This is a genomic window from Enterobacter sp. BNK-14, from assembly GCF_047456095.1.
In the GTDB taxonomy this organism is placed as follows: Bacteria; Pseudomonadota; Gammaproteobacteria; order Enterobacterales; family Enterobacteriaceae; genus Enterobacter; species Enterobacter kobei.
In genome coordinates this window covers 2,690,374-2,747,178 of record NZ_CP179897.1, presented here as the reverse complement: position 1 = coordinate 2,747,178, position 56,805 = coordinate 2,690,374, and the positions used below count along the sequence as shown (strand labels likewise).

Annotated in this window: 51 protein-coding genes and 2 pseudogenes (2 of these 53 cut by a window edge); 26 read left to right on the top strand and 27 right to left on the bottom strand. The window is 57.0% G+C overall.

Annotated elements, in window-relative coordinates:
- The 4 genes in view from ACMGGM_RS13115 to yihU are tightly spaced (at most 17 nt apart) and all read right to left on the bottom strand, a layout consistent with a single transcriptional unit that may run on beyond the window.
- A protein-coding gene (locus ACMGGM_RS13115; RefSeq protein ID WP_063944125.1) for an alpha-glucosidase crosses the window boundary here: on the bottom strand, window positions 1–633 show its 5' end (the start). It extends 1,392 nt beyond the left edge of the window; 633 of the gene's 2,025 nt are visible here — the first part of the coding sequence; the start codon lies at window positions 631–633; the stop codon falls past the left edge of the window.
- Between the two features lie 17 nt (window positions 634–650).
- Window positions 651–1,892: a sulfoquinovose isomerase gene (yihS, locus tag ACMGGM_RS13110; RefSeq protein WP_014885754.1), complete on the bottom strand. Its 1,242-nt coding sequence runs from the start codon at window positions 1,890–1,892 to the stop codon at window positions 651–653.
- Between the two features lie 14 nt (window positions 1,893–1,906).
- Window positions 1,907–2,782 (bottom strand): sulfofructosephosphate aldolase, encoded by an 876-nt coding sequence (gene yihT, locus ACMGGM_RS13105; RefSeq protein ID WP_047343717.1) that lies wholly within the window; start codon window positions 2,780–2,782, stop codon window positions 1,907–1,909.
- A 17-nt stretch (window positions 2,783–2,799) separates the two neighbouring features.
- Entirely contained in the window at window positions 2,800–3,690 is an 891-nt protein-coding gene (gene yihU, locus ACMGGM_RS13100; protein ID WP_023331632.1) for a sulfolactaldehyde 3-reductase, read from the bottom strand.
- Window positions 3,691–3,845: 155 nt separating this feature from the next.
- Between yihU and ACMGGM_RS13095 the strand changes: the two genes are divergently transcribed.
- The 8 genes and pseudogenes from ACMGGM_RS13095 to ACMGGM_RS13060 form a co-directional block, all read left to right on the top strand.
- On the top strand, window positions 3,846–4,742 hold the full coding sequence (locus ACMGGM_RS13095) for a sugar kinase (protein ID WP_023331631.1): 897 nt from the start codon (window positions 3,846–3,848) through the stop codon (window positions 4,740–4,742).
- Between the two features lie 34 nt (window positions 4,743–4,776).
- On the top strand, window positions 4,777–5,577 hold the full coding sequence (locus tag ACMGGM_RS13090) for a DeoR/GlpR family DNA-binding transcription regulator (protein WP_014885750.1): 801 nt from the start codon (window positions 4,777–4,779) through the stop codon (window positions 5,575–5,577).
- 119 nt (window positions 5,578–5,696) lie between these two features.
- Entirely contained in the window at window positions 5,697–6,296 is a 600-nt protein-coding gene (yihX, locus tag ACMGGM_RS13085; RefSeq protein WP_023336484.1) for a glucose-1-phosphatase, read from the top strand.
- Complete coding sequence (locus ACMGGM_RS13080; RefSeq protein ID WP_014885748.1) at window positions 6,290–7,171, top strand: virulence factor BrkB family protein; 882 nt, start codon at window positions 6,290–6,292, stop codon at window positions 7,169–7,171. The genes yihX and ACMGGM_RS13080 overlap by 7 nt, the downstream gene beginning before the upstream one ends.
- Window positions 7,168–7,605: a D-aminoacyl-tRNA deacylase gene (gene dtd / locus ACMGGM_RS13075; RefSeq protein ID WP_014885747.1), complete on the top strand. Its 438-nt coding sequence runs from the start codon at window positions 7,168–7,170 to the stop codon at window positions 7,603–7,605. The genes ACMGGM_RS13080 and dtd overlap by 4 nt, the downstream gene beginning before the upstream one ends.
- A gap of 44 nt (window positions 7,606–7,649) precedes the next feature.
- Window positions 7,650–8,591 (top strand): fatty acid biosynthesis protein FabY, encoded by a 942-nt coding sequence (fabY, locus tag ACMGGM_RS13070; protein ID WP_023331628.1) that lies wholly within the window; start codon window positions 7,650–7,652, stop codon window positions 8,589–8,591.
- A gap of 422 nt (window positions 8,592–9,013) precedes the next feature.
- The gene (locus tag ACMGGM_RS13065; RefSeq protein WP_196480535.1) at window positions 9,014–9,460 is read left to right on the top strand and encodes a hypothetical protein; all 447 of its coding nucleotides are present in this window, start codon (window positions 9,014–9,016) and stop codon (window positions 9,458–9,460) included.
- 74 nt (window positions 9,461–9,534) lie between these two features.
- Window positions 9,535–9,767: pseudogene (locus ACMGGM_RS13060) on the top strand (hypothetical protein); the annotation flags it as partial.
- Between the two features lie 42 nt (window positions 9,768–9,809).
- On the opposite strand, the gene ACMGGM_RS13055 reads toward ACMGGM_RS13060, so the two are convergent.
- Complete coding sequence (locus ACMGGM_RS13055; protein ID WP_023331625.1) at window positions 9,810–10,049, bottom strand: hypothetical protein; 240 nt, start codon at window positions 10,047–10,049, stop codon at window positions 9,810–9,812.
- A 257-nt stretch (window positions 10,050–10,306) separates the two neighbouring features.
- On the opposite strand from ACMGGM_RS13055, the gene ACMGGM_RS13050 reads away from it, so the two are divergent.
- Window positions 10,307–10,777 carry a hypothetical protein gene (locus ACMGGM_RS13050; protein ID WP_023331624.1) on the top strand — a complete coding sequence of 157 codons (471 nt, stop codon included), beginning with the start codon at window positions 10,307–10,309 and terminating at the stop codon, window positions 10,775–10,777.
- A 38-nt stretch (window positions 10,778–10,815) separates the two neighbouring features.
- On the opposite strand, the gene ACMGGM_RS13045 is transcribed toward ACMGGM_RS13050, so the two are convergent.
- The 8 genes from ACMGGM_RS13045 to fdnG form a co-directional block, all read right to left on the bottom strand.
- Entirely contained in the window at window positions 10,816–11,082 is a 267-nt protein-coding gene (locus tag ACMGGM_RS13045; protein WP_023331623.1) for a hypothetical protein, read from the bottom strand.
- On the bottom strand, window positions 11,066–19,666 hold the full coding sequence (locus tag ACMGGM_RS13040; RefSeq protein WP_063944123.1) for a hemagglutinin repeat-containing protein: 8,601 nt from the start codon (window positions 19,664–19,666) through the stop codon (window positions 11,066–11,068). Before ACMGGM_RS13040 ends, ACMGGM_RS13045 begins: the two co-directional genes overlap by 17 nt.
- Window positions 19,667–19,679: 13 nt before the next feature.
- Window positions 19,680–20,198 carry a toxin-activating lysine-acyltransferase gene (locus ACMGGM_RS13035; protein WP_023331620.1) on the bottom strand — a complete coding sequence of 173 codons (519 nt, stop codon included), beginning with the start codon at window positions 20,196–20,198 and terminating at the stop codon, window positions 19,680–19,682.
- A gap of 2 nt (window positions 20,199–20,200) precedes the next feature.
- A complete protein-coding gene (locus tag ACMGGM_RS13030) occupies window positions 20,201–21,895 on the bottom strand; it encodes a ShlB/FhaC/HecB family hemolysin secretion/activation protein (protein ID WP_063944121.1) in 1,695 nt (564 codons plus the stop codon).
- A gap of 170 nt (window positions 21,896–22,065) precedes the next feature.
- A complete protein-coding gene (gene fdhE, locus ACMGGM_RS13025; protein WP_014885738.1) occupies window positions 22,066–22,995 on the bottom strand; it encodes a formate dehydrogenase accessory protein FdhE in 930 nt (309 codons plus the stop codon).
- Window positions 22,992–23,627: a formate dehydrogenase cytochrome b556 subunit gene (gene fdoI / locus ACMGGM_RS13020; protein ID WP_008501832.1), complete on the bottom strand. Its 636-nt coding sequence runs from the start codon at window positions 23,625–23,627 to the stop codon at window positions 22,992–22,994. The genes fdhE and fdoI overlap by 4 nt, the downstream gene beginning before the upstream one ends.
- Window positions 23,624–24,526 carry a formate dehydrogenase subunit beta gene (gene fdxH / locus ACMGGM_RS13015; protein ID WP_008501831.1) on the bottom strand — a complete coding sequence of 301 codons (903 nt, stop codon included), beginning with the start codon at window positions 24,524–24,526 and terminating at the stop codon, window positions 23,624–23,626. The genes fdoI and fdxH overlap by 4 nt, the downstream gene beginning before the upstream one ends.
- A 12-nt stretch (window positions 24,527–24,538) precedes the next feature.
- Entirely contained in the window at window positions 24,539–27,589 is a 3,051-nt protein-coding gene (gene fdnG / locus ACMGGM_RS13010) for a formate dehydrogenase-N subunit alpha (RefSeq protein ID WP_086527813.1), read from the bottom strand.
- A 371-nt stretch (window positions 27,590–27,960) separates the two neighbouring features.
- Here fdnG and fdhD point away from each other — a divergent pair, with 371 nt between their 5' ends.
- Complete coding sequence (gene fdhD, locus ACMGGM_RS13005; protein ID WP_063433887.1) at window positions 27,961–28,797, top strand: formate dehydrogenase accessory sulfurtransferase FdhD; 837 nt, start codon at window positions 27,961–27,963, stop codon at window positions 28,795–28,797.
- 114 nt (window positions 28,798–28,911) lie between these two features.
- Complete coding sequence (locus ACMGGM_RS13000; protein ID WP_014885733.1) at window positions 28,912–29,124, top strand: DUF1471 domain-containing protein; 213 nt, start codon at window positions 28,912–28,914, stop codon at window positions 29,122–29,124.
- A 40-nt stretch (window positions 29,125–29,164) separates the two neighbouring features.
- Here the strand turns inward: ACMGGM_RS13000 and ACMGGM_RS12995 are convergent, their stop codons facing one another.
- Window positions 29,165–29,488 (bottom strand): AzlD domain-containing protein, encoded by a 324-nt coding sequence (locus tag ACMGGM_RS12995; RefSeq protein WP_032635181.1) that lies wholly within the window; start codon window positions 29,486–29,488, stop codon window positions 29,165–29,167.
- Window positions 29,488–30,147 carry an AzlC family ABC transporter permease gene (locus ACMGGM_RS12990; protein WP_063433886.1) on the bottom strand — a complete coding sequence of 220 codons (660 nt, stop codon included), beginning with the start codon at window positions 30,145–30,147 and terminating at the stop codon, window positions 29,488–29,490. The genes ACMGGM_RS12995 and ACMGGM_RS12990 overlap by 1 nt, the downstream gene beginning before the upstream one ends.
- Window positions 30,148–30,251: 104 nt before the next feature.
- Here ACMGGM_RS12990 and ACMGGM_RS12985 point away from each other — a divergent pair, with 104 nt between their 5' ends.
- The 4 genes from ACMGGM_RS12985 to ACMGGM_RS12970 all read left to right on the top strand — a co-directional run bounded on the left by ACMGGM_RS12985 (window position 30,252) and on the right by ACMGGM_RS12970 (window position 35,362).
- Window positions 30,252–30,800, top strand: coding sequence for a helix-turn-helix domain-containing protein (locus ACMGGM_RS12985; RefSeq protein ID WP_014885730.1), 549 nt, complete (start codon window positions 30,252–30,254; stop codon window positions 30,798–30,800).
- Between the two features lie 17 nt (window positions 30,801–30,817).
- Window positions 30,818–31,813: a LacI family DNA-binding transcriptional regulator gene (locus tag ACMGGM_RS12980; protein WP_063433885.1), complete on the top strand. Its 996-nt coding sequence runs from the start codon at window positions 30,818–30,820 to the stop codon at window positions 31,811–31,813.
- Window positions 31,814–31,916: 103 nt separating this feature from the next.
- On the top strand, window positions 31,917–34,040 hold the full coding sequence (locus tag ACMGGM_RS12975; protein WP_063433884.1) for an alpha-galactosidase: 2,124 nt from the start codon (window positions 31,917–31,919) through the stop codon (window positions 34,038–34,040).
- A 44-nt stretch (window positions 34,041–34,084) separates the two neighbouring features.
- Window positions 34,085–35,362 carry an MFS transporter gene (locus ACMGGM_RS12970; protein WP_048996402.1) on the top strand — a complete coding sequence of 426 codons (1,278 nt, stop codon included), beginning with the start codon at window positions 34,085–34,087 and terminating at the stop codon, window positions 35,360–35,362.
- On the opposite strand, the gene rhaM is transcribed toward ACMGGM_RS12970, so the two are convergent.
- The 4 genes from rhaM to rhaB all read right to left on the bottom strand — a co-directional run bounded on the left by rhaM (window position 35,350) and on the right by rhaB (window position 39,320).
- Window positions 35,350–35,664: an L-rhamnose mutarotase gene (rhaM, locus tag ACMGGM_RS12965; RefSeq protein WP_014885726.1), complete on the bottom strand. Its 315-nt coding sequence runs from the start codon at window positions 35,662–35,664 to the stop codon at window positions 35,350–35,352. The two genes, ACMGGM_RS12970 and rhaM, sit on opposite strands and share 13 nt — an antisense overlap.
- A gap of 27 nt (window positions 35,665–35,691) precedes the next feature.
- On the bottom strand, window positions 35,692–36,522 hold the full coding sequence (rhaD, locus tag ACMGGM_RS12960; protein WP_045281584.1) for a rhamnulose-1-phosphate aldolase: 831 nt from the start codon (window positions 36,520–36,522) through the stop codon (window positions 35,692–35,694).
- Between the two features lie 72 nt (window positions 36,523–36,594).
- Entirely contained in the window at window positions 36,595–37,854 is a 1,260-nt protein-coding gene (rhaA, locus tag ACMGGM_RS12955) for an L-rhamnose isomerase (RefSeq protein WP_047625590.1), read from the bottom strand.
- The gene (rhaB, locus tag ACMGGM_RS12950; protein WP_087529296.1) at window positions 37,851–39,320 is read right to left on the bottom strand and encodes a rhamnulokinase; all 1,470 of its coding nucleotides are present in this window, start codon (window positions 39,318–39,320) and stop codon (window positions 37,851–37,853) included. Before rhaB ends, rhaA begins: the two co-directional genes overlap by 4 nt.
- 301 nt (window positions 39,321–39,621) lie before the next feature.
- On the opposite strand from rhaB, the gene rhaS reads away from it, so the two are divergent.
- Entirely contained in the window at window positions 39,622–40,455 is an 834-nt protein-coding gene (rhaS, locus tag ACMGGM_RS12945) for an HTH-type transcriptional activator RhaS (protein ID WP_063433883.1), read from the top strand.
- Between the two features lie 72 nt (window positions 40,456–40,527).
- A complete protein-coding gene (rhaR, locus tag ACMGGM_RS12940; protein WP_023331609.1) occupies window positions 40,528–41,376 on the top strand; it encodes an HTH-type transcriptional activator RhaR in 849 nt (282 codons plus the stop codon).
- Here the strand turns inward: rhaR and rhaT are convergent, their stop codons facing one another.
- Window positions 41,377–42,411, bottom strand: a complete 1,035-nt coding sequence (rhaT, locus tag ACMGGM_RS12935) for an L-rhamnose/proton symporter RhaT (protein WP_014885719.1) — start codon at window positions 42,409–42,411, stop codon at window positions 41,377–41,379.
- 289 nt (window positions 42,412–42,700) lie between these two features.
- Here rhaT and sodA point away from each other — a divergent pair, with 289 nt between their 5' ends.
- The gene (gene sodA / locus ACMGGM_RS12930) at window positions 42,701–43,321 is read left to right on the top strand and encodes a superoxide dismutase [Mn] (RefSeq protein WP_004203668.1); all 621 of its coding nucleotides are present in this window, start codon (window positions 42,701–42,703) and stop codon (window positions 43,319–43,321) included.
- 71 nt (window positions 43,322–43,392) lie between these two features.
- Window positions 43,393–44,067, top strand: a complete 675-nt coding sequence (yiiM, locus tag ACMGGM_RS12925) for a 6-hydroxyaminopurine reductase (RefSeq protein ID WP_014885718.1) — start codon at window positions 43,393–43,395, stop codon at window positions 44,065–44,067.
- 53 nt (window positions 44,068–44,120) lie between these two features.
- Here the strand turns inward: yiiM and cpxA are convergent, their stop codons facing one another.
- Together cpxA and cpxR are read right to left on the bottom strand one after the other, a co-directional pair.
- Entirely contained in the window at window positions 44,121–45,494 is a 1,374-nt protein-coding gene (gene cpxA, locus ACMGGM_RS12920; RefSeq protein ID WP_014885717.1) for an envelope stress sensor histidine kinase CpxA, read from the bottom strand.
- The gene (cpxR, locus tag ACMGGM_RS12915; protein WP_006179159.1) at window positions 45,491–46,189 is read right to left on the bottom strand and encodes an envelope stress response regulator transcription factor CpxR; all 699 of its coding nucleotides are present in this window, start codon (window positions 46,187–46,189) and stop codon (window positions 45,491–45,493) included. Before cpxR ends, cpxA begins: the two co-directional genes overlap by 4 nt.
- Before the next feature lie 150 nt (window positions 46,190–46,339).
- On the opposite strand from cpxR, the gene cpxP reads away from it, so the two are divergent.
- The 6 genes from cpxP (at window position 46,340) to ACMGGM_RS12885 (ending at window position 52,478) form a co-directional block, all read left to right on the top strand.
- Complete coding sequence (cpxP, locus tag ACMGGM_RS12910; protein ID WP_047027628.1) at window positions 46,340–46,846, top strand: cell-envelope stress modulator CpxP; 507 nt, start codon at window positions 46,340–46,342, stop codon at window positions 46,844–46,846.
- A 153-nt stretch (window positions 46,847–46,999) separates the two neighbouring features.
- Window positions 47,000–47,893, top strand: coding sequence for a CDF family cation-efflux transporter FieF (fieF, locus tag ACMGGM_RS12905; protein WP_014885715.1), 894 nt, complete (start codon window positions 47,000–47,002; stop codon window positions 47,891–47,893).
- Between the two features lie 174 nt (window positions 47,894–48,067).
- Complete coding sequence (gene pfkA, locus ACMGGM_RS12900; RefSeq protein WP_014885714.1) at window positions 48,068–49,030, top strand: 6-phosphofructokinase; 963 nt, start codon at window positions 48,068–48,070, stop codon at window positions 49,028–49,030.
- A 229-nt stretch (window positions 49,031–49,259) separates the two neighbouring features.
- Window positions 49,260–50,249, top strand: coding sequence for a sulfate ABC transporter substrate-binding protein (locus tag ACMGGM_RS12895; RefSeq protein WP_045134872.1), 990 nt, complete (start codon window positions 49,260–49,262; stop codon window positions 50,247–50,249).
- A 107-nt stretch (window positions 50,250–50,356) separates the two neighbouring features.
- A complete protein-coding gene (locus ACMGGM_RS12890) occupies window positions 50,357–51,100 on the top strand; it encodes a CDP-diacylglycerol diphosphatase (RefSeq protein WP_014885712.1) in 744 nt (247 codons plus the stop codon).
- Between the two features lie 73 nt (window positions 51,101–51,173).
- Window positions 51,174–52,478 carry an SLC13 family permease gene (locus ACMGGM_RS12885; protein ID WP_014885711.1) on the top strand — a complete coding sequence of 435 codons (1,305 nt, stop codon included), beginning with the start codon at window positions 51,174–51,176 and terminating at the stop codon, window positions 52,476–52,478.
- A gap of 81 nt (window positions 52,479–52,559) precedes the next feature.
- On the opposite strand, the gene tpiA is transcribed toward ACMGGM_RS12885, so the two are convergent.
- Both tpiA and ACMGGM_RS12875 read right to left on the bottom strand, forming a co-directional pair.
- Window positions 52,560–53,327 carry a triose-phosphate isomerase gene (gene tpiA, locus ACMGGM_RS12880; RefSeq protein ID WP_003862019.1) on the bottom strand — a complete coding sequence of 256 codons (768 nt, stop codon included), beginning with the start codon at window positions 53,325–53,327 and terminating at the stop codon, window positions 52,560–52,562.
- A 111-nt stretch (window positions 53,328–53,438) separates the two neighbouring features.
- Window positions 53,439–54,035 carry a DUF1454 family protein gene (locus ACMGGM_RS12875; RefSeq protein WP_014885710.1) on the bottom strand — a complete coding sequence of 199 codons (597 nt, stop codon included), beginning with the start codon at window positions 54,033–54,035 and terminating at the stop codon, window positions 53,439–53,441.
- A 112-nt stretch (window positions 54,036–54,147) separates the two neighbouring features.
- Between ACMGGM_RS12875 and ACMGGM_RS12870 the strand changes: the two are divergent.
- Window positions 54,148–54,566, top strand: a pseudogene (locus tag ACMGGM_RS12870) (DUF805 domain-containing protein).
- Here the strand turns inward: ACMGGM_RS12870 and fpr are convergent.
- From fpr to glpK, 3 genes are all read right to left on the bottom strand, one after another.
- Complete coding sequence (fpr, locus tag ACMGGM_RS12865) at window positions 54,567–55,313, bottom strand: ferredoxin--NADP(+) reductase (RefSeq protein ID WP_014885708.1); 747 nt, start codon at window positions 55,311–55,313, stop codon at window positions 54,567–54,569.
- Between the two features lie 96 nt (window positions 55,314–55,409).
- Window positions 55,410–56,420 (bottom strand): class II fructose-bisphosphatase, encoded by a 1,011-nt coding sequence (gene glpX, locus ACMGGM_RS12860; protein ID WP_023331601.1) that lies wholly within the window; start codon window positions 56,418–56,420, stop codon window positions 55,410–55,412.
- Between the two features lie 123 nt (window positions 56,421–56,543).
- Window positions 56,544–56,805: the end of a glycerol kinase GlpK gene (glpK, locus tag ACMGGM_RS12855; protein ID WP_014885706.1), read on the bottom strand. Its footprint extends 1,247 nt past the window's final position; 262 of the gene's 1,509 nt are visible here — the last part of the coding sequence; its start codon lies beyond the right edge, outside the window; the stop codon is at window positions 56,544–56,546.

The window sequence follows — 56,805 nt, the reverse complement described above, 5'->3', positions numbered from 1 at the left end:
CAGTTCGTGGAAGTCCGGCGCGCTGAAGTCAAAATTCATGTAGCAGCTGTTGTCCACGTGGCAGTAGTACTTCTGGGTGCTCACGAAGGTAGGCTGTGGGAAGAAGGTCCAGTAGTAATCGCCGCCTGCGTTCTCTTTGCAGTCGGCCTGCCAGGTCACGTAGGTTTGCTTGTTACGGCCCACGCCTTGTTCGCTGGTCCACAGCGGGAACGGCTTGCCGCGCAGATCGAAATAAGAGAACTGCTCGCCGCAGCCGTAAATGTGATCTTCTGGCTGAGCCGCCAGCCGCAGCCAGATGCGGTTATGGCGGGTGGCATCGTTTTTAAGCTTCATCTCCAGGCGGCCTTCGCCATCCACGCCCACCAGCAGCGTCGCGCTGACCGCATCGCCACGGGTAAAGCGGATCGCCCAGCCCGCGCTTTGCTGCGTGACGGTTGCGTCCGTCAGCGCGATCTTTTCGTTCAGTTTGTCCTTGATGCTGAAATTGCCGCGAAACATCTCAATATCGGCGACGCCTGCACCGATCCACAGGCAGGGCGCATCCGCGGTATGGGACAAAATCAGGCGGTTTTCCCAGTGCAGGGTGAAACCCCTTTCGTTATTTTTCAGGTCAATATTGTGTAGGGTACGCATAAAAACTCCGTCTTTTATTATTTGGCCAGGCAGTCCAGCAAACCGGCGGCCGTTGCCGGGGCTAAGCCCGGTGCCAGCGGCAAACGTGGGATCACCAGGCAGTGCAGCAGATGGTAAATATCCTGCTTGCCGTCCCAGACTTTGGTTGTCACTTCGTTATGGGTATCCAGCTCCTGCCACCAGGAACCGTTCTCGTAATCCATCAGGTACTTAATGCAGTAATCCCACCACTTCTGATACCAGGCTTCGTACTGTGCTTCGCCGGTTACGGTGTAGAGCGCGTAAGCCGTGCCCATCGCCTCGACGATAGGCCAGCGCACGCGTTCACGGACAATAGGCTTGCCATCCCAGCCTACGGAGTAGACGAAACCATCGGCCCCGTCCGGTGCCCAGGCGTCGCGGATGGTGGCATGGAACAGTCCTTTCGCATCTTCCAGCAGCCACTCCGGCGGGGTTTCAAAACGGGCTTCCAGCGCGGCGCGCAGGTGCAACATCAGGCGGCCCCACTCGATCCAGTGGCCCGGCGTGCCGCCGTAGGCGCGGAAACGGTGGGCAGGATTGTCGATGTTGTAATCGCGGATCGGGTTCCAGTCGGTGTCGAAATGCTCGTTAACGCGGTACTCACCCTTGCGCGCCACGTCGTGAATAATCACCGAGGCGATGCGCAGGGCGCGGTCGAGCCACTTGCGGTCGTGCGTGACGTCATAGACGATCAGGAACGCTTCAACGGCATGCATGTTGGCGTTGCCGCCGCGATAATCCTCGGTTTTGCTAAAGGCCTCGTCCCAGGATTCGAGGCACATTTGTTCTTCTTCGCTCCAGAAATAGCGCTCGATCACCTCAATCGCATCGTCCAGCAGTTTGCGCGCCTGCGGATGGCCGGTGGTCACGGCGCTCGCCGCGCCCAGCAGCACGAAGAAATGCTGATAGCCCTGCTTGGAGGCGTCGATCACGCCTTCATCGTTCACACAGGCGTACCAGCCGCCGTGCTGTTTGTCGCGCAGCGGGCCGTTGAGGGCATTAATGCCGTGCTCAACCAGGGCATACGCCCCGGGACGCCCCATATTGGCGGCCACCGCATACACGTGCAGCATGCGGGCGGTGATCCACAGATGCGTGCCCATATCGCTTCGCACCTGGCCGTTATTGCCCAGCCAGCCAAAGCCGGTCGGCACGGCGGCGTTTTTACCGAAATCGAAAATACGGTCGGTCTCTTGTTCGAGCCAGCGGTTATGGCTCAGGGTGTTAAACCATTTCATGTTCGGGTCCTTTCTTAGCGGCGAGCCATCATTTCGTCGACGATCTCACCCAAACGCTGCAGTTTTGGCACAGAGACATCGCGCAGCATCATTTCAGTATCCGGCAGCCCCACCACGGAGGACCACACGGCGCGACCGGCTAAAAAGCCTGAAGCCCCCGCCTGCATGGCAACCTGCACCGCGCGCGGGAAGAGCTTGTCATCCACGCCGGAAGAGAGGATCACCCACGGCATATTGATTTCCGCGTTCAGCTTTTGCGAGGCGGCCAGCAGTTCCTGCTGCGTACCTTTACCGAACAGCGGCATCTCCACTTTGTAGAGGTCGGCACCGCTATCGCCCAGCTCTCTGGCGGCGTCGATAATCGACTGCTCGCGGTTGAACGCGGCACCGCGACGCGGCGGACGCACCACCGGTTCGATAATGCTAAGGAGTCCGTTGCTATGGCACAGCGTATTGAACGCCTTCACCATCTCCAGACGTTGCTGCGGATCTTCATCGCTGCGCCACAGCACCAGCAGCTTCAGCGCCTTGCCGCCATCGCGTTTTACTGCCTGCGCGTCGATGTTCTTGTCGATCACCACGCTATCGACCGGAATACCGTTGCCCGGTATAAACTCGTCCGCTGCCACAATCATCGCGCAGCTTTTGGCGACGGCCTGCTGCTCGACGATCTGGCGATAGCAGAACTGCTGGTCAACCAGAATAGCGGAGGCATACGGCGACAGGATTTTGGCCGCGTTAACCTTAAAATCCGTGAGGTGCTGGTCGGTTACCGGCACCGGCGCGCCTGCCGCAGCAAACATCAGGCGCATCGCTTCGCGCTGGTCCACGGCCAGCATGGCAAAACCGCCGGAAGGTCGGGTGATATCTTTCAGGGTGTACATCGTCATTCCTCAGTCCTTTCGTATCAGTGTGATTTTTTCAGCCCGGCAGATGCGCGAACCTGTTCAAGAATGGCCGTCCAGTCTTCGCGCCCGCGCCCGGCGGCGCGAGCCTGGTTGTAAACTTCACGGGAAGCCGCGCCGAGCGGCATGGGAACGTGGAGCTGGTTGGCCACGTCCAGGGCGATCCCCAGATCTTTATGCGCAAGGTCGATCATGAAGGCGGGTGAAAGATCCCCTTTCAGCACCTTGTTCGGCCATGAGGTCGTGAAGTGGCCTTTGCCTGCCGGCGTGCCGCTCATGACCTTGAGCGCCACGTCGAAGGAGAGGCCGAGCGCTTCGCACAGTACGGCCGCCTCTGCTGAAAGCGCGTTCAGGGCGATGCTCATGTAGTTATTGATAAGCTTCACGCGGATGCCCATGCCCGGCCCGCCAGCGTTGATCAGCTCATTGCCCATCGCCATTAATACCGGCGTGGCGCGCTCAACCTGCTGCGCCGTGCCGCCTGCCAGCAGAAGTAACGTACCGGCGATGGCATGGTCAGACGTCCGTCCGACGGGGACGTCCATCAGGCTGAAGCCGCGCTCCGCCATGTCACGGATCAGCGCGTCAGTTTGCAGTGGATGAATGGTGGACATATCGATCACCAGCGCGTCGCGGGATAACCCTTCGCAAACGCCGTGCTCACCAAACAGTACGCTGCGCACCAGGTCGCCGTTGGGCAGCATGGTAATGACGAATTCGGCATCCGCAGCGGCCTGCGCTGGCGTCGCCACTGCCTGTGCGCCGCTCTCCACCAGCGTCTGAACGGCCTGCGGGTTCACATCAAAGACCTGAAGCCGGTGACCTTGTTTCAGCAGATTCTTCGCCATTGGCGCGCCCATCTGCCCTAAACCGATAAATGCGATTGCTGACATGCGTTTCTCCTGTCACATCGTGTCAATTTTTGCGCGTTTGTGTTGTCTGTTTTTGATCGTATTTGTAATTTATAGTCAAAAAATTGACAGGGGTCACTTTTTAAACATTTGATGAAATTAAAATGGCAGCATCAGAAATCGCACAAGGAATCACCATGACTCGCATCGTTTGTGTCGGCATTACCGTGCTGGATCGCATCTGGTATCTCGATGATTTACCAAGGGAAGGTGGGAAATATGTCGCAAAAGATTATACGGAAGTGGGCGGTGGCCCGGCGGCAACTGCGGCGGTGGCGGCAGCGAAACTGGGGGCTGAGGTGGACTTTATTGGCCGCGTGGGTGACGACGAGACCGGAAGACGCCTGCTCGCGGAGCTGGAATCCCTGGGGGTGAATACCCGCTACACGCGCGTGTTTAAAGGGGCCCGATCGTCACAATCCGCAGTGCTGGTGGACGCCAGCGGGGAGCGCGTGATTGCGAACTACCCCAGCCCCGATCTTCCCGCTGAGGCTGACTGGCTGCAAGACGTCGACTTCTCACAATGGGATATCGTATTAGCAGACGTGCGCTGGCATGACGGGGCAAAACAGGCGTTTATCCGTGCTCGCCAGCAGGGCGTAACCACCTTACTTGATGCGGATGTCACTCCGCAGGACATCGCGGAACTGATCGCCCTAAGCGATCATGCCGCCTTCTCCGCGCCGGGACTGCGGCGTTTAACGCAGCTGGATGAAGCTGAAGACGCGCTGAAAAAAGCACAAACGCTCACAAATGGACATGTGTACGTTACGCAGGGGCGAGACGGTTGCTTCTGGCTGGAAAGCGGCAGGTTATGTCATCAGCCTGGCTTTGAGGTCGAGGTGGTTGATACCACGGGGGCGGGCGACGTTTTCCACGGTGCGCTGGCGGTCAGTCTGGCGCAGCAAGCGTCCGCCGCTGACGCCGTGCGTTTTGCCAGCGCCGTCGCCGCCCTGAAATGCACCAGGCCCGGCGGGCGTGCGGGTATACCCGACTGTGATCAAACCCGCTCTTTTTTGTCACTTTTTGTATAAAATGCGGGGCGTGATGGTTTTCAGAGGACAGCCCATGAGTCTTACCGAACTGACCGGCAACCCGCGTCACGATCAGCTGCTGACGCTGATTGCTGATCGCGGCTATATGAATATTGATGAACTGGCGCAGCTGCTGGATGTGTCCACACAAACGGTACGACGGGATATCCGTAAGCTCAGCGAGCAGGGACTCATAACGCGTCATCATGGCGGTGCGGGCAGGGCGTCCAGCGTGGTGAACACGGCGTTCGAGCAGCGTGAAGTTTCGCTCACCGAAGAGAAGCGGGCGATTGCCGAGGCGATTGCGGACTACATTCCCGATGGCTCGACCATCTTTATCACCATCGGGACGACGGTGGAGCATGTTGCCCGGGCGCTGCTCAATCACAACCATTTGCGTATTATCACCAACAGCCTGCGGGTGGCGCACATTCTCTATAAAAACCCGCGCTTTGAAGTGATGGTCCCCGGCGGCACGCTGCGCCCGCATAACGGCGGCATTATCGGCCCGGCGGCGACGGCGTTTGTATCCGGCTTCCGGGCGGACTATCTCGTGACCAGCGTAGGGGCGATTGAGCACGACGGTGCGATGATGGAGTTTGACGTCAATGAAGCCAGCGTGGTGAAAACCATGATGGCTCACTCGCGCCATATTTTACTGGCAGCCGATCATACGAAATACAGCGCTTCCGCCGCTGTAGAAATTGGCAACGTGGCGCAGGCCACGGCGCTATTCACGGATGAGCTTCCCGGCTCGGCGCTGCAAAATCTCCTCAAATCCAGCAAAGTGGAAGTAGTTGAAGTCAGTTCAGGAGAAGAACAGCAGGCTGGCTGACCTTTTTATGGCCCGATATCTCTCTTCGGGCCATTCCTTTCTTTAAGCTGAATCTCGCACATAGCCAAACCTTCTCTTTCCCGCTACAGTTATTTTTCCACGGCGAGCAGGAGATAAACATGCTTTATATCTTTGATTTAGGAAATGTAATCGTCGATATCGATTTTAATCGCGTGCTGGGCGCATGGAGCGACTTTAGCCGTGTTCCGCTGGCGACGTTAAAGCAGAATTTTGCGATGGGCGAAACTTTCCATCAGCATGAGCGCGGTGAAATAAGTGACGAGGAATTCGCAGAGCATTTCTGCCAGGACATGGGACTGTCGTTAAGCTATGAGCAGTTTTCGCACGGCTGGCAGGCGGTATTTGTCGCGATCCGCCCGGAAGTGATCGACATCATGCACAAACTGCGCGAGCAGGGGCACCGTGTGGTTGTCCTGTCGAATACTAACCGCCTGCACACCACGTTCTGGCCTGAAGAATACCCTGAAGTTAAGGCAGCGGCAGATAAAATCTATCTCTCGCAGGAGATGGGTATGCGCAAGCCCGAAGCGCGGATATATCAGGCCGTTTTGCAGGCAGAAGGTTTCACTGCCGCCGATGCCGTCTTTTTCGACGACAATGCCGATAATATAGAGGGAGCTAACCAGTTAGGTATCACGTCAATTCTGGTGACCGGAAAAGAGACGATACCCAACTACTTTGCGAAGCAGTTATGTTAAAAACCGTTCATCAAAAAGCCACGCATCATACGCGCCCGCTGAGAGCCTGGCTAAAACTGCTCTGGCACCGCATTGATGAGGACAACATGACCACGCTGGCGGGAAACCTCGCGTACGTGTCGTTGCTCTCATTAGTGCCGCTGGTGGCGGTGATCTTTGCGCTATTTTCCGCCTTTCCGATGTTTGCGGACGTCAGCCTGCAGCTTCGCCATTTCGTGTTTGCGAATTTCATTCCTGCCACCGGGGATGTTATCCAGAACTACATCGAGCAGTTCGTTGCCAACTCCAACAAGATGACGGCGGTGGGGGCGTGCGGGCTGATTGTCACTGCGCTGCTGCTGATGTATGCCATTGATAGCGCACTGAACACAATCTGGCGGAGTAAAAAAGCGCGGCCAAAAGTCTACTCTTTTGCCGTGTACTGGATGATCCTCACGCTCGGCCCGCTGCTGGCCGGGGCGAGCCTTGCCATCAGCTCTTACCTTCTGTCATTGCGCTGGGCGAGTGATTTAAACGGCGTTATTGATAATGTGCTTCGCATCTTTCCGCTGATCCTGTCATGGCTTTCGTTCTGGCTGCTCTATAGCGTCGTACCGACCACGCGCGTACCAAACCGCGATGCGGTAGTGGGGGCGCTGGTGGCGGCCGTGCTTTTTGAGCTGGGTAAAAAAGGGTTTGCCCTTTACATCACCATGTTTCCGTCCTATCAGCTGATTTACGGCGTGCTGGCGGTGATCCCCATTTTGTTTGTCTGGGTCTACTGGACCTGGTGTATCGTCTTGCTTGGTGCCGAAATAACTGTCACTCTCGGCGTATACCGCGAACTTAAAAAAGCAGCAGCAGCTGAAAAACAACAAGAAGCAGACCAACCATGATTGCATTGATACAGCGCGTAACCCGTGCCAGCGTCACCGTGGAGGGAGAGGTGACGGGTGAAATTGGCCCAGGACTTTTGGTGTTGTTAGGTGTCGAAAAGGATGATGACGAACAAAAAGCTAACCGCTTATGCGAGCGGGTGCTGGGTTACCGCATTTTCAGCGATGCGGAAGGCAAGATGAACCTGAACGTCCAGCAGGCGGGCGGCAGCGTGCTGGTGGTGTCCCAGTTTACGCTGGCAGCGGATACCGAGCGCGGCATGCGCCCGAGTTTCTCGAAAGGCGCCGCGCCGGATCGTGCAGAAGCACTTTACGAATACTTTGTTGAGCGTTGTCGCCAGCAGGAAATGCATACGCAAACCGGACGATTCGCTGCAGATATGCAGGTATCGCTGGTGAACGATGGCCCCGTCACATTCTGGCTCCAGGTATGAGCCAACTGGCGGCGTGGCCGCGGGTAACAAGAGAGAGTACAGCTATGTATCACCTTCGAGTACCGCAAACGGAAGAAGAGTTAGAAGCCTATTACCAGTTCCGCTGGGAAATGCTGCGCAAGCCATTACATCAACCGAAAGGCTCTGAGCGCGACGCCTGGGACGCAATGGCCCATCACCAGATGGTGATGGACGAGGAGGGCAATCTCGTCGCCGTCGGGCGTCTGTATATCAATGCCGATAACGAAGCATCTATTCGCTTTATGGCGGTTCACCCTTCCGTACAGGACAAAGGGCTGGGGACGCTAATGGCAATGACCCTGGAGTCCGTCGCCCGCCAGGAGGGCGTTAAGCGCGTCACCTGTAGCGCCCGCGAAGATGCCGTGGAGTTTTTTGCCAAACTCGGTTTTGTGAATCAGGGGGAAATCACCGCCCCGCAAACCACGCCGATTCGTCATTTTTTGATGATCAAACCCATTGCCACTCTGGACGACATTCTGCATCGCGCAGACTGGTGCGGTCAGTTACAGCAAGCCTGGTATGAACATATCCCTCTGAGTGAAAAGATGGGCGTGCGCATCCAGCAGTACACCGGGCAAAAATTCATTACCACCATGCCGGAAATCGGCAACCAGAACCCTCACCACACCCTGTTTGCTGGCAGCCTGTTTTCTCTGGCAACGCTCACCGGCTGGGGGCTGATCTGGCTGATGCTGCGCGAGCGCCATCTTGGCGGCACCATCATTCTGGCCGATGCCCATATTCGTTACAGCGCGCCAATCAGCGGCAAACCGAGCGCGGTGGCTGACCTTGGCGCACTGGGCGGCGACCTTGATCGTCTGGCGCGTGGCCGCAAAGCGCGTGTACAGATGCAGGTTGAGCTGTTTGGCGATGAAACCCCGGGCGCGGTTTTTGAAGGAACTTACATCGTTCTCCCTGCGAAGCCGTATGGCGCGTATGAAGAGGGGGGAAATGAAGAGGAGTAGCGCAGTTAAAAGAGAGTTATCTTTTTAGAAGATAACTCTCATGTTGTATTAAAAATAAATCTATTGATGGCGTAATTGCCATCCAGATCGGCGTTCGAACCTTCATAGACGAGCGTATAGTTAATCCTTGTTGTCGTAATAAAAGATGTGTTGTCAATTGCATTTTTAATTCTCTACTTTTCAAATAAAACCCAAATTGTAATTAAGGAAAGCTAAATGGTGTTTAGCTATTGCATCAATTATTATTGCAACATTTATGTACTAATGACTCGTTATGAATTTGTAATAAAATGAATAAATACTACAGCTTTGAACGAAACAAATCCGGGCTCGTAATTATATTATTATTGAGTTTTTTGCTTTTGGGTTGTTTTCTTGCCTATATCATTTGGGTGAGCATGATTTCAATGAGAACTGTTCTAATGAACTCTGTTCCAGAATGGTTAACGTATATAACGATAGGCTCTATTTTTGGTCTCATATTCTCCGGGAGAGCTACCTATTATAGACCTATTGGTAAAACATCAAATTATGTCATTGAACGTTTTTGGGTGGGGTTTAGTTGTGGCTTTATTCTTTCATTAGGGATTTATGATGTTTTCGTGTTTATGTCGAAGGGAAACGTTATTACATACGAAGCGGCTTATGAAATAACATATCCTGGCCCAAGAAAGGGGCGGTTTGGTCATTGTGAAGCAGGGTTGTGGTTTAAGGACTATAACACAAAGCGTTGGATTCAATTGTGTACAAATAAAAAAGCACTTCAAGCAGCGGGTGAACCAGGAGCAGATGCTGTAAGGGTTAGTGCTCATTCAAATGAAATAGGGTCTTATATAATTGATTACAACTTCATAAAATCCAAGAGTTAATTAAGAAACCACAACTCCATATATTCACTCTGAAATAATAAATCCACGTTAAATTAAAGGAGAGAAAAACATCTCTCAACGGGAAATGGTTGTCGAATGCAGTTTTATTGATTGTATGCTGGTTAAAATCCGCGTGATGAAGGATTGTATCATGATCACGCCACAGCATACACGCGAACTATGGGGTTGCCTGGATGGTATGAGCGTAGTGAATATAAATAAACAAAAAGTGACTAACTGGCTGAAGACGTTTCCCGGAGTGCTGAATGATTTGGGGGATGTGCCGGTGATCAGACGGGATAAGTGACAGTTAAAAGAGAGAGCCCGGCGCGGTGGCCGTGATTTTTTATTACTTTTTTTCTTGGCGGTAATAAATCCACCAACAACCACATCCAAAAATGAATCCACCAAAGGATGTACCTTTAATTAGTTTCATAAAACCAGGTAGATAAACATCAATAGGAATGTCTTGAGTAATTAAAAGGTAAATTCTTGCAGAAAAATAGGTTAGTAAAGCAACAATATTAGCTGTCACAACAAATGCGAACGTGAGGAAAAACCATAGTAAAAACCACTTCTTCGATGTCATTTTATTCTTTCCTTAATCCTTATTATAATGAGGTATTACAGCCTGTTGTATTATTTTCTCGAGTCGCTTCGCATTTATTAAACGTTTCCCATAATGCAGTGCTGTATCTTTATCCATAGCGGTATAATGGCCGCAGGAAAAGTCAGTGATACAGGCTGTGAATAATATGTAATGAACGTGAAACGGTAAGAGCGCGGTATAAAGGTGCGCCAACACCTTTATACCGCTGACCACAAACAACTAAGCAGGAGTTGATTATGGCTGCGAAGAATTCTATGCCAGAGCGGGCTGTTGCCCAAACAGAAGTTGCAGTATCTGAGAATAATGTAGAAATTCGCGAGCAGGTGCACAAAAAGAACCCGCGTGCGCTTCACGGGGAACGCACCGGGTCTGAACGTGTTTACGCCAGAGGGGGATCAGGCTCTGCCTGCTGCGAACTTTATACCCGAATGGATCGCAATTATTTGCCGCTGGCGGGCGAGCGGCTGTCCCGCGTCGGATTTCGTAGCGGGATGGCGGTAAAGATCCGTGTTATGCCGGACTGTATTGTGATTGCGCCGCAAAATACCCGCGAGTTATGGGGGTGCCTGAAAGGGTTAAGTATCACGCATATCAATAAATTGAAGGTGAAAAAGTGGCTGAGAGAATTTCCGGGGACGCTGAACGACACTGGCGATCTGCCGGTGATTAAACGCGATCGTTATGATTGTCTGATCCGCAGCGAGTGATTGTTAAAAGATCCCGGCTCAGTGGCCGGGATCGTGGTTCAGGATTTTGGATCGGAAGGGGGGGATTTTCGGGCTTTGCGCTCGTCCAGTTTGGCGAAGAGCCATGACCTGAAAGCTGCTGCCGTTCCAGCAATAACGCTTGCAACCAAAACATGCTTGATATCTGATTGTTCAATATCTACTTCATGACTAATGATTAGTTTTACAATTATCAAAGCCAGAGAGAAAAAAATTAAACAACAAAAAACCATGTATGCAATGCTTAAGAACAGTAAAGCTACGGTAGTGTTATTTTTTCTTTTCATTAATTTCATCCTTAACTACATTACTAATAAATTCACCTCCCACGGTACCGATAATATCACCTACAGGGGCTGCGCTCGGACCTAATACAGGGGAAAATACTGGTGGTGCAATAATATTAACTGCCGTACCAAACGCCCAACCTGCGCCCGTGCCAGTTAATGCACCTTTATCCAGCCCATCAGTGAATAGTGAACCACCCAGTGCGATCCCGGCATTAGCCCAAATCCCACGACCCGGAGCTAGTGCACCAGTTGCTCCCGCTGAAATACTTCCCTTATAATCCCAGTTCTTGTTCTCGTTACCTGGACGGCTCAGGTCAAACCACTGGTAGCTTCCATTAGCAATTTCTCCTATTATTGCGCCACTAACAACGTTACCTACTGACGCCGCTGGTCCCAGATACCAGGCTCCCGCAATCATCACACCATCCTGATATCCTTCCACAATTGCTTTAGCGATATTCGCGCCTTCCGGTAAATCACCGTTTGCCAGTTTTTCCAGTCCGGCCTGCTTCTCCTTCGGAGACAGACCATTCTCTTCTGCATACTGGTTCCACGACTGTGCTGCCAGGCCGTAATCCATCATACCCTGTCCGAAACTGCTCGGATTAAGCGCATTATTCTCAACCACCGTCTTCCCGGACTGCGCCCCGGCGATGGCGCTTGCCGTACCGTCTCCCGCAACGCCGCCTGCTATCCCTGCGGCAAGAGTCGCCAGCGCGCTGATGGTCTGCTTTTCACTTTCACTCAGCGCAGCAACATCCTTCCCGTACATCTCCAGCGCAATACCACCCGCCAGCTCCCCGACCGCTGCTCCAGCCGCACCCGCCAGCGCGTCTTTCCCCTGCATCGCGGCCAGCACCGCATTCGCCACCGCGTGGGCGGCGGCTTTTTCCATCGTATCGTCCAGCCCGGAACGGTGGCCGATAATCTCCGCCACGTACGGTGCCGCCGCTCCGGCCAGCGCGGCGGTCATGTCGCCGCCCGCCAGACCCTGAGCGGCAGCGGTAGCCGCCTGGATGGCGCGCTGCATGTCGCTGCCCGTGCCGTACTGTTCAATTGCCGTGCGTCCGGCCTGGTCGGCTATCTCCTGAGGGGTAGGGTTGCTCTTGCCCTCAGCCCTCAGCTTCTCCTCTGCGGCGCGGAGCGCTGCCGGGTCGTTCATGGCCTCCTGTTTCGCGATTTCACCCTGCGTGCGGGCGATATCCGCCACCTGGCTGCCGATTTCCCCGATAAGCTGCGCCTCCTCCATCCTGCGCTGCTCTTTCTCCTTATCGAAAATGGTGTCGATGCTGCCGTTGGCATTCGCCGTGTCGCGGCTCAGGTCCGCCACGTCCTGCGTCTGATGCTCCTTATCGCGAACCACCACCGTGCCGTTTTCAATGGCCGCACGCGTGGTGCCCTCCGCGCTGCCGCTGCTGTCCGCCCCGACCAGCAGGTTGCTCGCCATATTCCCGGTGAACTGCCCCGCGATGCTGCCGCCGGTGCTGATGCCCGCGCTCTGGTGCTCCACGTCGTATTCAGTGGTATTGTGGATATCCCGCCAGCCGAGCGTCCCGGTGTCGAGGCGGTTGTTATCCGCCGTGGCGGTGGAGGCGATAACCGCGCCGTCGAGCTGCGTGTGGCCGCCGACGTTGATGTCGAACCCGCCGGAGCCTGCGAAGATACCGCTCTGCTCCTTCACGGAGACGTAGTCGCTGTTCATGCTGTCGCGGCTGTAGTTAACGCTGGCCGAGCCGCTCATGGTGCCGAAGGTAAAGCTGCCGCCCGCGCTGGCGTTTTGCTGTTTGCTGTCGTAACGGTCGGTGTCCTGTTCACTGGTAATGGTCAGGTTACGCCCGATATCGGCCAGGACGCTCTCCCCGCTGACCTGTGCCCCGGTGAGATTCGTATCGCGCCCGCTGACGATTGTGAGCGTATCCCCTGCGTTAACCGTGGTTTCGGTGCGGGTGGTGCCGTTGCCGCGCTCGGTTCCTTTGCCGCTGTTCACGCTGGCGGAGACGGAGATGCCCGCGCCACCGGAGCCGTAGCCGATACCGACGCCCGCGCTGCCGCCGTGGCTCTCGTTTTGGCCGTCGAGCGTGGAGGTGTTCAGTGCGGAAATCAGGTTCACGTCCCGGCTGGCCTGTAGCCACAGGTCGTTCTGCGCATCAAGCTGGCTGCCGTGAACCAGCAGGTCGCCGTCGGTTGCCACCACGGTGAGGTTATTCCCGGCGGTGAGGCTGCTGCCTTTTGCGGTGGCCTGCGTGCTGGTCCGGGTGGATTTTGACGACTGGCTGCCGTAAGAGAGGCTGATGCCGACGGTGTTGTCGTTGCCCTTCTGGTTGCCGGTGGCCTGGTCGAGCATGACGGACTGCGCGCCCTGTCCGAGGGTCAGGGCGCCTTTCACCGCCTGCAGGGCGGCGAGGCGGTCGTTATCGGTCTCCCTGGCCTGCTTCAGGGTGCTCACGCTGCTGTCGAGAGCACCACCCGCCGCGCCGGAGAGCGCAAGGGTCAGACCGGAAGATTTTTGCTCCACGGTGTGGGTCTGCGTGCCGCTCTCCGTGGCGGCGGTGATGCTGACGTTTTTCCCGGCGAGCGTCATATCCTGCGCGGCAATCAGGTCCGAGCCGTGGACGCTCAGGTCATTGCCCGCGCTCAGCGTGACGCTGCCGTTCACGGAGCCAATGGTGCTGCCGCGATGGGTGGTGTCCTGTGCGGTGTCGGTGACCTTCAGGCTCTGGCTGCCGTAGCTGACACCGATGCCGCCCGTGCCGGAGAAGCCGGATTTTTTCTCCTGCCGCTGATGACTCTCCTGGCTGTGCTCCTCCGCCGTGGTCACGGTCAGGCTGTTGCCTGCCGCCAGCCGGACATCGTTATCGCCCACGATATCGCTGCCCTGCACCCGCAGGTTATTGCCCGCCTGCAGGGTGACGCTGTCGCCGCTGAACAGGGCTCCCTGTGCGGTCTCACTGTTCACCACATCGTGCGTGGTCACGGTTTTTTTCGACAGCGCGCCGCTGCTGCCGGTGGACTGATGGTGCGACTCAAACATGCTGCTGTCAGTGGCGGCGGTGACGGCGATGTCGCGCCCCGCGCTGACGGCGAGGCTGCTGCCCGCCTCCACGGTTGCGGCCTGCGCACTCACGTCGCGGCCGGCCATCATCAGGATATCGCCTCCGCCGGCCACCTCGCTGCCAACCTGTTGAGTGGTGGACTGCTTCAGCCAGTTATTTTTATCCCACGTCAGGTTATCGCTGGCGGAGGTAGTGACGGTGGTGAGGTTCAGATCCCGCCCGGCACTGAGCACCGTCTGGCTTCCACTGCCGCTGTTAACGACCTGCGCGCCGGTCAGGGTGAGATCGCGCCCGGCGTTCAGCACCAGCTTACCGTCATCGCCCTGGACGTAGATCCCCGCCACGCGCTCCACGGTGGTGCGCTCAAAGCTGTTTTTCCCGCTGCTGCTCTGTGCGCCGCGGGTGGTGGTGGTGAGGCTGATGTCGCGCCCGGCGGTGGCCAGTACGGAATGGTTACCTGAAATCGTGCCGCCGATGTTGCTGATGTCCGTGCGGGCGAACAGGCTGACGTCAGCCCCCTGTATCGTTCCTGCTTTGTTGGTGATGTTGTCGGCGCTGAGCTGCACCGCGTCACGCCCGTGCAGGGTGCCGCTGTTGACCAGGTCGCGGTTCAGGTTCATCACCAGATTCTGGCCCCCCATCAGCGCGCCGGAGCCGTCGATGTCGCCAGGCTGTACGCGCACATACACCTGCGGCACCATCACCGTCTGCCAGCTGCCGTCGGCAAGCTGAACGCGGGTGTTGACCAGCCAGACCATGTCCTCCGTCAGCAGGCTCATCTGTTCGGCGGTGAGCGCCACGCCAGGGACAAGCTGATGCGTCTGCCCGAAAGCAATGCCCGCATCCATCAATGCCCTGAACTGGGTCTCATCGTCGCGGTAGTCGCCCAGGTAGCGGCCGCCGGTGAGCGCGATGATCTGCTCGCGTACCAGGCGCTGCTCGTAATAGCCGTCGCCAAGGCGCTTGTGCACGTTATCCGGATCCGTCATGAACGCATTCTGCATATAATCACTGCCGAGCCACGTCTTGTTGTTGGTGAAGCGTGGATCGGTTTCGATCAGGTAGTGCGCATTCGGATCGGGCAGGGTGTTAAACAGGCTGCTGTCCGGCAGACGGATGTCCGGCCCTGCGGCACGTACCACCACGCCCTGCGCATCGCTGGCGGGCGTTTCAATCCATTTGCCAGGCGCATTGCCGGAGGGCAGGGCAGGGGAACCCGGGGAGGTGGTGTCCACACCCACCGCCAGGCTCCCCGTCCCGCTAAGCGTGGTATCTGTTTTGTGGGCGCTGGCGGGGGAAAGGGTCATGCCGCTGCCATCGGCCTGGCTGTTGCCTTCCATTTTGCCCGGCGACAGGGTGATCGACTGGATAACCACAGGCGGGGCGTAGTCCGAGGTGCTTTTTCCCTGCGAGTCGCCACCCTTTCTGGATTTACGGCTGTAGTGTGTGACCGAGCCTGCATCGGTGATCCATCGGCTGCCTTCCGGCATCACGTTATCCACCGAATCGGCGAAGATCCCGAGCGTTCCCCCCGCCACAATCTGGCTTTTATCGTTCAGAACCTGATTTGCCGTAATCAGCATATTGCCGCCGGCGAGGATTTTGCCCGGGTCACTTTCGGCAATCACCTCTTCTTCAATGGTGCGGGTGTAGGTGTACTCGTAAAAGTTGTCGTTGTTGGCCCCGGTATCGTCCGGGGTGTTGAGGTTAAGCAGGTGGTCGGCCGAGTTGTGGTCGACGAACACGCCGTCAGCATCCGCATCCCAGCGGGTGGGCGATCCCTTTTGCTGATACTCGTGGATCTGCTCCGTGGAGATGAGCGCCACTTCGGTGCTGAAATGGTCGTTGATGTTGTTGAGCTGGCCGACGGAGAGCGCCATGTCGCCCGCGGATTCAATGGTCGCGCTGTGGTTGTTGAGGGTTTGCGCCTGCCCGATGGCAAAGCCGTTGTCGTCCACGCGCCCGCCGATGGCCATCGCCCCGTCGCTGTAGATCAGCGCGTGGTCGCGGTTGTTGATTGTCTGTGCCCCGATGTCCACGCGCTGGCGTCCGGCGAGGGTCGCTGCCGTTTCGTCCTGGGCGAGGTTATTCAGCGTTGTCGCCTGAATCGACAGATGATCGCCGTAGATGCGGCCGGTACCCGCGTTCGTTAAGGTTTCGGTACGCAGCCACGTCTGGCTGCCGTCGATAAGACCGTAATTACTCAGGCTTGAGGAGAGGGTCAGCCAGGTCGCGCCGGCGGCAATCTCGCCGGAAGCGGCATTGAACAGGCTGGCGGCGCTGAGATCCAGTTTTGCGCCCGCCAGCAGGTTGCCGCTGTTGGTCACGCTGCCCGGCGTGGTGAAGGTCATGCTGCCGTTGGCAATCACATCACCCGCGTTGTTAAAACTCTGCTGCGTGTGAATTGTCATATCGCCGAGCGACAGAAGCTGACCGTCTCCGGTTAGCGCGTCGGCTGCAAGCGTGACGTTCTCCCCGCCAATAACGACCCCGTCAGCGTTGAGAAGCCGCAAAGCCGCGCCGCTCAGCGACAGCGCCCCCGCGGCGGACAGCTCACCCTGCGTGTTATCCAGGGTTCCGGCATTGGCGATCGATAACGTATTGCCTGCCCGCGTTGTTCCCAGAGCATTATCGAACTGCTGGCTGTTGATTTTCACATCCAGCCCTTCAATACCCTTATCTTCAGCCTGCGTATTGCGATTGATCAGCGAGGCTGCGTTGAGCGTCACCGTTGCGCCACTGCGTATCAGGCCCAGTGTGTTGTCGATCGCACCCGACACGGCATTCACCGCCAGTTCACCGAGAGACTGGATCTGCCCGTCCTGGTTATCAAGACGCTCGAGGTTGAGGGTCATCTCCTGCTCACCCACCAGACGCCCGCCGGAACGGTTATCCAGCGAGGTTGCCCGCAGCGTGAACTCCCCTTTTGCGCCCAGCGTGCCGTTCTGGTTGTTCAGCGCGGCGGTGGCGAGCTGCATTTCCGCCAGGCTGTAAATCGTCCCCTCGCGGTTATCCAGCTGCCAGCCGTGCGTATCAAGAACGAGCCCGCTTCCCTGAATGACCCCCTGACGGTTGTCGGTATCGCTGCGCGTGGCAAGCGTCAGCGTATCCAGTGCATACAGCGTCCCGGCGATGTTGCTAAAGCGCGCGGCGTCCAGCGTGGCCCGTTTTTCGGCGAGCAGTACGCCCGCATCATTTTGCAGATCGGTCGTGGTTATGCTCAGGTTTCCCTGGCTAACGATGCCGCCCGTGTCCCCGCTGTAGCGGTTGCTGATACCGTCAACGGCCAGCGTGAGATCCCCTCCGCTCTGGACCAGCCCGCTGCTGTCGTTATCCAGACGCTGTGCCGTGACGGCAAGATCGCCCTGGGCGACAATCATCCCTTTCTGGTTGTCTATCCGGGAGGCGTCTATCCGCGCATCGCCACCGGATACCAGCGTGCCTTGCGTATTCTCCAGCGACCCCACATGTAGATTCAGCGAACCTGTGGCGCTCAGGGTACCGTTGCGGTTGTCCACGTCCGCGGCCGTTACGACGGTTTCTTTCGCGCTGGCCAGCATGCCGTGCTGATTGCTGATGCTGCCGGCGTTGACGTTCAGGGTGCCAAAGCTGACGATGCCGCCGGTCGTCAGGGTCGTGTTGTTTGACAGGCGGTTCCCGTGAGTGTCGACGATCATGTCCGCCCCGGACTGAATTAACCCTTCGTCGTTGTTCAACCCGGCGCTGTCGAGCGTCAGGTTATCGTGGGCGGCAATTGTCCCGCCGACGTTAGCCAGCGCGTTGCGGCTGGTTAGCGCGACGCGGCCGTGTTCCGCGCTGATAAAGCCGCTGCTGTTGTTGAGAGTGTCGGCGCTCATGCTGATGCTGCCTGCTGCTGCCAGTTCACCCTCGCGGTTGTCCGTCAGGCCAGCCGTTTTTATCGTCAGGGCGCTGTCGGTATCGGCGGCAACGATCTGGCCTTTACGGTTATCCAGCGACGCGGCGTTGACGTTTACCGTGGCGTTGGCGGCAATCACGCCTTCGCGGTTATCGATGCCGTCCTGATGGTTCAGCGTCAGACCCCGCGTGCCGCTCTGGCTTATCTGGCCTTTATGATTTTGCAGGCGTTTTGCCGTGAGCGTGAGCTGGTCGGCGGCGAGCAGGCCGCTGCTGTTATCCAGCGTGCCGGTTGCCGTGACGCTGAGGGCGTCATTCGCGATGACTTCCGCACCGGCGGTGCTGAGGTCGCCTTGTCCGGCGTTAAGGGTAATGGCGTTGGCCTGCGTCACGCTGCCTGATGCATCCACCCCCTGTCCCGTGGACCTGATGTTGCCACCCGCCACATTCAGTCCATGCATCTCAAGTTTGCCGCTGGCGTTGAGCGTCAGATCGCCGTCGCGGCCCGTGGTGCCATCGGGCTGCACGCCTGCCGCCAGCGTGCCGGTGCTGGCAATCGTTTTGCCCGTCAGGCTGACGTTGCGCTGTGCAGCGAGGGAGCCGCTGTTTTGTATGGCGTCGGTGCCAGAAAGGGCGACGTCAGCGGAAGACCAGACCGTGCCGCTATTCTCAATACGCCCGTCGGCGGAGAGGGTGACCGTCCCTGCTTCCGCGCCGATATTGCCCGCGTTGCGCACGCCGACGCCTTTTTCCGTCCCGATCAGACGAATTTTCCCGGCGTACATGCCGCCGACCTGGGAGACATCCAGCGCCATGACGGGTTTTGCCGCACCGTTATCCGCAAGGGCGGTCACCTTTTCATGCGCCGCATCCACCGTGTTGCGCCCGGTAGTGACGCGTAAATCCTGCGCGTGAATCGCCGCATTCACCTGAACCGCCCGGGCGATGATATCGGTGTGCGCCTGCCCGGAGGTATCCAGCCCGTTGCCGTTCACGGTAATCTCACCGCGCTCCACCTGATACCCGGTTATCCGGCCATCCTGCATCTGCGCGGTACCGGTCGTCAGCGTGGCGCGCCCGGCGTTGATAAAGCCGCAGCCGTCACAGGTAATGCCCGACGGGCTGGCAATGATCACGTCGGCCTTTTGTCCAGCCACCTCAATGTAGCCGTTGAGCTGGCTCGGGTTGCGTGCGTTCACCTCGTTGAGGATGACTTTAGCCTCGCCTTTCGCCAGCCACGGGTTGGCGGTCACCATTCCGCCGAGTTCGGTTGAGGTATTTTTATGGGCGTTATTGAGGATGGCCCCGTCCCGGCCAACGTCGAACTGACTGTAGGTGTTGCGGGACACGCCGCCTGCAGACGGGGTCTGGATATTCACCTGCGTCGTGCCGTTAGCGGTGCTGATCACGGTGGGCTGCTGTTTACCGGGCGCGGAGGCGTCCGCCACAATCCCGGCGGCCTGCACCGTGACGGCACCAGAGGCCAGCCACAGCGCAAGGCTGAGTGCGCCGACGCGACAGACAAGACGCTGAAGCGCGTGCCCGATCCCGGAGGAAGACGATCCGCCCGAACAGCCGCGCGCCAGCTCGGAAACGACCATCAGCATGCCGCGGGCTTTATTAAAGACGATACGGTACAGACGTTTATTCATGGTGAAATCCTTTTTATTTTTGTCCGTGCAGCGGGTGCGTGTGTTTCCAGTTCAGCAGCGCTTCGCGCGTGACCTGCCTGCCATAAAACGTTTTGATACGACGGCCTTTCTCATTGCCGCGATGCCACAGAAAGCGCGCAACGTGATGCGGAAAAATCTCCTCGCGTACCAGGCGAAACAGGGCTTCCGCGTGCCCAAAGGGGGCAATAAAATCGCGAAACCACATCCGATCGCCGTTACACCAGTCTTCTTCCGGCAGGACGACCGTCTCCTGGGTGAGATAGCGGCGTTCGGCTTCTTCGCTCATCCATGCCCAGCTCAGGAAAAAGATCGGGCGTCCTTTCTCCTCTATCAGCACGTACTGCTGGCGTTTAATGATGGGCAAGAGCACCACGGGCAGGACGTGCAGCGGCGCGTCACGGTGGTTGAGGGAATGCATCCAGAGCCAGACCGACGCGCCCAGCACTTCGGCTTCACTTAGCGCGACGTCCTCGAGCTGCGGACAATGAACCGTCAATTCGCCATAGCGCATACTCAGAAATCCATGTTGAGGTTGAAGCCGAAGGTTGCCGGGCTGGTTTTAAAACCGTCCGGGTGGGAGAACGGCACGCCCGCGAAGGCGTCGTATCCCACTTTCCAGAGCGCACCGCGCAAGCCCGCCGCGCCACCCGCAAGATGGTTGCCCGCCAGGTATTCCGTACCGTTGCCAGCGACCTCGCCATAGTCGGCAGCCAGATAGAGCTCGGTTCCGGCAAGCGGGGTCTGCCAGGAGAGATCGTTTCGAACCAGCCAGCCCCGATCGGCGTTGAGCGTGCGTTCGCCGTCGAAGCCGCGCACCGTCCAGCGCCCGCCGATGGCGAACTGATCCTGTGAAGTGAGCGGCGTGTTGCTGGTCTGACGCTGCCAGGCTACGCCGTAACGCAAGTGCTGCGTGCTGAGTGCGAACGGCAGGCTCAGGCGTGCGTTGGTGCGAAGAATTCGGCCCAGCGCGGTGGCTTCATCGAACGTTTCTTCGGGGGCTGGCTGGGCGCCAAACCATCGCGTGCCGCGCTGGTAGCTGATGCCAGCATCAACCGTGGCGGGGCCGATATAGTGGCGATGCTGAAGCCCGGCCTTCCATGAAGAGACGTGGCGGCGCTGAACTTCCACTTCCGTGTCGTTGATGTAGTTTTTCGTTGTCCGGCTCTCCACGTCCCAGGTGAACGTGGTTTTTTGGGCGCTGCTGCGGTGCAGAACCCGGCTGGCCTGCGCCACCAGACTCTGGCTTTTGCCGCTGTACCGAATGTCGCCGTTTAGCCCCGCCACGGTCTGGTGATAGTGGTAATCGCTGCCGGTAACGGAAAATGCCCACCAGCCCACGGGAACAGACCAGTGGGCGCTGAGGTTTTGGTTGCCTTTTTCCGGCCCGGTTTGCAGGTCATGGTTCATGGAAAACCAGAAGAGATCGCTCAGCGCCAGCGGGTTATCCAGCGACAGCGTTAGCCCACCCTGATAGCGGCCCGTTGACGACGAGCCAGAATCATCAAGCGACAGGCCAAGCCGCCAGAATTTGCTCTGCTGGCGGGTTATCACGATATCGCTCTCACCCGGCTGTTCAGCCGGAACGATATCCATCTCAACCTGGACGGTGGGCAGGCGCTGGAGGTTCTCCAGACCCTGCTCGATATCCCGCAGGTCGAGCAGATTACCGTCATGTGCCGGGAAGGCGCTGTAAAGCCATAACCCGCGACGGCTATTATCGGTCAATGTGACGTGGCGTATTTTCCCCGGAATAACGGCCAGTGTTAAATGGCCGCTTTTTAAATCCTGAGCGGGAGCCAGCACGCGTGCGGTTGTCCAGCCGTGGGCGATCAGCCGGTTTTGCAGCAGGCTCATCACGTGGTTGATACCCCGTGCGCCGAGGCACTTCCCGACGGCCTGATTCGCGATGCGCTGCAGCGGTACCCAGTGCGGGAGGGCGTTATGCCCCGTCAGCGTCACGTCATGGATGGTGAAGCAGGGCGTTTCGGCGGCAAATTCGCCGCTTTCGTTACGTGTTGCCGGAGATTGCAGCCGAACGTCAGGCGCCTGGGGCGTCAGTTGGGTTTCCAGCGCCTGCTGACGCTGCTGTTGCAGGATAAACGGTTCATCACCCGGTGCGGCGCTGGCACCCGATGAAAGGCTGAGAACAGCACAGATAAAAAAGCCGGTGCGCTTCGTTGCGACCGGTCGAAATTCCCTTTTCAACATTTTCCCTTACAAAATGTAATGTTTCTTGCAAGGGATCGTGACGAAGTCACAGCGACTTTTCTACGCGTAGCGGCTAAATAAAATCTGAAAGTGGGGGAAAGTACGGAAGCGGATTAAAGCGGGTATGACTGGCCGGGCAAGCTTGCGCCGCCCGGCACGGTTGCGGGAGATTACTCCCCTTCACCCGGGAACAGGAACGGGTTGATTGAGCTGCGGGCGAAGCCCTCCTGCTCCATTTTGGCATCCAGAATCAGCGAGGCGAGATCGTCGGCTACCGCTTCGACTTTCGGGTCTTTTTCCTGATACAGAATCTTCAGGTAGGTCCCACAGTCGCCGCAGCTTTCAGCTTTCACTGCCGCTTCTTCATTTTCCAGCGACCAGTAGTTGAGATCGCGGGTCTGCTCGCAGTTGCTGCACTTCACGCGCACGACGTGCCATTCGGTTTCGCACAGGTTGCAGTGCAGGTAGCGCAGCCCCTGGGTGGTGCCAATCTGTACCATACTGGAGACCGGCATGGAACCGCACACCGGGCAGAACTGGCGCGCTTCACCGTACTCGGCGCGGGCTTTGCCGGGGATCAGGCTTGCCATCTGCGCCCAGTAGAGCGACAGTGCCGCCCAGATAAACGGCGCTTTATCACTGCTGACCAGCGAGAAGTCGGAAGCAAACAGCGCACTCGCCATCTCTTCCAACTCCTGTTCGGACGCTTTTTCCAGGTTCTCAATGACCGCCAGCGCAGTACCGCTCATTTCGGGCTTTAGCTCGGCAATCAGCGAATGCAGCAGCTTGTGCCAGTGCTTGTCGCGCGGCAGGACGTGAATATCCAGCGGCGGCTTGCCCTGCTCATTGGCTTCTTTGATGCGCGCAGTCAGGTCCATTTGCAGTGGGTGGTCGTACAGCACCACTTCCTGCGCGTGGGCGACAAGCGCAGCAAAACGCAGAAAATCGCCCAGCGGGTTGTTCTCTGCCAGCTCGCGCAGACGCTCTGCGCGGCGGTTGTAGAGGTTCTTGAGTCTGGGGAATAACAACGGCGGAATATACTCCGCCGTACGTTTCTCGCTCGACCCCAGCTCATCTTGCGGGATTATGCGAATACTCATTCAGATGACTTTTCCTGTTTCTGGCGGACTTCACGGTACCAGCGCGGGTGATGTTTCTTCGCCCACGTACTGGTTACCCAGCCTTCCACCATCGCGGTAATGGTGCCTTTCACCCAGAGGGCGGCGTAAATATGCACCATGATAACCACAATTAGCGCCACTGCGGCAAATGAATGCAGCATCAGCGCGAATCGGATCACCGGGATTGAGAAAGCAGGCGCAAAATACGGACGCCAGATGATCACGCCGCTGACCAGCAACAGGACCAGGAAGATAATCGCCGCCCAGAATACGCATTTCTGACCGAAGTTATAACGCCCGGTATCACCTACTTCCTCGTTGACGACGATCTTACGAATATTCTTCGCCCAAAAGATATCATCCCGATTGATTAGGTTATGGTGCCAGTAGCGGAAAAACATGATGATGAACGACGCGAACATGATGACGCCAACAAACGGGTGCAGTATACGCGCCAGTTGTGGTGTCCCCATGATCTGCATCAGCCAGTTGAAGGAGGGGAAGAAGAACCCCAGCCCGCTTATCGCCGCCAGCATGAAGCAGAAGGCGGTGACCCAGTGGTTGATGCGTTCCGGCGCGGTGTAGCGCACGATGGTGTCACGTTTTCTCATTTGCGCACCTCGTCTTTCTCTTCATGCAGGTTGTCGTCTTCCTCTTCCGCACGGTTCGGACCGACGCCGACGTAGTGGAAGATGCTCGCTGCGAAGGTGGCAGCAAAACCTACCGCGGCCAGCGGTTTCCAGATGCCTTTCCAGAACTTAACGGTGGCGCTGATTTCCGGGTTCTCCGGCAGGCCGTGATACAGATTCGGCTTGTCGGCATGGTGCAGCACATACATCACATGCGTACCACCAACACCGGCCGGATCGTACAGGCCCGCATTGTCGTAACCACGGGTTTTCAGCTCGCCCACGCGCTCTGCCGCCAGCGTTTTCATATCCTCTTTAGATCCAAAGTGGATAGCGCCGGTTGGGCAGGTCTTCACGCACGCGGGCTCCTGGCCGACAGTGACGCGGTCAACGCACAGCGTGCATTTGTAGACGCGGTTGTCTTCCGGGTTCAGGCGCGGTACGTCGAACGGACAGCCCGCAATGCAGTAGCCGCAGCCGATGCACTGCTCGGACTGGAAGTCGACGATGCCGTTGGCATACTGAATGATAGCCCCTTCTGACGGACATGCCTTCAGGCAGCCCGGATCCGCGCAGTGCATACAGCCATCTTTGCGGATAAGCCATTCCAGTTTGTCGTTCTGCTCCACTTCCGAGAAACGCATCACCGTCCAGGACTTGGCGGTCAGGTCCGCAGGGTTGTCGTACACCCCAACGTTGTGACCCACTTCGTCACGCAGATCGTTCCACTCAGAGCAGGCCACCTGACAGGCTTTACAGCCGATACAGGTGGTCACGTCGATAAGTTTCGCCACTTCCTGCTGGTGGTCCCGCGCCTGAGGCGCGGGCGTGAAACCGTTAGTCGCGGAACGACGGATAATGTCTTGAGATTGATAAGCCATAAGTCGTCTCCGTTACACCTTTTCCACGTTCACGAGGAAGGCCTTAAATTCCGGCGTCTGCGTGTTCGCATCACCGACGAACGGCGTCAGGGTGTTCGCAATGAACCCTTTTTTCGCCACGCCCTCATAGCCCCAGTGAATTGGGATACCGATGGTATCCACCTGCTGACCATGAACGTTCAGCGTGCGAATACGCTTGGTCACCACCGCCTTGGCTTTAATGTAGCCGCGGTTAGAGGAGACCTTCACGGTATCGCCATGAGCGATGCCGAGCTTGTTCGCCAGCTTCTCGCCGATCTCCACAAACTGCTCCGGCTGCGCGATGGCGTTAAGCAGCGCGTGCTTGGTCCAGTAGTGGAAGTGCTCGGTCAGACGATAGGTGGTGCCCACGTACGGGAACTTGTCTTTTTTACCCAGCGCTTCAAAGTCGCCCTTGAAGATACGCGCTGCCGGGTTAGAGACCACGTTCGGGTGCAGCGGGTTAGTGCCCAGCGGCGTCTCAAACGGCTCGTAGTGTTCCGGGAACGGCCCTTCTGCCATCTTATCAATGGCAAACAGACGTCCCATCCCTTCAGGCTGCATGATAAACGGTCCGACATCGCTGCCTGGTGCGGCAGTGCTGTAGTCCGGAATATCCACGCCGCCCCATTTCGCGCCGTCCCACTTCAGAAGCTGACGCTTCGGATCCCACGGGTTGCCCTGCGGGTCAGCGGAGGCACGGTTATAGAGGATGCGACGGTTAAGCGGCCACGCCCACGCCCAGCCCAGCGTATTGCCAAGGCCCGACGGGTCGGCGTTGTCGCGGTTGGCCATCTGGTTGCCTTTCGGCGTCCAGCTACCAGCGAAGATCCAACAGCCGCTTGACGTTGTACCGTCATCGCGCAGATGGGCGAAGGTACTGAGCTGATCGCCTTTCTTCGCCAGCACGGTGCCGGTGGTCGGGTCGATAACATCCGCCAGCGCCTTACCGTTGCTCTCCATCGCCACTTCTTCCGGCGCAGGATTTTCAGGCGTCGAGTAGTTCCAGGTCATGTTCAACACCGGTTCCGGGTTCGCGCCACCTTCAGCCGCGTACATCTTGCGCAGGCGTAAGAAAATACCGGCCAGGATCTCGCCGTCGTTCATGGCGATGCCCGGGGCGTCCGCACCTTTCCAGTGCCACTGCAGCCAGCGGCCGGAGTTGACAATAGACCCGTTCTCTTCCGCGAAGCAGGTGGATGGCAGACGGAACACTTCGGTCTGAATCTTCGACGGATCGACGTCGTTCGATTCGCCGTGGTTCTGCCAGAAGGTCGAGGTTTCAGTATTGAGCGGGTCAATCGTCACCAGGAACTTCAGTTTCGACAGGGACTCAACAACCTTGTTCTTGTTCGGGAACGAGGCCACCGGGTTAAAGCCCTGGCAGATATAGCCGTTGACCTGACCCTGATGCATCATCTCGAAGTACTGAAGCACGTCGTAGCCTTTGTCCCACTTCGGCAGCCAGTCAAAGCCCCAGCTGTTTTCCGCCGTCGCCTTGTCGCCGTAGAAGGCTTTCATCAGCGAGACGAAGAACTTCGGATAGTTGCCCCAGTAGTTCACCTGGCCTTCGAGCAGCGGTTTTGGCGTGCTGGCCGTCAGGTAGGTTTGCAGGTCGGTTTGTTTCTCGCTTGGCAGGTTCATATAACCTGTCAGGCTTTGAGACAGCAGGCCAAGGTCGGTCAGACCCTGAATGTTGGAGTGACCGCGCAGGGCGTTCACGCCGCCGCCTGCCATGCCCATGTTGCCGAGCAGGAGCTGAACCATCGCCATGGTACGGATGTTCTGCGCACCGATGGAGTGTTGCGTCCAGCCGAGGGCGTAGAGGAACGACGCGGTTTTATCTTTCGCGCTGGTTTCGGCGATCAGCTCGCACACCTTCAGGAAGTCCGCCTTCGGCGTACCACAGATGTTTTCGACCACCTCCGGCGTATAGCGGGAGACGTGCTCTTTCAGCAGGTTCCACACGCAGCGCGGGTGTTGCAGGGTGGTATCGCGTTTCGCAAAGCCTTTCTCATCCAGCTCGTAGTTCCAGCTGGTTTTGTCGTACTTGCGTTTTTCGGCGTCGTAACCGCTGAACAGGCCATCTTCGAAGTGGTAATCCTCACGCACGATCAGGCTGGCGTTGGTATAGGCTTCGGTGTATTCGCGGTTGTATTTTTCGTTGGTCATCAGGTACAGCAATACGCCTGACAGGAAAGTGATGTCAGTACCTGAACGAATAGGGGTGTAGAAATCCGCCACTGACGCTGTACGCGTGAAGCGGGGATCGATCACAATCAGTTTCGCACCGTTGTGGATTTTGGCTTCCATCGCCCAGCGGAACCCGACAGGGTGCGCTTCAGCGGCGTTACCGCCCATCACCACAATAAGGTTGGCGTTCTTGATGTCGACCCAGTGGTTGGTCATCGCACCGCGACCAAATGTTGGAGCAAGACTTGCTACCGTTGGTCCGTGTCAGACACGCGCCTGGTTGTCGACCGCGAGCATACCGAGTGCGCGCGTAAATTTCTGGGTTAAATAGCCGGTTTCATTACTGGACGCTGAAGCACACAGCATCCCGGTGGAGAGCCAGCGGTTGACCGTCACGCCGTCGGCGTTCTTCTCAATGAAGTTCGCATCACGGTCTTCTTTAATATGTTTAGCGATGCGGTCAAACGCCTCTTCCCAACTGATTTGCTGCCATTTGTCGGAGCCAGGCGCACGATATTCAGGGAACTTCAGGCGGCTTTCAGAGTGGATAAAGTCCACCAGACCGGCCCCTTTCGGACACAGCGCGCCGCGGTTGACCGGGTGATCCGGGTCACCTTCGATATGGAAAATAGACGCTTTGGCGTTTTTAGCACCGTCGCCGAGGCTATACATTAACAGCCCGCAACCGACAGAGCAGTACGTACAGGTATTACGGGTTTCACGGGTGCGCAGCAGTTTATACTGCCGCGTTTCCGCCAGCGCGACGCCGGGCGCAAAGCCCAGTGCTGCTGCCGTTGTGCCTGCCATACCGCCAGCGCAGATCTTAAAGAACTGCCTTCTGCTGACCTGCATGGGTCACTCCTTGTTTCGACATTGCTTACATATGTAGTTTTGACTTCGCGGTTGAAGAATGACCGCAAAGGAAAAAATTTGCGTTAATCCCTCATTTCTCCGAGGGATATCATCAGAATACCACAATGTCGGTACACCTGTTCTAATGGCGTTAATACAAAGTGAACGTATTATCACCATGTTGATTATAAAGTGTGATACAGATCACGCTATTGCTTCTGCATGTTAAAGTGGTGTAGCGCTGGCCGGGTTGCACCCCTTCTAAATGAGTAGGAGAATGATTGTCGAAAAGTTGATCCATACTATGCGTAAGGCCTGTTGTTTATGCTGCAATAGCAGGCTCACCTCCGTGGTTGTTCAGGAATACCGCTGTGTCTAAACAAAACCGTGCTACCCACTCGTCGCCACTGCCTGCAGGCATTGTGGAACTGTCGGTACGCAGACCGCCCCACATTACCCACGCCACGCCCGATTTGCTGGCGGAAGAAGTGCCTGTTGCGCTTGTTTACAACGGTATTTCGCATGTGGTGATGATGGCTTCGCCGAAAGATCTCGACCTGTTCGCCATTGGCTTTTCTCTCTCGGAAGGCATTATTGCGCATCCGCAGGAGATCTACGGGATGGACGTGGTGAAGGCGTGTAACGGTCTTGAAGTGCAAATCGAACTCTCCAGCCGTCGCTTTATGGGGTTGAAAGAGCGCCGCCGCGCGCTGGCCGGACGCACCGGCTGCGGCGTGTGTGGCGTTGAGCAGCTCAATGATATCGGCAAGCCCGTTGCGCCATTGCCGTTTACCCAGACCTTCAATCCGGCACACCTTGATCATGCGCTTGAGCATCTCAACGACGTACAGCCCATCGGCCAGTTAAGCGGTTGTACGCATGCGGCGGCGTGGGTGTTGCCGTCGGGCGATATTGCCGGAGGGCATGAAGACGTGGGTCGCCATGTCGCGCTGGATAAGCTGCTGGGACGCCGGGCGCGAGAAAGCGAGGTCTGGCAACAGGGCGCGGCGCTCGTTTCCAGCCGTGCAAGTTATGAGATGGTGCAAAAGTCCGCAATGTGCGGTGTGGAAATCCTGTTTGCGGTATCGGCGGCCACAACGCTGGCGGTGGAAGTGGCGGAGCGCTGCAACCTGACGCTGGTCGGGTTCTGCAAGCCGGGAAGGGCAACAATCTATACCCATCCGCAGCGATTAATAGTTGATCAATAATTTTGAATGTTTCAGGCAAAACCTTCCGCTTTTAGTTGTTCGGGATGAGGTCTAGTATTTATCTCATCAAGGCACGGTGCCTTACCAAAACAACTTAACGAAAGGGTTTATATCATGAAAAGCATCAAAACTTTTGTCGCTGTAATCGCTCTGGCTGCTTCTTTCGGTTCTTTCGCTGCACAGACTGTGACCGCAACCGCCTCTACCATTGACGGTGCAGAAGCTAAAATCGCGGCACAGGCTCAGGAAGCGGGTGCATCATCCTACAAAATTACCCAGGCATTCACGGGTAACCGCGTACACATGACTGCTGAACTGAATAAATAAGCCAGTCACACCGTCGAAAGAGCGCCCCCGGGGCGCTTTTTTAGTTTATGCCCGCCACGCGCAGTAGCGCCGTCACTACTGCCGCCGCGATGATCACCACAATCAATGGCATTTTTCGCCACGCCAGAAATACCGCAAACGCCACGCCCAGCACGCGCGCCATCCCGGCGAAATGTTCCCCTTCATAAAATGTGGTCGCCAGTGCCACAGAAAACAGCAACACCGTTGCCGCATCTGACAGCAGCGCCTGAGATCGTTCAGAGAGTGCCAGCCGGTTGCCGAGTTTTGCTCCGCCGAGACGCATCAAATAGGTTCCCGCAGACAAAATGGCGATGCCGAGAATAAAAATCGTCATATTTCCCATTATTTTTTCCTCGCAGCGAGACCGAGTAAAGAGAGCATCACCGGTAATCCCACCGGGGCAAACGGTACGGCAGCCAGGGATAGCACGGCACCGCTACAGGCGCGGATTAGCGTGGTACGGTTTTTAAACGCGGGAACCACTAACGCCAGCAGAATGGCCGGAAATACCGCATCCAGCCCGATGGTTTCCGGAGCCGGGAGCAGCTTACCGACCATGGCGCCCAACAAGGCGCCCACCGGCCAGATAATTGCCACGCCTAAACCACATAACCAGTACGCCGCCTTACGCTGCTCGGGCGTTTTTTGCGACAGGCCAAACACCACGCTTTCGTCATTCATAATGTGGCAGCCCAACAGGCTCAGGCCGCGCTTGCCTACCAGTTCACGCACCGTCACGCCAAACGGTACATGGCGTGCGTTGACCAGCAAACCGGCTGCCGCCGCCGCCAGAGGGTTACCGCCGCTGGCCACAATGCCGATAAACATAAATTCCGATGCGCCCGCGAGGACGGTGAGCGAGAGAACAAACGGCACCCAAAGCGGGAAACCGTAGGCCATCGCCAGTGAGCCGTAAGACATCCCGACCACGCCGACCGCGAGGCAAACCAGGATGATTGCTTTTATCGTGTCGCCTTTCAGGCAGGAGAGATGATGCTTCATACAATTTTAGCCATATCGAACGTGTATCCATTATAATGAACGCAACAGAACTGTTTTTCAAGACGAACGATTCGTTCGATTTATAGAACAAAAAGGGCCGTTATATGACGCAGCCAATTAGCGTAATCGCCAAAAGCCTGGTGCGAGAACGCCTGCGAACCGGGCTTTCACTGGCGGAAATTGCCCGCCGTGCCGGGATCGCTAAATCCACGCTTTCCCAGCTGGAATCCGGCAACGGCAACCCCAGCCTGGAGACGCTGTGGTCACTCTGCGTGGCGTTGGATATTCCCTTCGCCCGTTTGCTGGAGCCGCAGTTGCCGAGCACGCAGGTGATCCGCCGTGGTGAAGGAACGAAAGTGGTTGCCGGACAGGCAAACTATGAAGCCATACTGCTGGCGGCGTGCCCGCCAGGCGCGCGACGGGATGTCTATCTCCTGATGACCCAGCCGGGGGCAGACCGCATTTCTCAGCCGCACTCGCCTGGCTCGGTAGAACATATTATCGTCATGCAGGGAAGGGCCCTGGTCGGCCTGCTGGATGCGGCAGAAGAGCTCGCCGCCGGGGATTACATCTGTTACCCCGCCGACCAGCCGCACATTTTTAAGGCGCTGGAGCCAGACACGCATGCGTTGCTGGTGGCGGAACAAAATTAACGTAGATACGGAAAATCATGTCGCTTAAAGCCATTGCCAAAGAGCTGGGACTCTCCATTACGACCGTCAGCCGCGCCCTCAACGGCTATGACGACGTCTCTGCTGAGACGCGCGCCCGCGTGGAAGCCGAGGCTCAGCGCCGTGGTTACCGACCTAACACCTTCGCCCGCCGCCTGAAGATGGGCAAAATTGACGCGGTCGGGCTGGTGTTTCCCGTCCATCCTGTTCCGCTCAATAACAGTGTATTTATGGACATGGTCGGCGAAATTAGCCACGAACTGGCGCGACATGAGATCGACTTACTGCTCATTGCCGATGACGATCTGGCGGATAAGCACAGCTATATGCGCATGGTACAGAGCCGGCGCGTCGACGCGCTGATTGTGGCGCATACGCTGGATCGCGATCCGCGGCTTGAGCAGCTGCAGGCCGCCGGGTTTCCTTTCCTGGCGCTTGGGCGCAGCCAGCTGCCGCTGCCTTACGCGTGGTTTGATTTCGATAACTATGCCGGTACGTACAATGCTACCCGCTGGCTGATTGAGAAAGGCCATCAGCGTATTGCGCTGCTCGGCGAAAGCAATAATCAGGCATTTATCACCCAGCGCCGTCAGGGCTATCTGGACGCTCTGCGGGAAGCCGGGCTTTCCAGCGAATGGCTGCGCGCCATGCCGCCGTCGCGCCGCGTGGGATATGCCACCACGAAAGAACTGCTTGCCCTGCCGCAACCGCCCACGGCGATCATTACTGACTGCAACACCCACGGCGACGGGGCGGCGATGGCGCTCGAACAGCTGGGGCGTTTATCCGGCGACAACGCCGTGTCGCTGGTGGTCTACGACGGACTGCCGCAGGACAGTATCGTCGATACCGACGTGGCGTCGGTGATCCAGTCCACCCGTCAGGGTGTCGGAAAACAGATTGCCGACATGGTCCGCCGGCTAATTAACGGCGACGATATTGCGCAGCTTCAGGTGCTCTGGCAACCGGAATTCTCCCCCGGCCAGACGGCCTGAATATCTCCATTTTCTAAACCTGATCACAAATCCGAAACGTTTTGGTTTATATCCGAAACGTTTCGGATCAAAACTCAAGGCATCCCATGACAGGAGATGTCTGATGCAAGATTCTATTTTACGACTTGAAAGCGCGACGGTAGATGTGGTGATAAAAACGCGCCCGTTCGCCGAAATTATTTACTGGGGGCCGCATCTTCAGTACTTTTCGCCGCAAAATGCTGAAACCCTTTCCCGGCCCGTTGCTAACGGTAGGCTGGATGTCGATTCTCCGGTTACGCTGATGGCTGAACTCGGGCATGGCCTGTTTGGCTCGCCGGGTATTGAGGGGCACCGACAGGGGCTGGACGGTTCCCCGGTATTCAGAACTACGCGGGTACAGCAGGAATTAAACACCCTGACGATTACCGCTGAAGATGACTATGCGGGCCTGCGTCTGACCAGCGAGCTGGTGCTGGACGACAGCGGCGTGCTGGTGGTTCGTCACGGTTTAACGAACCTGAAAGCACGTCCCTGGCAGGTTGACCGCTTTGCCGTCACGCTGCCGGTGGCCGAGCGCGCCCGGGAGGTGATGGCCTTCCACGGACGCTGGATCAGAGAGTTCCAGCCGCACCGCGTAAACCTTGAGCACGACAGCGTTGTGATTGAAAACCGCCGGGGTAAAACCTCCCACGAACACTTTCCTGCACTGATAGCCGGTACGCCGTCGTTCAGCGAAATGCAGGGTGACGTCTGGGGCGTGCATCTGGGCTGGAGCGGGAACCATCGCCTGCGCGCGGAAGCGAAAACCGACGGTCGCCGTTATATTCAGGCCGAAGCGCTCTACCTGTCGGGAGAAATGGCGATTGAAGAGGGCGATACGCTCTGGACACCGCGCCTGTATGCCAGCTACTCCCCGCGGGGCCTGAACGGCATGAGCCAGTCTTTCCATCGCTACCTGCGCGACAACGTCATCCGCTTCCCGGAAAATAAACCGCGTCCGGTACACCTCAATACCTGGGAGGGGATCTACTTCAACCACGATCCGGATTACATCATGCGCATGGCCGACGAGGCCGCCACGCTGGGCGTGGAGCGCTTTATTATTGACGACGGCTGGTTCAAAGGCCGCAATGACGACCACGCCGCGCTGGGCGACTGGTATCTGGATGAGAAAAAATATCCGAATGGCCTGACGCCGGTGATTGACCACGTCAAACGGCTCGGCATGGAGTTTGGCATCTGGGTTGAGCCGGAGATGATCAACCCGGACTCCGATCTGTATCGCGCGCATCCTGACTGGGTGCTGGCGCTGCCGGGCTATGCCCAGGCGACCGGGCGTCATCAGCTGGTGCTCAACCTCAACATTCCGCAGGCCTTTGATTATCTTGTGGAACGCATGAGCTGGCTGCTGGGCGAGCATGCGATCGACTACGTGAAATGGGACATGAACCGCGAGCTGGTGCAGCCGGGACACAACGGTAAAGCTGCCGCCGACGCCCAGACCCGTCAGTTTTACCGGCTGCTGGACGTGCTGGGCGAGCGCTTCCCGCATATTGAATTCGAATCCTGCTCTTCCGGCGGCGGGCGCATTGATTACGAAGTGCTGAGCCGGAGCCATCGCTTCTGGGCGTCCGACAACAACGACGCACTGGAGCGCAGCACCATCCAGCGTGGCATGAGCTATTTTTTCCCGCCGGAGGTGATGGGGGCGCATATCGGTCATCATAAATGCCACGCCACCTTCCGCCAGCACAGCATTGAATTTCGCGGCCTGACGGCGCTGTTTGGCCATATGGGGCTGGAGCTGGATCCGCTCACCGTGGACGCGCAGGAGCGCGAGGGGTATCGACATTACGCCGCGCTGCACAAGCAGTGGCGAGAGGTGATCCACCACGGCACCCAATGGCGGATTGATATGCCGGACGCCACCACGCTGGCGCAGGGGATTGTGAGCGAAGACAAGGCGCAGGGGCTATTTATGGTCAGCCAGCTCGCGATGCCGGATTACAGCCTGATGATGCCGCTGCGCATGCCGGGGCTGGAGGCCAGCGCGCAGTACCGCGTCGCGCTGCTCGATCACCCGAATATTCAAATTACGGGCGAAGGCGGGCACACCATGCGCAAGCTGCCGGCGTGGATGGAAACACCGCAAACGGTGAGCGGTGAGTGGCTGATGCAGGCGGGCATTGCGCTGCCGATTCTCGATCCGGAAACCGCCATTCTGATTGGCGTGGAACGCGTGTAAAGGTGATGGGCCGGGAAACTGGCCCTCCGTTGAGGATAAAAATAATGAATACAACAACCTGTACCCACAAAGACAACCCAAATTTCTGGATCTTCGGGCTGTTCTTCTTTCTCTACTTCTTCATCATGGCCACCTGTTTTCCGTTCCTGCCGATCTGGCTGTCGGATATCATCGGCCTGAATAAAACCCATACCGGGATTGTTTTCTCCTGCATCTCGCTGTCGGCCATTGCGTTCCAGCCGGTGCTGGGGGTGATTTCGGACAAGCTGGGGCTGAAAAAACACCTGCTGTGGATAATCTCGGTGCTGTTATTCCTGTTCGCACCGTTCTTCCTGTACGTCTTCGCGCCCCTGCTGAAAACCAGTATCTGGCTGGGGGCGTTGAGCGGCGGGTTATATATCGGTTTTGTCTTCTCGGCGGGATCGGGCGCAATCGAGGCCTACATCGAACGCGTGAGCCGCAACAGCTTCTTCGAATACGGCAAGGCGCGCATGTTCGGCTGTCTCGGCTGGGGGCTATGCGCGTCTACGGGCGGCATCCTGTTCGGCATCGATCCGTCGTATGTATTCTGGATGGGGTCAGGGGCCGCATTGCTGTTGATGATGCTGCTGGTGGTCGCGAAGCCGAAGCCCAACCAGACGGCGCAGGTGATGAACGCCCTGGGAGCCAACCAGCCGCAGATCACTGCCAGAACCGTCTTTAAGCTGTTCCGCCAGCGCAGAATGTGGATGTTCATTCTGTACGTGATTGGCGTTGCCTGCGTGTATGACGTTTTCGATCAGCAGTTTGCCACCTTCTTTAAAACCTTCTTCGCCACGCCGCAGGAAGGCACTCGCGCCTTTGGCTTTGCCACCACTGCGGGGGAAATCTGTAACGCCATCATCATGTTCTGCTCGCCGTGGATCATTAACCGTATCGGCGCGAAAAATACGCTGCTGATCGCCGGGGTGATAATGGCGACGCGTATTATCGGCTCGTCGTTCGCTACCACCGCCGTGGAGGTGATTGCCCTGAAGATGCTGCACGCGCTGGAAGTCCCGTTCCTGCTGGTGGGCGCCTTTAAGTACATCACCGGGGTGTTTGATACCCGACTGTCGGCGACTATCTATCTGATCGGCTTCCAGTTTGCCAAACAGTCGGCGGCGATTTTCCTTTCTGCCTTTGCCGGAAATATGTATGACCGGATCGGTTTCCAGGAGACGTATTTGATGCTGGGCTGTTTCGTACTGGCAATTACGGTGGTGTCGGCGTTTACGTTGAGCAGCAGGCAGGAGATTGCTGCCGCCTCGGGGGCAGCAGCGTTAACACATCAGTCCAGGTAAAACACTTCGGTAAGCTCCGTACTCACCGGGCTGTTATCCGGGTTTGACGGCATAACGTCGACCATATGTTCCCACCAGCGCTGGCAAACGTCGGTATTCGCTACCGCGCGCCAGCGCTCCTCCGATTCAATCTCCACGGTCGCAAACAGCAGGTTGCGTGCTTTGTCGAGATAAATGGCGTAGCGGTGCGCGCCGTGGTCTTTCAGCACCGCTTCAAGCTCGGGCCATATGGGGTTATGGCGACGCGCATACTCCTCGTGCGCGTCCGGGTTTACCTGCATCACAAACGCTTTGCGGATCATCATGCCTCCAGTCGCTTTAGCGGACGGCTATGGGTACAAATCCAGTGCCGACTGCATCGGCGTAACGCCAAAGCGTTTACCGAGTGCAATCAGCTCTTCCCGGGTAATGGTCTGCTTCATACCGCCCATGGAATAGACCTTCACCAGCACTTCAGCTGATTTTTCAGCGGTATCGATCAGGCCGAAAGTTTCATCCAGCGTCGGGCCGCTGCCGAAAACGCCGTGGAACGGCCACAGCACCAGAGAATGCTTTTGCATCTCTTTGGCGGTTGCCTGGCCGATCTCGTCGGTACCGGGCACCATCCACGGCAGAATGCCGACGCCGTCCGGGAAGACCACCAGGCACTCGGTGCTGCCTTCCCACAGCTTGCGGGTGATGAGATCGGCGTTGTTTTCCAGCACGTAGGTCAGGGCAATCAGATTGGTGGCGTGGCAGTGCATGATGACGCGGTCTTTACCGTGGGTCGCCTTGATGCGCTGGCAGTGCGAGAGGAAGTGCGCTGGCAGTTCAGAGGTGGGTACTGCCTCGTCCGTGAGCCCCCAAAGAATGTGGTAGCCCGCGCCGTCGCTGTCCACCCTCACGACGCCGAGACTGGCCTGCGGGTCGAGCTGGACGTTGCGAAAGAACTTGCCGGATCCGGTGACGATAAACGGCGTGTTAGCGAGCAGCGGCATCGGCTGGCTCAGGGCGATATAGCGCGGTTTTTGGTGGAAATCAGCGGCGTACGGCTCGATGTCGGCATCGTCCAGGCGCAGCGTCAGGTTGCCGCCGTTACGCTCATCCCACCCTTTCAACCAGGCGTCAGAGGTGGCTTTAATCATGCCCTGGACGAACCAGGAATGGGTGATGGTCTGCATACTGTGGTTCCTTTGAAAATGCCGGGTGGCGCTATGCTTACCCGGCCTACTTATAATGCGGGGAGGGTTGAATCACCCGCGTGTGCTCAACACGTCTTTCTCATACGCCCGCACGTTCTCCAGCCACTGGCTGCCTGTTGGTACGTCGTTGCGCTGACAGTACATTTCCCACACGGCCTGCCACGGCAGCGATTTCTGCTCTTCCAGCAGCGCCAGGCGGGCCGTGTAGTCACCTTCCTGCTCCAGCTGTTTCAGTGCTTCAGTGGGCTCCAGCAGGGCACGAAGCAGCGCTTTCTTCATGTTGCGGGTGCCGATAACCCACGCCGCGATGCGGTTGATGGAGGCGTCAAAGAAGTCGAGGCCAATATGAACGCGGTCGAACAGGTCGTGGCGAACGATCTCGCTGGCAATGGCCTGCGTTTCGTCATCCAGCAACACCACATGGTCGCTGTCCCAGCGCACCGGACGGCTGACGTGCAGCAGCAGGCGCGGCACGTAGAGCATGGCGGCAGAGATTTTGTCGGAGATGACCTCCGTCGGGTGGAAGTGCCCGGCATCCAGACACAGGGCAGTCTGGCGGCTGGTGGCGTAACCCATATAGAACTCGTTCGAGCCGACGGTATAACTCTCCGCGCCAATGCCGAACAGCTTGCTCTCCACGGCATCAATATGGTGCGCCGGGTTAAGCTTCTCGCTAATGGCTTCATCCAGTGCAGCCAGCAGGCGCTGGCGCGGGGCGAGGCGGTCAATGGTGACGTCCTTCATGCCGTCCGGGATCCAGATATTCATCACCGACGGGGTACCAAGCTGTTCACCAAACCAGGCTGAAACGCGGCGGCAGGCCTTCACGTGGTCGATCCAGAACTGACGGATTTCATCGTTGGCGTGAGCAAGGGTAAAGCCGTCAGCGCTGAGCGGGTGCGAGAAGCAGGACGGGTTGAAGTCCAGGCCCAGACCGTTGGCTTTTGCCCACGCCACCCAGTTTTTAAAGTGTTTCGGCTGGATTTCATTACGCGCGACCGGCTCGTCGGATTCCAGATAAATCGCGTGCAGGTTCAGGCGCTTCGGACCGGGTATCAGGCTGAGCGCCAGCGTCAGATCGGCGCGCAGTTCGGTCGCGTTGCGCGCTTTTCCGGGATAGTTACCGGTTGCCTGAATACCCCCCGTCAGGGAACCGCCTGGGTTTTCGAAGCCGGCGACGTCATCGCCCTGCCAGCAATGCATGGAGACCGGCAGACGGTCGAGCTGACGCAGTGCCGCTTCGACATCCACGCCGACGGCGGCGAAACGCTGTTTAGCCAGGTTCCAGGCTTGTTCAAGTTGAGTGGTCATGCGCAAAGCTCCTTAGTCAGTCGGTTTTGCTGAAACTGCTCCCGGTAGCGGGCAATTTCATGGCAGGGATCGGGAAGGAACGTGGTCAGGCTGCCGCTGGCGGTGACTACCGAGCGGAAATCGTCCACGCTGGCCAGTTCGTCAAGGGTCATCAGCTGAATGCCGATATTGCCGAGCGTGGAGGCCTCGACCGGGCCCGCCACCACGGTGATGCCGCAGGCATCGGCACAAAGCTGGTTTAACAGCGCGTTCTGGCAACCGCCGCCAACAATATGCAGCGTGTCGAACGGTCTGCCGCGAAGGCTGACCAGCTCGCTCAGCACATCCGCATAAAGCAGGGCAAGGCTGTCAAAAATACAGCGCGCCAGTTCGGCCGGGCTTGATGGTACAGGCTGTCCGGCTTCGCGGCAGGCGGCCTGGATCTCGGTGCTCATGTGCGCCGGATTGATAAAGCGATCGTCATTGGGATGAATCAGGAACGTACAGGCTTTGCGCTTTTCGGTGTCGGCGATAAGCCCGGGCAGATCGGTAATTTTCTGCTCCTTAAGCACCCGCTGGAGCAGCCACAACCCCATAATGTTCTTTAACACCCGATAGCGCCCTTCGGCCCCGCCTTCGTTGGTGATATTTGCGGCCATTGCCTCCTCGCTGACGTAAGGCGTTTTGCTTTCAAAGCCCATCAGCGACCAGGTGCCGGAAGAGAGATAGGCGGCATCTTTACCGCAAAGCGGTGAGGCAATAACCGCGCTGGCGGTATCGTGGCTCGCCACGGCAACGACCGGGATCGCATTCCCCTGCGGGCACACCCACTGGCCGATGACGTTGCCGGGATGGGTCGGCGTACCGAACCACGCCGGGGATGCGCCCGTCCAGGCCAGCAGGTGCTCATCCCAGTTATCCGAGTTGATGTTGACCAGCTGGGTGGTGGTGGCGTTGGTATATTCCCAGTTCATGTTGCCGGTCAGGCGATAGCTCAGATAGTCCGGGATCAGCAGCACATGGGCAACGTCTGCTGCCAGCCCTGGCTGCTGCTCGACCAGAGCGCGCAGCTGATACAGCGTGTTAAACGGCAGAAACTGTATGCCGCTGCGCCCGTAGATATCATCCTTACCGAGCCGGGCGATGGCGTGCGCCATCAGGCCATCCGTGCGGCTGTCGCGGTAGGAGACGGGCAGGCCAACGCGAGCGCCGCTGCTGTCCAGCAAGACATAATCGACGCCCCAGGTATCTATGCCGATGCTGTCGATGAGGATCCCGCTATCGCAGACTTTTTTGAGCCCGGTACGGATCTCCGTCTCAAGTTCATCAATGTTCCAGGTATCAAAGCCGTCCTGTTTTTGCAGGCAGTTCGCAAAACGATGCATCTCGCGAAGGGAAAGGGTGTGCTGGTCGCAGTCCCAGGTGGCGAGCATTACACGGCCGCTGGATGCGCCTAAATCCACAGCGACACAATGGCGAAAGGTCATGGTCGGATCCTTCTTGAAATCATTAGCGCTGAGTGTAAAAAAGGGGCGAAAAAACCACCTTCTCGCCACTGACAGTCCGCAACCCGTGCTGGCAAGAAAGCAAAGATGAACGTGAGGGGGTTCACACTTTTCCGCGAAGGCGCGCCGTTCAGCCACTGTGACGTTGACCGCAATTCCGGATCTTTCCCGCTTATTCTTGAAAAACAGGCAGGTTTTGCGGCGTTTGCTGTCGAAAATTTAAGGTGAGGGTGAGAGGCCTTATTTACTATTTTGAGAACATTTCTCATTGGTGGGGGGCGTTATGACCATACTGCACAGCGTGGACTTTTTTCCGGCGGATGGTTCGCCTGTGGCGATAGAGCCGCGGCTGCCGCAGGCGGCTTTCCCGGAGCATCATCATGATTTTCATGAAATCGTGATTGTTGAGCATGGCACGGGCATCCATGTCTTTAACGGTCAGCCCTACACCATCAGCGGCGGCACCGTCTGCTTTGTGCGCGACCACGATCGGCATCTGTATGAGCATACCGACAACCTGTGCCTGACGAACGTGCTCTATCGATCCCCGGACGCATTCCAGTTTCTCGCGGGGCTTCATCAGCTACTGCCGCAGGAGAAGGAAGGACATTATCCGTCGCACTGGCGCGTGAATCAGGCCACGCTGCAGCAGGTTCGCCAGATTTTGCTCCAGATGGAGCAGAGTCAGGACGGACAGGAGATGCATGCGCTCGCCACGCGCGAGATGTTGTTTATGCAGCTGCTGGTGGCGTTGCGCCGCAGTAACCCGGTGGAGGGGGATAGCAGCGAAGCTCGCCTGAACCAGCTGATGGCCTGGCTGGAGGAACATTTTGCCGAGGATATCTGCTGGGAAATGCTGGCGAGTCATTTTTCACTCTCCCTGCGCACCCTGCACCGCCAGCTTAAGCAGCGAACCGGGCAGACGCCCCAGCGTTACCTTAACCGACTGCGGCTGATAAAAGCGCGCCACCTGCTGCGCCACAGTGATGAAAGCGTCACGGATATCGCTTATCGCTGCGGTTTCGGCGACAGTAACCACTTTTCGACGCTGTTTCGTCGGGAGTTCAGCTGGTCTCCGCGTGATATTCGCCAGGGGAGGGACACCTCACTACAGTAACGCGAGCCCAGTCAACGTTTTGCTGCCGTAAAGCGGGTAATAATGTCAGGTTTTCGCCGTTGAGGTGGTGATGTGGCCGCACCGTTAATTCTTCGCAAAGATGACTTTTTTGCCTCCGCTGAACAAGCTGTTGCGGTGGCGGATCGCTATCCGCAAAACGTCTTTGCTGAACACACGCACGAATTTTATGAGCTGGTGCTGGTGTGGCGCGGCAACGGTCTGCACATTCTCAACGATCGGCCTTACCGGATTACCCGGGGGGATCTGTTTTACATTCGTGCCGAAGATAAACACGCCTACGCCTCGGTGAATGACCTTGTTTTACAGAACGTTATCTACTGCCCCGATCGGCTCAGCCTTAACGTTGACTGGGCAGCATGCATTCCCGGCTTCAACGGTGCGAAAGGCTCGCCGCACTGGCGTTTAAGCAGCAGCGGCATGACTGCCATCCGTCAGGCCATTTCCCTCCTTGAACAGGAGAGCTATAAAATCGATCCGCTGGCTAACCCGATGGCGGAGATCCTCTTCGCACAGCTGGTGATGATGCTTAAACGGCATCGCTACGAGACGGATAACCCCTCCGCCACGCAGCAGGAGACCCTGCTCGATAAGCTGATTGCCACGCTGGCGGCCAGCCTGAATAAAAGCTTTGTTCTGGAAAAGTTCTGCGAGCAGGAGCAGTGCAGCGAACGTGCCCTGCGTCAGCAGTTCCGTACCCAGACTGGCATGACGGTAAATCACTATTTGCGCCAGCTGCGCATTTGCCACGCCCAGTATTTGCTCCAGCATACAGAGTTCATGGTCAGTGACGTGGCAATGCGCTGCGGCTTTGAGGACAGTAACTACTTTTCGGTGGTCTTTAATCGCGAGGTAGGGATGACGCCGGTGCAATGGCGTCATCACAGTCGCAGGGCGGCGTAATCAGTTCGCCATACCGAGGCCGACAATGTTGGCCGCAATGATAATCACCACGCAGCCCAGGCTCAGAACGCCCACCGGTCGGCGTCCGGCATTGTTCCACTCCCTCAAGATGAGACCCACCAGTCCGCCGCACAGCACGTAGAAGCTCATGTGCAGCATCCAGCTCATATAGTCATATTGTGCCGGGATGCTGGCGTGTCCCCAGGCGTAGAAAAAGAATTGCAGGTACCACATCAGTCCGCCGAGCGCCGAAAGCAGTACGTTGGTGATGATGACCCGTTTTGCCAGTGAGAAGTCGGCTTTTAGCGACAAACTCTCAACTTTTGCCAGACGAATTACGCAATAGCCGAGGTTAACCAGTGCGCCGCCGCCCATGATCACCACGTAGCTGGGCAGCGCCACGTACAGCGGGTCGACGCCCAGCGCGGCGGCCGCCTCGTGCATCGGTTTGGCGGCGTTCATGGCAAACGACATTCCGGCGGAGAAGATGCCGCACATTACCGCCAGCAGCAGACCCTTTTTCAGGTTAAAGTCCTCGGCTTTAATGCCCATCTTGCGCTCTTTCAACTGGCCCGCGCGGGTCACTATTCCGACGCCAATAACCGCTACCAGCACGCCCAGCAGCGTCATTCTGCCGCCTTCGGTATTCAGTAACACGTCGAGGTTACCGTTGAGGATGGGCGTCATCAGAGTGCCGACAATCAGCGTGATGCCAATCGCGATGCCGATCCCCATCGACATGCCGAGATAGCGCATGGTGAGGCCGTAGTTAATATTGCCGATGCCCCACATGGCACCAAACAGAAACACCGGCAGCAGAGTGGAGGCGTTAAAAGAGGAGAAGTAGCCCCAGAAATCCGGGAGTAGCATGGCGCTGATGGCCCAGGGAAGCAGGATCCAGGAGACCACACCGCCAACCGACCACATGGTTTCCCATGACCACTGCCTGACTTTTTTAAACGGAGCATAGAAGCAGGCTGCACTGGCCGCACCTATCAAATGCCAGAAAATACCCATCGTAATCGCATGATTCATGTTTACGTCCTCATCGTTTTTATCGGTCAATGGCATCCCACCGACCCGATGAGTGTAAAAATTAAGCAGAACGACCACCTTCGGGAGGCTGCCGCACTTTGGTTTTAAATGGCAATCAACGCGTTAAGCGCGTGAGCAGATTCACATTTTCACGCTTCATCAGAAAAGGAATGACCTTACAAAAACTACGGCATTGATAATCATTTTCAATATCATTTAATTAACTATAATGAACCAACTGCTTACGCGGCATTAACAGCTGTGCCGCCCGACAATAATGGAGAGGATTATGAGTTATACACTGCCATCCCTGCCGTATGCCTACGACGCACTGGAACCGCATTTCGACAAGCAGACGATGGAAATCCATCACACTAAACACCACCAGACCTATGTGAACAACGCGAATGCTGCGCTGGAAAGCCTGCCAGAGTTCGCTAACCTGTCTGCTGAAGAACTGATCACTAAACTGGACCAGCTGCCAGCGGACAAGAAAACCGTTCTGCGTAACAACGCGGGCGGCCACGCTAACCACAGCCTGTTCTGGAAAGGCCTGAAAACCGGTACCACCCTGCAGGGCGACCTGAAAGCGGCTATCGAGCGCGACTTCGGCTCCGTTGACAACTTCAAAGCGGAATTCGAAAAAGCCGCTGCAACCCGTTTCGGCTCTGGCTGGGCGTGGTTGGTTCTGAAAGGTGACAAACTGGCGGTGGTTTCCACTGCTAACCAGGACTCCCCGCTGATGGGTGAAGCGATCTCTGGCGCATCCGGCTTCCCGATCCTGGGTCTGGACGTGTGGGAACACGCTTACTACCTGAAGTTCCAGAACCGTCGCCCTGACTACATCAAAGCGTTCTGGGATGTGGTGAACTGGGACGAAGCAGCAGCGCGTTTCGCCGCTAAAAAATAAGGTTGCATTGACGCCTGTGAGAAGCGAGTCTGATGACTCGCTTTTTTTGTATCTGCGTAATGGAGGCAGCGATGCATTACCCGGTGAATGTGTTTACAGGCAAGGTAAGGGAGTACGACGGCAGCCGCCCGAGCGCCATCGCGAAAGTGCAGGTTGACGGTGAACTGACCTTAACCGACCTTGGGCTGGCAGGCGATGAGCAGGCCGAAAAGAAAATCCACGGCGGGCCGGATCGCGCGCTGTGTCACTATCCTCGCGAGCACTATCAGCACTGGAAAACCGAATTTCCTGACCAGGCGGACCTCTTCGTCGCGCCTGCATTTGGTGAGAATCTCTCGACGGAAGGGCTGACGGAAAAGAACGTGTTTATCGGCGATATTTATCGCTGGGGCGACGCCCTGATTCAGGTGACGCAGCCTCGCTCGCCGTGCTTCAAGCTCAACTACCACTTCGGCATTCAGGATATGTCGGCCCAGCTGCAAAGCGCGGGTAAAACCGGCTGGCTGTACCGTGTGGTGCTGGCCGGGCAGGTTTCGGCGGATGCGCCGCTTGAGCTGGCTTCGCGCCTGAGCGACGTGTCGGTGTATGACGCCTGCGCCATCGCCTGGCATATGCCGTTTGATGATGAACAATATCATCGGTTGCTGTCTGCGGCGGGGTTATCGACCAGCTGGACCAGAACAATGCAGAAGCGGCGGTTAAGCAACAAGATCGAAGATAATTCGCGGAGATTGTGGGGAAAATAGTGCTCCGCAGAAAGTAGGCCGGGTAAGGCGAAGCCGCCACCCGGCACATACAGTTATGAACGCTTATACAACGGCAGCCACAGCGTTAACCGCAACCCGCCCAGCGGGCTGTCGTCAGCTTTCACCCAGCCGCGATGCTGTTGCATGGCGGTTTCAACAATTGCCAGACCCAAACCTGTACCGCCGGATTCACGGTCGCGCGCTTCGTCAGTACGGTAGAACGGACGGAAAATCTGCTCCCGATCTTCAGGGCTGACGCCAGGACCGTCGTCATCCACGATAACGGTGATCCCGTCTTTATCTACCGAGAACGCCACCTCAATCTTGGTATGCGAGTAGCGCAGAGCGTTACGCACAATATTCTCCAGCGCGCTTTCCAGCGTGTTGGGGTTGCCGTACAGCGGCCATGGACCCGGCGGGAAGTTGACGGTGAACGATTTGCCCATCTGTTCCGCTTCGAACGCCGCGTTGTCCAGCACCTCATGCCACAGGTGATTGGCTTTCACCGTTTCGCTGACCAGCGCGTTTTTCTGCTGGTTGCGTGACATCACCAGCAGGTCATTAATCATGCTGTCCAGGCGGTGAGCTTCCGTTTCAATACGTTCCAGCTCTTTACTTTCCCCACTGCGGCGGCGCAACAGCGCGGTGCCAAGCTGCAAACGCGTAAGCGGGGTGCGCAGCTCGTGCGAGATGTCCGATAGCAGACGCTGCTGTGCGGTCATCATTCGATCGAGCGCGCTGACCATCTGGTTAAAACTGGTCCCGGCGGCAAGGAATTCCTGTGGCCCCGCTTCCAGCTCAGGGTGTTGTCGCAGGTTACCCTGCGCCACTTCATCGGCGGCGTTTTTCAGCTTACGTGCGGGTTTTGCCAGACTCCACGCCAGCCATAACAGCAGCGGCGAGCTGACCAGCATGGTAACAATCAGCAGCAGGAGCGGACGGTCAAACAGCAGGTTGATGAAATCGGACTGGGAACTGCTCGCAGGGCGAATCAAATAGAGCTGGTAATTGTCTTCCCCATCCCGTACCGAGAAAGGACCCACCATCTCTACCCGACCATATTTCTTTTTCTGTGGGTGATCGGCATTATCCGCCTGGCCAATAAAGTTACGGATAATCTGCATTTCATTGCGATCGGCCCCAATGACGCGGCCTTCGCTGGTGACCAGCAAAAGGCGTTGCCCGGGCGGCGCCCACTTGTCGATAGCGCGAAACAGCCTGCGCCACCACATCAAATCGTTCGGCGGATCGTTTGCCAGCTCCGCTTCAACATGCTGCTCGATCATCACGCCCTGACGTTGCTCGCTGTCAAGAAGCTCCGTCATCTGGCGTGAGTCGAGTTTTGGCAACATCAACACGAGCATTAAAACCAGGGCCAGCGTCAGCCAGAAGATGGCAAAGATGCGGGCGGTTAAGCTGCCTATCATGAAGCGGAAACCATCAGATAGCCGCGACCACGCAGGGTTTTAAACCATGGGTGACCGTCTTTACGCTCCGGCAGCTTGCGGCGCAGGTTAGAGATGTGCATGTCGATGGCGCGGTCAAACGGGGTAAGACGTTTGCCCAGCACTTCCTGACTCAGGTGTTCACGCGATACCACCTGGCCGAGGTGCTGCGCCAGCAGATAAAGCAGGGTGAACTCTGTGCCGGTCAACTCCAGGGTCTGACCGTCGAAGCTCGCTTCCTGACGACCTGGGTTCAGGCTCAGGGAGTCCACTTCCAGCGTGGGTGAGCTGTTGTCGGTATTCTGCTGCTGCTCGCTCCAGTGGGAACGGCGCAGGATAGCGCGAATACGGGCCACCAGTTCACGATCGTTGAACGGTTTCGGTAAATAGTCATCCGCACCCAGCTCAAGGCCGAGAACGCGGTCAAGTTCGCTGCCGCGGGCGGTCAGCATGATAACGGGGGTCTGGTGTGTCTGGCGAAGCTCTTTCAGCGTATCAATACCGTTTTTCTTCGGCATCATGACGTCGAGCAAAAGTAAATCGATGCTGTCGTCAAGGAGACTCAGCGCCTGCTCGCCATCATGGGCAACCAGGACGTTGAAACCTTCCATGTCGAGCAACTCCTTTAAAAGGGATGTGAGCTCTCGGTCATCATCAACTAACAGGATTTTATTCATTGTTTAAATACCTCCGAGGCAGAAATTACGACATCAAGGCTATCTAATCCATGACTTTACGTTGTTTTACACCCCCTGACGCATGTTTGCAGCCTGAATCGTAGACTGTCTCTCGTTGAATCGCGACACGAAAGATTTTGGGAGCAAGTGATGCGCAAAGTTACCGCTGCCGTCATGGCCTCAACGCTGGCGTTCAGTGCGTTTAGCCAGGCCGCTGTAGCTATCAACGGCGATACCGGTCCCTCACCAGAGGGCGCAACGCAGCTCAGTAGCCAAAGCCATATGTTTGACGGCATAAGTTTAACCGAACATCAGCGTCAACAGATGCGAGATCTGATGCAGAGGGCACGACACGACCAGCCCCCTGTTAATGTTAGCGAAATGGAGACAATGCATCGCCTTGTCACCGCAGAAAATTTTGACGAAAGCGCTGTACGCGCTCAGGCCGAAAAAATGGCAGAGGAACAGGTTGCCCGCCAGGTAGAGATGGCGAAGGTCCGTAACCAGATGTTCCACCTGCTAACGCCCGAGCAGCAAGCGGTTTTGAACACCCGACATCAGCAACGAATGGACCAGTTGCGTGAGGTTGCACGGATGCAGCGAAGCCTGGATGCGACGCTTTTCAGTAGCAATAGCAGTACCCGTAGTAACCAGTAAACCCTGTTTTCCTTGCCATAGACACCATCCCTGTCTTCCCCCACATGATGTGGGGGTTTTTTTTGCCCCGCATTCTGATTTGTTAACCGTTTATTCATCCTCCGTCCCCCTATGCTTCCGTTATACTAGCGGCAAGACATGACAGGAGCGTTTATGAATCAATCCTATGGAAGGCTGGTAAGCCGGGCCGCTATTGCGGCAACCGTTGTGGCGTCTGGCCTGTTACTGATTAAAATCTTTGCCTGGTGGTATACCGGTTCGGTCAGTATTCTGGCGGCGCTGGTGGATTCGCTAATGGATATTGCCGCCTCGCTAACCAACCTGCTGGTGGTGCGCTATTCACTGCAGCCCGCGGATGAAGAGCACACGTTTGGGCACGGTAAAGCGGAGTCGCTGGCCGCGCTGGCGCAAAGCATGTTTATTTCCGGTTCTGCACTGTTCCTGTTTTTGACCGGCATTCAGCATCTCGTCTCGCCGACACCGATGAACGATCCCGGCGTGGGCGTAGTGGTGACGGTCGTTGCACTTATAAGCACACTTGTTCTGGTAACGTTCCAGCGCTGGGTGGTTCGCAAAACGCAAAGCCAGGCTGTACGGGCGGATATGCTTCATTATCAATCTGATGTTATGATGAATGGGGCAATTCTTATTGCGCTCGGCCTGGCCTGGTATGGCTGGCACCGGGCCGATGCGCTATTTGCGTTAGGTATCGGCATCTATATTTTATATAGCGCCTTACGGATGGGGTATGACGCGGTGCAATCGTTGCTTGACCGGGCCCTTCCGGACGCAGAACGCAATGAAATTTTTTCTCTTGTGACCTCCTGGCCTGGCGTCAGCGGTGCACACGATCTTCGAACGCGGCAGTCAGGGCCGACCCGCTTTATTCAGATTCATATTGAAATGGAAGACAACCTGCCACTGGTACAGGCTCACGTGATTGCAGAGCAGGTCGAGCAGGCAATTTTGCAGCGTTTTCCTGGTTCAGACGTCATTATTCACCAGGATCCCTGCTCGGTTGTACCCGGACACGTGGGGCTTTCGTAATTGGTTGTAAAAAAGTGAGCCAGGCCAGCATTTTGTGTATAAATTACCGCCATTTGGTCTGACCTGAATCAATTCAGCTGGAAGGGATTGATATACTATTTGCAGTATTCGTTGGTCGATAAGTTTCTTCCGGCAACAGATTTCAATTTTGCATTCCTAAGTTCAGAGGTAGTCATGATTAAGAAAATCGGTGTGTTGACAAGCGGCGGTGATGCGCCGGGCATGAACGCGGCAATTCGTGGTGTTGTCCGTGCAGCGCTGACGGAAGGTCTGGAAGTTTTTGGTATCTATGATGGTTACCTGGGTCTGTATGAAGATCGTATGGTTCAGCTCGACCGTTACAGCGTGTCCGACATGATTAACCGTGGCGGTACCTTCCTTGGGTCTGCGCGCTTCCCGGAATTCCGTGACGAACACATCCGTGAAGTGGCTATCGAGAACATGAAAAAACGCGGTCTGGACGCGCTGGTGGTTATCGGCGGTGACGGCTCTTACATGGGTGCAAAACGTCTGACCGAAATGGGCTTCCCGTGCATCGGTCTGCCGGGCACCATCGACAACGACATCAAAGGTACTGACTACACTATCGGCTTCTTTACTGCACTGGGTACCGTTGTTGAAGCGATCGACCGTCTGCGCGATACCTCGTCTTCTCACCAGCGTATCTCTATCGTTGAAGTGATGGGGCGTTACTGCGGTGACCTGACCCTGGCCGCGGCGATTGCCGGTGGTTGTGAGTTCGTGGTGGTCCCGGAAGTGGAATTCAGCCGTGAAGATCTGGTCGCTGAAATCAAAGCCGGCATCGCGAAAGGTAAAAAACACGCGATCGTGGCTATCACCGAGCACATCTGTGACGTTGACGAGCTGGCGAAGTACATCGAAGCCGAAACCAAGCGCGAAACCCGCGCGACCGTACTGGGTCACATCCAGCGTGGCGGTTCCCCTGGCCCTTACGACCGCATTCTGGCGTCCCGCATGGGCGCGTACGCTATCGATCTGCTGCTGCAGGGTCACGGCGGCCGTTGCGTCGGTATTCAGAACGAAAAACTGGTTCACCATGACATCATCGACGCGATTGAAAACATGAAGCGTCCGTTCAAAGGTGACTGGCTGGACTGCGCGAAAAAACTGTACTGATCGGCTCTGTTGCCCGGTGGCAAGGTAAATGCAAAACGGTAACCCTTGGGTTACCGTTTTTTATGTTTGCTCCCTCTCCCGTGGGAGAGAGTTGGGGTGAGGGCATCTGGCTGCTCACATTCTTCTTTTTATTCCTCTACGTTATAGCCAATCTTTTTTTATTCTTTAATCATCGAATCGCTTTCTGGCACGCTGCATTCATCAAAACACTACACAAGAGAGCCGGGCGATGAATAAATGGGGCGTGGGTTTAACATTATTGCTGGCATCGGCCAGCGTTCTGGCGAAGGACATCCAGTTACTGAACGTGTCTTACGACCCGACGCGTGAGCTGTACGAGCAGTACAACAAAGCATTTGCGGCGCACTGGAAACAGGAAACTGGCGACAATGTCGTGGTTCGCCAGTCTCACGGCGGCTCCGGTAAACAGGCGACCTCCGTCATCAACGGTATCGAAGCCGATGTGGTGACCCTGGCGCTGGCCTACGATGTCGACGCCATTGCCGAGCGTGGTCGTATCGACAAAAACTGGATCAAACGCCTGCCGGATAACTCTGCGCCATACACCTCGACCATCGTCTTCCTGGTACGTAAAGGCAACCCGAAACAGATTAAAGACTGGAACGACCTGGTAAAACCGGGCGTGTCAGTGATTACACCAAACCCGAAAAGCTCCGGCGGCGCTCGCTGGAACTACCTGGCGGCCTGGGGTTACGCGCTGCATCACAACAACGGTGACCAGGCCAAAGCGCAGGAGTTCGTGAAAGCGCTGTACAAAAACGTCGAAGTGCTGGACTCCGGCGCGCGTGGCGCCACCAACACCTTCGTCGAGCGCGGTATCGGCGACGTGCTGATCGCATGGGAAAACGAAGCCCTGCTGGCCACCCACGAGCTGGGCAAAGACAAGTTCGAGATTGTGACCCCAGGCGAGTCTATTCTTGCCGAGCCGACTGTTTCCGTGGTCGACAAAGTGGTTGATAAGAAAGGGACAAAAGCGGTGGCGGAAGCCTACCTGAAATATCTCTACTCGCCTGAAGGCCAGGAAATTGCGGCGAAAAACTACTATCGTCCACGCGATGCGGCTGTTGCGAAGAAATATGAAGGGGAATTCCCGAAACTGAAACTCTTCACCATTGATGATGTGTTCGGCGGCTGGACGAAAGCGCAGAAAGAGCACTTCTCTAATGGCGGCACCTTCGATCAGATTAGCCAGCGCTAAGCGTTATCAAACGGCACGGTGACCCGGTGTGAGAAATCCACCGGGTTTTTTATTTGGTCATCATTTTGCGTTACTCTTTCGCCTCTATCGAAAACAGGGAACGCGTTGTGAAAAAAATTATCTTATTGATCCTTATTATCATCGCCCTTGCCGCTGGCGGCGTGTACTGGATAAAAGCGGGTAATCCGAATGCGTTGCGTCATATCGTTCTCGACCAGTGCCTGCCTAATCAACTGCAACACCGTAACCCGGCACCCTGCGCACAGGTGAAGCCTGATGCGGGCTATGTCGTATTTAAAGACCGCAACGGGCCGTTGCAGTATCTGCTGATGCCGACATACCGCATTAATGGAACCGAAAGCCCGCTCCTGACCGAGCCTCACACGCCAAATTTCTTCTGGCTGGCGTGGCAGTCGCGCAGCTTTATGACCCTGAAGCGGGGATCTGAGGTGCCTGACAGCGCCATTTCACTGACGATTAACTCGCCGACTGGCCGTACGCAGAACCATTTCCATATTCATATCTCCTGTCTGCGCCCGGACGTACGTGAGAAACTCAATGCGGCACAGGGCGACATTAGCACCCAGTGGCTACCTCTACCCGGTGGGCTGGAGGGGCATGAGTATCTTGCCCGACGGGTAACGGAGAATGAACTGGTCCAGCGCAGCCCGTTTATGATGCTGGCGGAAGAGCTACCCGAAGCGCGCGACCACATGGGGCGCTTTGCGCTGGCGATGGCGCAGCAGTCGGATGGTTCGTTTGTTTTGCTGGCGACCGAGCGAAACCTGCTCATGCTTAACCGCGCCTCGGCTGAGGAATTGCAGGATCATCAATGCACTATCCTGAAGTGACCCCACCATAAATAGCGTTTACTCGTCCTGCCTGTCGCCGTAGACTTGCTGAAAAAATCTACAGGAGACAGGTATGTCGCTCTGGTTATCTCATCCTCTGCTGCTGCCTTCGTTGATTGTTGGCGTCACCATCGTGCTATGGGCGACGTCGCTATTGCCAGAATTTATCACCGCGCTGCTGTTTTTCACGGCAGCGATGGCCGCCAGAATCGCCCCGCCGGAAGTCATTTTCGGCGGCTTTGCCTCGTCGGCTTTCTGGCTGGTATTCAGCGGTTTTGTACTGGGGGTGGCGATCCGTAAAACCGGTCTGGCTGACAGGGCCGCCCGGGCGCTGTCAGCAAAGCTTACCGATTCCTGGATATTGATGGTGGCGAGTGTGGTGCTGCTGAGCTATGCGTTGGCGTTTGTGATGCCGTCAAATATGGGGCGTATTGCGCTGCTGATGCCGATTGTTGCGGCGATGGCGAAACGTGCCGGCATCCCTGACGGTTCCCGCGCCTGGTTTGGTCTGGCGCTGGCCGTGGGGTTCGGCACTTTCCAGCTCTCGGCAACTATCCTGCCTGCTAACGTCCCTAACCTGGTGATGAGCGGTGCGGCGGAAGGCTCGTACGGCATCCACCTGAACTATGTTCCGTATCTGCTGCTGCACACCCCGGTGCTGGGCATTCTCAAAGGGCTGATCCTGATTGGCCTCATCTGCTGGTTATTCCCCGGCAGCCCAAAACCGCCGAAGGATCTGGCGCCATCTGAACCCATGGGGCAGGATGAAAAGCGCCTCGCCTGGCTGCTGGCGGTGGTGCTGGTGATGTGGGTCACGGAGAGCTGGCATGGTATTGGGCCGGCATGGACTGGGCTGGCGGCGTCCGTCATCGTTATGCTGCCGCGCGTTGGTTTTATCACCGGGGAAGAGTTTTCTGCGGGGGTGAATATGCGTACCTGTCTCTATGTGGCAGGTATTCTTGGGCTGGCCATCGTGGTGACGCAAACCGGTATCGGTACGGCGGTGGGCGAAGCGTTGCTCCGCATTATGCCGCTGGACGCAGACAAACCGTTCACCAGTTTCCTGGCGCTGACCGGTATCACCACCGCGCTCAACTTCATTATGACTGCTAACGGCGTTCCGGCGCTGTATACCACCCTGGCACAGAGCTTCTCAGATGCCACCGGCTTCCCGCTGCTGTCGGTGATTATGATTCAGGTACTGGGTTATTCCACGCCGCTGCTGCCGTATCAGGCGTCGCCGATTGTTGTGGCGATGGGGCTAGGGAAGGTGCCTGCAAAGGCGGGGATGATGCTCTGTCTGGCGCTGGCCGTTGCGACGTATCTGGTGCTGCTGCCGCTGGATTATCTGTGGTTTAGCTTGCTGGGGAAAGTGTAGTCCGCCCAACCCTCTCCCGAAGGGAGAGGGAGGAGAAGAGCGTAGGGCGGGTTAGCGAAGCGCCACCCGCCGCAAAGGCAATTACGCCTGTTTAGCCGCTTCTGCCGCTTTAACGATCACCGCGAAAGCGTCAGCTTTCAGGGATGCACCGCCAACCAGCGCGCCATCGATGTCTGGCTGGGTGAACAGCTCAGCAGCGTTGGAAGCGTTTACGGAACCGCCGTACTGGATAATCACTTGCTCAGCCACTTTCGCATCGGCTTTAGCAATGTGGTCACGGATGAATTTGTGCACGGCCTGAGCCTGCGCTGGCGTTGCAGATTTGCCGGTACCGATCGCCCAGACTGGCTCGTAAGCAATGACTGCACCTTCGAACGCTGCTGCGCCCTGCGTTTTCAGAACCGCGTCGATCTGACGTGCGCACACTTCTTCGGTTTTGCCCGCTTCGTTTTCTGCTTCGGTTTCACCGATGCACAGAACCGGGATCAGACCCTGCTCTTTCAGCACAGCGAATTTCTTCGCGATGAACTCGTCGGATTCTTTGTGGTAGGTGCGACGCTCTGAGTGGCCGATGATGATGTATTTTGCGCCGATATCTTTCAGCATTTCAGCGGAAGTTTCACCGGTGAACGCGCCAGACAGGTTAACGTCAACGTTCTGTGCACCCAGAATGATGTGGCTGCCGTCAGCGGCGCGTTTAGCCAGATCCAGGTACATATCCGGCGGAGCGATAGCAACCGCGCAGCCCGTTACGCCAGCCAGCTCTTTACGCAGGTTCGCAACCAGTTCGTTTACCATGTGGCGGCTGCCGTTCAGTTTCCAGTTACCCATCACTAAAGGATGTCGCATTTCAATTCTCCACGCTAAATAAGCGAATTAAGGAATATGGCCGCCCTGTCGGGCAGCATGGTCTGTGAATCAGTATAGAGATTTTCCCTCGAAAGGCTTTGCTTTTTGTCATTAATTCGCCCCGCCGAGGGTGTCAGATAGCGCCAGCTTAATCGGTTCAACTGCGAAGGTCAGTCCTTTTTCGCCGTTATCCGCCACCACATAGCGAATTGCCCCTTCAGTTGTGGCGTAGTACCGCTTGTTTTTACCCGCGGCCAGCAGCTTTTGTAGCTTTTGCTGGCTTTGCTTTTTCGTCAGCGCGGGCGTAAACGCCTGTAATACCGCGCTCATGTACTCCTGCGCCTTCGTTTTTGCCGCTTTCTGCTCTGGTCCCTGGATCGGTAGCCAGGTGATTTGCATGCTTTTGATTTTTAACGTTCCACGCTCCAGCGCCGTGGAGGCATACAAGTTTTCGTTTATCTTGCTCGCCGCGCGGGTCAGGGTTGGGGTATCACGAGAGCTATCAATCGCGCGAAACTCATCCAGCGGCAACGTAGGGTTGGTCTGATTGAAGGTTTCACGAAACTGACTGATGGATTGATCGAACGACGGCGCGCCTGCCAGCAAATAGGGTGCCGTGGTAGGGGCCGACGTGTCGGCGGCGTGCAGCGGAAAACCCGCGCCAAGCATCGCTATACACAGGAAGAGAGTGTGTGCCGAACTTTTCATCAACATTGCCCCTGGCCGTAAGTGCTCATGATTAAAACGATATCTGCCCGGCTTGTCAAAAGGTCACAACTCCAGGGTAAAATGCGGACTAAATGATAATAAGGAACCTTACATGACCATACAGCAGTGGCTGTTTTCATTCAAAGGGCGTATCGGACGCCGTGATTTCTGGGTCTGGATGGTGACGTGGGTTGTCGCCATGCTGCTTCTGTTTTTCGTTGCGTACAATGCCTGGTTGAGCACGCAAACGGCGGCTTTTGCGCTGGTCTGTTTGCTGTGGCCAACGGCGGCCGTGGTGGTGAAACGTCTTCACGATCGTGGCCGTTCCGGCGCGTGGGCCTTTCTGATTATTCTGGCGTGGATGCTGGTCGCAGGGAACTGGGGATGCTGCCGTCCATTCTTCCCTGGGTGGTGGGCAGACTGCTGCCGTCCGTTATCTTCGTGATGATGATTGTCGATCTGGGCGCGTTTATCGGCACCCAGAGCGAAAATAAATACGGTAAAGACACCCTTGAGGTGAAGTACCGCTGATCACCAGTAGTGTTCGGCGGTCATATGACCCGGTCGGCGGCGAAGATGTTTCGTCATCTGCCGGGTATCCTTCAGAAGCTGTTGCGTATCCCGAACCATCTGCGGGTTACCACACAGCATGACGTGGCTGGTGTCGGCAGTCATCGGCAAACCCACTGCGTTTTCCAGCACACCACTCTCAATTAACGCCGGCACGCGACCGGTCAGCGTACCTGCTACGGTTTCGCGGCTGACGACGGTCTGAATTTTCAGCTTCCCGCCATATCGCTGTTCCAGCGCCTGCATCTGTGGCAAGTAGCTCAGGTCTGCGGCGTAGCGCGCAGCATGCACCAGCACGATGTTTTTAAAGCGCTCAAGGTCTTTGCCATATTGCAGAATGGAGAGGTAGGGGCCAATGGCCGTGCCGGTTGCCAGCATCCAGAGCGTGTCACAATCAGGGATCTCTTCGAGTACAAAGAAACCTGCTGCTTCACTCACAATTTGCACATCGTCACCGGGCTTAAGGGCGGCAAGGCGCGGGCTGAGCTTACCGTCCGGGACGGTCACCAGATAGAACTCAAGATCCGGATTATCCGGCGCGTTAACGTAAGAGTAGGCGCGCTGCACGCGTTCGCCGTCGACATCCAGCCCCAGCTTCGCAAATTGCCCGGCCTTAAACGGGTGAACGGGAGCATGCAGGGTGAGACTAAATAGCGCATCGGTCCAGAACTCTATCTTTGTGACTTTACCTGTTACCCAGTCCGCCATGATCTTCTCCTGTGCTGTTTCTCTGTTCTATCTTCCGTACTTGTGGGAAACATTTCCAGCCCCTTCGGGCCGGAAAGCTCTATCGATCAAACGGTTTTACAGAATGTGCGTCTGTACGTCCGGGTCTTTACGATCGAGATAGTGGATGGACTGAATGCGGCGAATGGTGCGCGATTTACCGCGGATCAGCAGCGTTTCGGTGGTCGCCATATTGCCCTTGCGGGTGATGCCGTCCAGCAGGTCACCTTTGGTGATGCCGGTGGCGGAGAAGACAACGTTGTCGCTGCGTGCCATTTCATTCAGCGCGAGAACCTTATTGGCTTCGATACCCATTGCTTCGCAGCGTGCCAGCTCGTTTTCACCGATACGGCGGTTCTCGTCGCTGTCGCCTTTCACCTCATGGCGGGGCAGCAGGCGCGCCTGCATATCGCCGTCCAGCGCGCGGATCACCGCCGCCGAGACCACGCCTTCCGGCGCACCGCCGATGCCGTACAGCACGTCTACTTCGCTGTCCGGCATGCAGGTCAGAATTGAGGCGGCAACATCGCCATCCGGAATGGCAAACACGCGCACGCCGAGCTTTTGCATCTGCGCGATGGTGGCGTCGTGGCGCGGTTTTGCCAGAATCGTCACGGTCAGTTCACTCAGGGGTTTGCCCAAAGCTCTGGCGATGTTGCGCAGGTTCTCTTCCAGCGGCAGGCTGAGGTCGATTGCGCCCTTCGCACCAGGACCGACTATCAGCTTTTCCATGTACATATCCGGCGCGTTAAGGAAGCAGCCTTTATCGCCCACGGCCAGAACCGCAAGCGCGTTGGCCTGGCCCATCGCCGTCATGCGGGTGCCTTCAATCGGGTCTACGGCGATATCCACCGCATCCCCTTTGCCGGTACCGACTTTTTCACCGATATAGAGCATTGGCGCTTCGTCGATCTCGCCTTCGCCGATGACGATAGTGCCGTCGATGTTGACCTGGTTAAGTACAATGCGCATGGCATGGACAGCAGCACCGTCCGCGGTATTTTTGTCGCCACGCCCCAGCCATTTATAGCCTGCGAGGGCGGCCGCTTCGGTGACGCGGGAAAACTCGATAGCAAGTTCACGTTTCATGAGGTACTCGTGCAATCAAAAGGAATTGCACGAAGTTTATCACAGAGTGGGGAGGGGGGAGGGGACCGGTGCGGTTTGGGCCCCTCTCCCTGACCCTCTCCCCATGGGAGAGGGAATATAGGATTACTCGTCGTGCTCTTCCCACGCCAGGGCGCGCTTCACTGCTTTCTTCCAGCCGCTGTAGCGGAAGTTGCGCTCGGTGGTTTCGATGCCCGGGCGGAACTCGCGTTCGATAACCGCTTTTTCCTGCAGCTCGTCCAGGTTCTGCCAGAAGCCTACCGCCAGACCGGCAAGATATGCCGCACCCAGCGCCGTGACTTCACGCACTTCAGGGCGCTCAACGCGGGTACCCAGAATGTCGGACTGGAACTGCATCAGGAAGTTA

What these genes read in the sequence shown, in the direction of transcription:
- yihS (WP_014885754.1), bottom strand. Translation starts at nt 1,892, where the DNA reads ATGAAATGGTTTAACACCCTGAGCCATAACCGCTGGCTCGAACAAGAG.
- yihT (WP_047343717.1), bottom strand. Translation starts at nt 2,782, where the DNA reads ATGACGATGTACACCCTGAAAGATATCACCCGACCTTCCGGCGGTTTT.
- yihU (WP_023331632.1), bottom strand. Translation starts at nt 3,690, where the DNA reads ATGTCAGCAATCGCATTTATCGGTTTAGGGCAGATGGGCGCGCCAATG.
- ACMGGM_RS13095 (WP_023331631.1), top strand. Translation starts at nt 3,846, where the DNA reads ATGACTCGCATCGTTTGTGTCGGCATTACCGTGCTGGATCGCATCTGG.
- ACMGGM_RS13090 (WP_014885750.1), top strand. Translation starts at nt 4,777, where the DNA reads ATGAGTCTTACCGAACTGACCGGCAACCCGCGTCACGATCAGCTGCTG.
- yihX (WP_023336484.1), top strand. Translation starts at nt 5,697, where the DNA reads ATGCTTTATATCTTTGATTTAGGAAATGTAATCGTCGATATCGATTTT.
- ACMGGM_RS13080 (WP_014885748.1), top strand. Translation starts at nt 6,290, where the DNA reads ATGTTAAAAACCGTTCATCAAAAAGCCACGCATCATACGCGCCCGCTG.
- dtd (WP_014885747.1), top strand. Translation starts at nt 7,168, where the DNA reads ATGATTGCATTGATACAGCGCGTAACCCGTGCCAGCGTCACCGTGGAG.
- fabY (WP_023331628.1), top strand. Translation starts at nt 7,650, where the DNA reads ATGTATCACCTTCGAGTACCGCAAACGGAAGAAGAGTTAGAAGCCTAT.
- ACMGGM_RS13065 (WP_196480535.1), top strand. Translation starts at nt 9,014, where the DNA reads ATGAACTCTGTTCCAGAATGGTTAACGTATATAACGATAGGCTCTATT.
- ACMGGM_RS13055 (WP_023331625.1), bottom strand. Translation starts at nt 10,049, where the DNA reads ATGACATCGAAGAAGTGGTTTTTACTATGGTTTTTCCTCACGTTCGCA.
- ACMGGM_RS13050 (WP_023331624.1), top strand. Translation starts at nt 10,307, where the DNA reads ATGGCTGCGAAGAATTCTATGCCAGAGCGGGCTGTTGCCCAAACAGAA.
- ACMGGM_RS13045 (WP_023331623.1), bottom strand. Translation starts at nt 11,082, where the DNA reads ATGAAAAGAAAAAATAACACTACCGTAGCTTTACTGTTCTTAAGCATT.
- ACMGGM_RS13040 (WP_063944123.1), bottom strand. Translation starts at nt 19,666, where the DNA reads ATGAATAAACGTCTGTACCGTATCGTCTTTAATAAAGCCCGCGGCATG.
- ACMGGM_RS13035 (WP_023331620.1), bottom strand. Translation starts at nt 20,198, where the DNA reads ATGCGCTATGGCGAATTGACGGTTCATTGTCCGCAGCTCGAGGACGTC.
- ACMGGM_RS13030 (WP_063944121.1), bottom strand. Translation starts at nt 21,895, where the DNA reads ATGTTGAAAAGGGAATTTCGACCGGTCGCAACGAAGCGCACCGGCTTT.
- fdhE (WP_014885738.1), bottom strand. Translation starts at nt 22,995, where the DNA reads ATGAGTATTCGCATAATCCCGCAAGATGAGCTGGGGTCGAGCGAGAAA.
- fdoI (WP_008501832.1), bottom strand. Translation starts at nt 23,627, where the DNA reads ATGAGAAAACGTGACACCATCGTGCGCTACACCGCGCCGGAACGCATC.
- fdxH (WP_008501831.1), bottom strand. Translation starts at nt 24,526, where the DNA reads ATGGCTTATCAATCTCAAGACATTATCCGTCGTTCCGCGACTAACGGT.
- ACMGGM_RS13000 (WP_014885733.1), top strand. Translation starts at nt 28,912, where the DNA reads ATGAAAAGCATCAAAACTTTTGTCGCTGTAATCGCTCTGGCTGCTTCT.
- ACMGGM_RS12995 (WP_032635181.1), bottom strand. Translation starts at nt 29,488, where the DNA reads ATGGGAAATATGACGATTTTTATTCTCGGCATCGCCATTTTGTCTGCG.
- ACMGGM_RS12990 (WP_063433886.1), bottom strand. Translation starts at nt 30,147, where the DNA reads ATGAAGCATCATCTCTCCTGCCTGAAAGGCGACACGATAAAAGCAATC.
- ACMGGM_RS12985 (WP_014885730.1), top strand. Translation starts at nt 30,252, where the DNA reads ATGACGCAGCCAATTAGCGTAATCGCCAAAAGCCTGGTGCGAGAACGC.
- ACMGGM_RS12980 (WP_063433885.1), top strand. Translation starts at nt 30,818, where the DNA reads ATGTCGCTTAAAGCCATTGCCAAAGAGCTGGGACTCTCCATTACGACC.
- ACMGGM_RS12975 (WP_063433884.1), top strand. Translation starts at nt 31,917, where the DNA reads ATGCAAGATTCTATTTTACGACTTGAAAGCGCGACGGTAGATGTGGTG.
- ACMGGM_RS12970 (WP_048996402.1), top strand. Translation starts at nt 34,085, where the DNA reads ATGAATACAACAACCTGTACCCACAAAGACAACCCAAATTTCTGGATC.
- rhaM (WP_014885726.1), bottom strand. Translation starts at nt 35,664, where the DNA reads ATGATCCGCAAAGCGTTTGTGATGCAGGTAAACCCGGACGCGCACGAG.
- rhaD (WP_045281584.1), bottom strand. Translation starts at nt 36,522, where the DNA reads ATGCAGACCATCACCCATTCCTGGTTCGTCCAGGGCATGATTAAAGCC.
- rhaA (WP_047625590.1), bottom strand. Translation starts at nt 37,854, where the DNA reads ATGACCACTCAACTTGAACAAGCCTGGAACCTGGCTAAACAGCGTTTC.
- rhaB (WP_087529296.1), bottom strand. Translation starts at nt 39,320, where the DNA reads ATGACCTTTCGCCATTGTGTCGCTGTGGATTTAGGCGCATCCAGCGGC.
- rhaS (WP_063433883.1), top strand. Translation starts at nt 39,622, where the DNA reads ATGACCATACTGCACAGCGTGGACTTTTTTCCGGCGGATGGTTCGCCT.
- rhaT (WP_014885719.1), bottom strand. Translation starts at nt 42,411, where the DNA reads ATGAATCATGCGATTACGATGGGTATTTTCTGGCATTTGATAGGTGCG.
- sodA (WP_004203668.1), top strand. Translation starts at nt 42,701, where the DNA reads ATGAGTTATACACTGCCATCCCTGCCGTATGCCTACGACGCACTGGAA.
- yiiM (WP_014885718.1), top strand. Translation starts at nt 43,393, where the DNA reads ATGCATTACCCGGTGAATGTGTTTACAGGCAAGGTAAGGGAGTACGAC.
- cpxA (WP_014885717.1), bottom strand. Translation starts at nt 45,494, where the DNA reads ATGATAGGCAGCTTAACCGCCCGCATCTTTGCCATCTTCTGGCTGACG.
- cpxR (WP_006179159.1), bottom strand. Translation starts at nt 46,189, where the DNA reads ATGAATAAAATCCTGTTAGTTGATGATGACCGAGAGCTCACATCCCTT.
- cpxP (WP_047027628.1), top strand. Translation starts at nt 46,340, where the DNA reads ATGCGCAAAGTTACCGCTGCCGTCATGGCCTCAACGCTGGCGTTCAGT.
- fieF (WP_014885715.1), top strand. Translation starts at nt 47,000, where the DNA reads ATGAATCAATCCTATGGAAGGCTGGTAAGCCGGGCCGCTATTGCGGCA.
- pfkA (WP_014885714.1), top strand. Translation starts at nt 48,068, where the DNA reads ATGATTAAGAAAATCGGTGTGTTGACAAGCGGCGGTGATGCGCCGGGC.
- ACMGGM_RS12895 (WP_045134872.1), top strand. Translation starts at nt 49,260, where the DNA reads ATGAATAAATGGGGCGTGGGTTTAACATTATTGCTGGCATCGGCCAGC.
- ACMGGM_RS12885 (WP_014885711.1), top strand. Translation starts at nt 51,174, where the DNA reads ATGTCGCTCTGGTTATCTCATCCTCTGCTGCTGCCTTCGTTGATTGTT.
- tpiA (WP_003862019.1), bottom strand. Translation starts at nt 53,327, where the DNA reads ATGCGACATCCTTTAGTGATGGGTAACTGGAAACTGAACGGCAGCCGC.
- ACMGGM_RS12875 (WP_014885710.1), bottom strand. Translation starts at nt 54,035, where the DNA reads ATGAAAAGTTCGGCACACACTCTCTTCCTGTGTATAGCGATGCTTGGC.
- fpr (WP_014885708.1), bottom strand. Translation starts at nt 55,313, where the DNA reads ATGGCGGACTGGGTAACAGGTAAAGTCACAAAGATAGAGTTCTGGACC.
- glpX (WP_023331601.1), bottom strand. Translation starts at nt 56,420, where the DNA reads ATGAAACGTGAACTTGCTATCGAGTTTTCCCGCGTCACCGAAGCGGCC.